43 protein-coding genes and 2 tRNA genes (2 of these 45 cut by a window edge) are annotated in these 57,671 nt (G+C 45.1%); 18 read left to right on the top strand and 27 right to left on the bottom strand.

Annotation, left to right across the window (positions count from 1 at the left end; genetic code table 11):
- The 15 genes from nlpI to rlmE form a co-directional block, all read right to left on the bottom strand.
- Positions 1-811, bottom strand: partial view of a lipoprotein NlpI gene (gene nlpI / locus R8O70_RS11135; protein ID WP_318184184.1) — the 5' portion only. Its footprint begins 110 nt before the window's first position; 811 of the gene's 921 nt are visible here — the first part of the coding sequence; the start codon lies at positions 809-811; the stop codon falls past the left edge of the window.
- 178 nt (positions 812-989) lie between these two features.
- The gene (gene pnp / locus R8O70_RS11130; RefSeq protein ID WP_005380098.1) at positions 990-3,125 is read right to left on the bottom strand and encodes a polyribonucleotide nucleotidyltransferase; all 2,136 of its coding nucleotides are present in this window, start codon (positions 3,123-3,125) and stop codon (positions 990-992) included.
- A gap of 292 nt (positions 3,126-3,417) precedes the next feature.
- Complete coding sequence (gene rpsO / locus R8O70_RS11125; protein WP_005380094.1) at positions 3,418-3,687, bottom strand: 30S ribosomal protein S15; 270 nt, start codon at positions 3,685-3,687, stop codon at positions 3,418-3,420.
- A gap of 141 nt (positions 3,688-3,828) precedes the next feature.
- Positions 3,829-4,782: a tRNA pseudouridine(55) synthase TruB gene (truB, locus tag R8O70_RS11120; protein ID WP_005380088.1), complete on the bottom strand. Its 954-nt coding sequence runs from the start codon at positions 4,780-4,782 to the stop codon at positions 3,829-3,831.
- The gene (rbfA, locus tag R8O70_RS11115; RefSeq protein WP_005380087.1) at positions 4,782-5,177 is read right to left on the bottom strand and encodes a 30S ribosome-binding factor RbfA; all 396 of its coding nucleotides are present in this window, start codon (positions 5,175-5,177) and stop codon (positions 4,782-4,784) included. The genes truB and rbfA overlap by 1 nt, the downstream gene beginning before the upstream one ends.
- A gap of 114 nt (positions 5,178-5,291) precedes the next feature.
- On the bottom strand, positions 5,292-8,003 hold the full coding sequence (infB, locus tag R8O70_RS11110) for a translation initiation factor IF-2 (protein ID WP_005380086.1): 2,712 nt from the start codon (positions 8,001-8,003) through the stop codon (positions 5,292-5,294).
- Positions 8,004-8,025: 22 nt separating this feature from the next.
- Positions 8,026-9,513: a transcription termination factor NusA gene (gene nusA / locus R8O70_RS11105; RefSeq protein WP_005380084.1), complete on the bottom strand. Its 1,488-nt coding sequence runs from the start codon at positions 9,511-9,513 to the stop codon at positions 8,026-8,028.
- A 36-nt stretch (positions 9,514-9,549) separates the two neighbouring features.
- The gene (gene rimP, locus R8O70_RS11100) at positions 9,550-10,005 is read right to left on the bottom strand and encodes a ribosome maturation factor RimP (RefSeq protein WP_005386424.1); all 456 of its coding nucleotides are present in this window, start codon (positions 10,003-10,005) and stop codon (positions 9,550-9,552) included.
- A gap of 225 nt (positions 10,006-10,230) precedes the next feature.
- A tRNA-Met gene (locus tag R8O70_RS11095) sits at positions 10,231-10,307 on the bottom strand.
- Positions 10,308-10,363: 56 nt separating this feature from the next.
- Positions 10,364-10,447 (bottom strand) — tRNA-Leu (locus R8O70_RS11090).
- 16 nt (positions 10,448-10,463) lie between these two features.
- Positions 10,464-10,802, bottom strand: coding sequence for a preprotein translocase subunit SecG (gene secG / locus R8O70_RS11085; protein ID WP_005380080.1), 339 nt, complete (start codon positions 10,800-10,802; stop codon positions 10,464-10,466).
- Positions 10,803-11,022: 220 nt separating this feature from the next.
- The gene (gene glmM / locus R8O70_RS11080) at positions 11,023-12,363 is read right to left on the bottom strand and encodes a phosphoglucosamine mutase (protein WP_005388992.1); all 1,341 of its coding nucleotides are present in this window, start codon (positions 12,361-12,363) and stop codon (positions 11,023-11,025) included.
- 19 nt (positions 12,364-12,382) lie between these two features.
- Positions 12,383-13,213 carry a dihydropteroate synthase gene (folP, locus tag R8O70_RS11075; RefSeq protein ID WP_017820419.1) on the bottom strand — a complete coding sequence of 277 codons (831 nt, stop codon included), beginning with the start codon at positions 13,211-13,213 and terminating at the stop codon, positions 12,383-12,385.
- A 52-nt stretch (positions 13,214-13,265) separates the two neighbouring features.
- Entirely contained in the window at positions 13,266-15,239 is a 1,974-nt protein-coding gene (ftsH, locus tag R8O70_RS11070; protein ID WP_170960389.1) for an ATP-dependent zinc metalloprotease FtsH, read from the bottom strand.
- A 108-nt stretch (positions 15,240-15,347) separates the two neighbouring features.
- Complete coding sequence (rlmE, locus tag R8O70_RS11065; protein ID WP_005388985.1) at positions 15,348-15,977, bottom strand: 23S rRNA (uridine(2552)-2'-O)-methyltransferase RlmE; 630 nt, start codon at positions 15,975-15,977, stop codon at positions 15,348-15,350.
- 138 nt (positions 15,978-16,115) lie between these two features.
- Between rlmE and yhbY the strand changes: the two genes are divergently transcribed.
- Positions 16,116-16,412, top strand: coding sequence for a ribosome assembly RNA-binding protein YhbY (gene yhbY, locus R8O70_RS11060; RefSeq protein ID WP_005380066.1), 297 nt, complete (start codon positions 16,116-16,118; stop codon positions 16,410-16,412).
- 84 nt (positions 16,413-16,496) lie between these two features.
- Here yhbY and greA read toward each other — a convergent pair whose 3' ends face one another.
- Positions 16,497-16,970: a transcription elongation factor GreA gene (gene greA / locus R8O70_RS11055; RefSeq protein ID WP_005380065.1), complete on the bottom strand. Its 474-nt coding sequence runs from the start codon at positions 16,968-16,970 to the stop codon at positions 16,497-16,499.
- A gap of 545 nt (positions 16,971-17,515) precedes the next feature.
- Between greA and R8O70_RS11050 the strand changes: the two genes are divergently transcribed.
- Together R8O70_RS11050 and dacB are read left to right on the top strand one after the other, a co-directional pair.
- Entirely contained in the window at positions 17,516-18,538 is a 1,023-nt protein-coding gene (locus tag R8O70_RS11050) for a porin (protein ID WP_005386521.1), read from the top strand.
- Positions 18,539-18,724: 186 nt separating this feature from the next.
- Positions 18,725-20,146 (top strand): serine-type D-Ala-D-Ala carboxypeptidase, encoded by a 1,422-nt coding sequence (gene dacB / locus R8O70_RS11045; protein WP_017820417.1) that lies wholly within the window; start codon positions 18,725-18,727, stop codon positions 20,144-20,146.
- On the opposite strand, the gene R8O70_RS11040 is transcribed toward dacB, so the two are convergent.
- Together R8O70_RS11040 and tyrS are read right to left on the bottom strand one after the other, a co-directional pair.
- The gene (locus R8O70_RS11040) at positions 20,125-20,970 is read right to left on the bottom strand and encodes a magnesium transporter (protein ID WP_005380062.1); all 846 of its coding nucleotides are present in this window, start codon (positions 20,968-20,970) and stop codon (positions 20,125-20,127) included. The two genes, dacB and R8O70_RS11040, sit on opposite strands and share 22 nt — an antisense overlap.
- A 419-nt stretch (positions 20,971-21,389) precedes the next feature.
- Positions 21,390-22,577 (bottom strand): tyrosine--tRNA ligase, encoded by a 1,188-nt coding sequence (gene tyrS, locus R8O70_RS11035; RefSeq protein WP_017820416.1) that lies wholly within the window; start codon positions 22,575-22,577, stop codon positions 21,390-21,392.
- A 130-nt stretch (positions 22,578-22,707) separates the two neighbouring features.
- Here tyrS and R8O70_RS11030 point away from each other — a divergent pair, with 130 nt between their 5' ends.
- Positions 22,708-24,000, top strand: a complete 1,293-nt coding sequence (locus R8O70_RS11030) for a peptidoglycan DD-metalloendopeptidase family protein (protein WP_033905576.1) — start codon at positions 22,708-22,710, stop codon at positions 23,998-24,000.
- Between the two features lie 65 nt (positions 24,001-24,065).
- Here R8O70_RS11030 and vmeK read toward each other — a convergent pair whose 3' ends face one another.
- The 3 genes from vmeK to erpA form a co-directional block, all read right to left on the bottom strand.
- A complete protein-coding gene (vmeK, locus tag R8O70_RS11025) occupies positions 24,066-27,170 on the bottom strand; it encodes a multidrug efflux RND transporter permease subunit VmeK (RefSeq protein WP_017820415.1) in 3,105 nt (1,034 codons plus the stop codon).
- A 12-nt stretch (positions 27,171-27,182) separates the two neighbouring features.
- On the bottom strand, positions 27,183-28,295 hold the full coding sequence (locus tag R8O70_RS11020; protein WP_258497166.1) for an efflux RND transporter periplasmic adaptor subunit: 1,113 nt from the start codon (positions 28,293-28,295) through the stop codon (positions 27,183-27,185).
- A gap of 105 nt (positions 28,296-28,400) precedes the next feature.
- The gene (erpA, locus tag R8O70_RS11015; protein ID WP_005380031.1) at positions 28,401-28,742 is read right to left on the bottom strand and encodes an iron-sulfur cluster insertion protein ErpA; all 342 of its coding nucleotides are present in this window, start codon (positions 28,740-28,742) and stop codon (positions 28,401-28,403) included.
- Positions 28,743-28,988: 246 nt separating this feature from the next.
- Here erpA and hemL point away from each other — a divergent pair, with 246 nt between their 5' ends.
- From hemL to R8O70_RS10945, 14 genes are all read left to right on the top strand, one after another.
- Positions 28,989-30,284, top strand: a complete 1,296-nt coding sequence (gene hemL / locus R8O70_RS11010; protein ID WP_005380032.1) for a glutamate-1-semialdehyde 2,1-aminomutase — start codon at positions 28,989-28,991, stop codon at positions 30,282-30,284.
- 345 nt (positions 30,285-30,629) lie between these two features.
- On the top strand, positions 30,630-31,715 hold the full coding sequence (locus tag R8O70_RS11005) for an AI-2E family transporter (RefSeq protein WP_258623910.1): 1,086 nt from the start codon (positions 30,630-30,632) through the stop codon (positions 31,713-31,715).
- Between the two features lie 76 nt (positions 31,716-31,791).
- Positions 31,792-32,817, top strand: coding sequence for a 16S rRNA (guanine(1207)-N(2))-methyltransferase RsmC (gene rsmC, locus R8O70_RS11000; RefSeq protein ID WP_213907277.1), 1,026 nt, complete (start codon positions 31,792-31,794; stop codon positions 32,815-32,817).
- Between the two features lie 225 nt (positions 32,818-33,042).
- Entirely contained in the window at positions 33,043-36,429 is a 3,387-nt protein-coding gene (locus R8O70_RS10995) for a response regulator (protein ID WP_005380036.1), read from the top strand.
- Positions 36,430-37,211: 782 nt separating this feature from the next.
- Complete coding sequence (locus R8O70_RS10990; protein WP_005380037.1) at positions 37,212-38,894, top strand: ABC transporter substrate-binding protein; 1,683 nt, start codon at positions 37,212-37,214, stop codon at positions 38,892-38,894.
- A 170-nt stretch (positions 38,895-39,064) separates the two neighbouring features.
- Positions 39,065-40,051 carry an ABC transporter permease gene (locus R8O70_RS10985; RefSeq protein WP_005380038.1) on the top strand — a complete coding sequence of 329 codons (987 nt, stop codon included), beginning with the start codon at positions 39,065-39,067 and terminating at the stop codon, positions 40,049-40,051.
- A 2-nt stretch (positions 40,052-40,053) separates the two neighbouring features.
- Positions 40,054-41,079, top strand: coding sequence for an ABC transporter permease (locus tag R8O70_RS10980; protein ID WP_047102642.1), 1,026 nt, complete (start codon positions 40,054-40,056; stop codon positions 41,077-41,079).
- Between the two features lie 2 nt (positions 41,080-41,081).
- Positions 41,082-42,065, top strand: a complete 984-nt coding sequence (locus R8O70_RS10975; protein ID WP_005380040.1) for an ABC transporter ATP-binding protein — start codon at positions 41,082-41,084, stop codon at positions 42,063-42,065.
- A 47-nt stretch (positions 42,066-42,112) separates the two neighbouring features.
- Positions 42,113-43,108: an ABC transporter ATP-binding protein gene (locus R8O70_RS10970; RefSeq protein ID WP_005380041.1), complete on the top strand. Its 996-nt coding sequence runs from the start codon at positions 42,113-42,115 to the stop codon at positions 43,106-43,108.
- A gap of 63 nt (positions 43,109-43,171) precedes the next feature.
- A complete protein-coding gene (locus R8O70_RS10965) occupies positions 43,172-44,911 on the top strand; it encodes a glycoside hydrolase family 9 protein (protein WP_258623911.1) in 1,740 nt (579 codons plus the stop codon).
- Between the two features lie 2 nt (positions 44,912-44,913).
- Positions 44,914-45,804, top strand: a complete 891-nt coding sequence (locus R8O70_RS10960) for an N-acetylglucosamine kinase (RefSeq protein ID WP_258623912.1) — start codon at positions 44,914-44,916, stop codon at positions 45,802-45,804.
- 8 nt (positions 45,805-45,812) lie between these two features.
- Positions 45,813-47,732, top strand: a complete 1,920-nt coding sequence (locus tag R8O70_RS10955) for a beta-N-acetylhexosaminidase (RefSeq protein ID WP_136976645.1) — start codon at positions 45,813-45,815, stop codon at positions 47,730-47,732.
- An 84-nt stretch (positions 47,733-47,816) separates the two neighbouring features.
- The gene (locus tag R8O70_RS10950; protein WP_047102646.1) at positions 47,817-50,225 is read left to right on the top strand and encodes a GH36-type glycosyl hydrolase domain-containing protein; all 2,409 of its coding nucleotides are present in this window, start codon (positions 47,817-47,819) and stop codon (positions 50,223-50,225) included.
- A gap of 126 nt (positions 50,226-50,351) precedes the next feature.
- Positions 50,352-51,764: a phosphoglucomutase/phosphomannomutase family protein gene (locus R8O70_RS10945; protein ID WP_017635906.1), complete on the top strand. Its 1,413-nt coding sequence runs from the start codon at positions 50,352-50,354 to the stop codon at positions 51,762-51,764.
- Between the two features lie 157 nt (positions 51,765-51,921).
- On the opposite strand, the gene R8O70_RS10940 is transcribed toward R8O70_RS10945, so the two are convergent.
- From R8O70_RS10940 to R8O70_RS10915, 6 genes are all read right to left on the bottom strand, one after another.
- Positions 51,922-52,953, bottom strand: a complete 1,032-nt coding sequence (locus R8O70_RS10940; RefSeq protein ID WP_005380055.1) for an ABC transporter ATP-binding protein — start codon at positions 52,951-52,953, stop codon at positions 51,922-51,924.
- A complete protein-coding gene (locus R8O70_RS10935; protein WP_005386564.1) occupies positions 52,953-54,578 on the bottom strand; it encodes an ABC transporter permease in 1,626 nt (541 codons plus the stop codon). Before R8O70_RS10935 ends, R8O70_RS10940 begins: the two co-directional genes overlap by 1 nt.
- A gap of 99 nt (positions 54,579-54,677) precedes the next feature.
- The gene (locus tag R8O70_RS10930; protein WP_005386566.1) at positions 54,678-55,691 is read right to left on the bottom strand and encodes a Fe(3+) ABC transporter substrate-binding protein; all 1,014 of its coding nucleotides are present in this window, start codon (positions 55,689-55,691) and stop codon (positions 54,678-54,680) included.
- Between the two features lie 152 nt (positions 55,692-55,843).
- Positions 55,844-57,073: an ammonium transporter gene (locus R8O70_RS10925; protein ID WP_005386568.1), complete on the bottom strand. Its 1,230-nt coding sequence runs from the start codon at positions 57,071-57,073 to the stop codon at positions 55,844-55,846.
- Positions 57,074-57,100: 27 nt separating this feature from the next.
- Positions 57,101-57,439 (bottom strand): P-II family nitrogen regulator, encoded by a 339-nt coding sequence (locus tag R8O70_RS10920; RefSeq protein ID WP_005386570.1) that lies wholly within the window; start codon positions 57,437-57,439, stop codon positions 57,101-57,103.
- 188 nt (positions 57,440-57,627) lie between these two features.
- A protein-coding gene (locus R8O70_RS10915) for a YacL family protein (protein WP_182016242.1) crosses the window boundary here: on the bottom strand, positions 57,628-57,671 show its final stretch. Its footprint extends 325 nt past the window's final position; only the last 44 of its 369 coding nucleotides appear in the window; the start codon falls outside the window, past its right edge; the stop codon is at positions 57,628-57,630.

Raw genomic sequence — 57,671 nt, 5'->3', positions numbered from 1 at the left:
CGTAAACGTTGAACGAAATCGCGAGCTTATAAAGTGAGATGGCACTTGCGATATCACCTTCAAGCTGATTACGCTTTCCAAGGTAGAAATACGTTTCCGTCAATCGTTCAGCTAGGCGATAGTTCTCTCTCGTTCCATCCATAATTGCTTTAAGCGCGTCTTCGTCCGAGACGTCTCGCAGCATGATGGCAACAAGAACCCATCCCCACTCTTCACTACGACCTCGTAAATAACGCTGTTGAAGATTGGCTTTTGCTTGCTCTGGATTTTGCTCAGCTTCGATGATGTACAGCCATAATGAACGAAAAGGATCCGTTGGCATTTCTTGATAATGCTTGGTCATATCTTCTAAAGCGAGATCGATTCGGCCACCATAATACAGTGCAATCGCACGGTTGCGCTCAGCATAGGTATTATCAGGAGCCAACTCTATGGTCGAGTCAAACGCTTCATATGCCGCATCAAACTCTCCTACTTGGGTAAAGTATACTCCCAAAAGATTGAAGATGTCCGGCTGAGCAGGATTCAACTGCAAAGACTGGTTAAAGTCCAAACGGGCAAGATCACGCAAACCAACGCTGTCGTAGTAGCTACCGCGCTCATAATGCATTTTAGCGCGCACTTCATCACTAAGGTCGGGACGTTGTAGCAACTGCGAGAGACGCGCGATTTGTACTTCTTGTTGAACACTAGGCTGAAGTGGCACCGCCATCGGTGGATATAACCACTTTTGTGCTGATTGTTGAGAAGTATTTGCACAACCGGTCAGCGCGATAGCAACACATAAAATTGCGGTTTGAAACCATTTCACTAATTGATACTCCTGTTTGGACCGCTCAAGATTTGTTTCTCTTAATGCAATATAGGCGATAACCTCGTTTGAGGTTAATACATCGAAACAAACCAAAAAAGGGGAGCGAAAATGCTCCCCTTTTATAACATGCTTTCAGGCCCTTAATCTAATAAAAGGCTGAAAGTCTCATTTTGTCTTACTCGTCTTTAGCAGCTGGTGCTTCAGCAGCAGCTTCTTCAGCTGGCTTTTCTACCGCTTCTTTCATGCTTAGACGTACACGGCCTTGGCGGTCGATTTCAAGAACTTTAACTTGAACTTCTTGACCTTCAGCTAGGTAGTCAGACACTTTCTCTACGCGTTTTTCTGCGATTTGAGAAATGTGTACAAGACCATCTTTGCCTGGAAGAACCGTTACGAATGCACCGAAGTCTGCTAGACGTGCAACTTTACCTGTGTAGATACGGCCCACTTCAACTTCAGCAGTGATCTCTTCGATACGGCGGATAGCTTCTTTCGCAGCAGTGCCTTCAGTTGCCGCAATCTTGATAGTACCGTCGTCTTCGATTTCGATAGTTGTACCAGTCTCTTCAGTTAGAGCACGGATAACTGCACCGCCTTTACCGATAACGTCTTTGATCTTCTCAGCGCTGATCTTCATCGTGTGAATACGCGGAGCAAATTCAGATATGTCTTCACGAGCACCAGAGATTGCTTCATCCATTACAGATAGGATGTGCTTACGTGCGCCTTGAGCTTGGTTAAGCGCAATTTGCATGATTTCTTTAGTGATACCTTCGATCTTGATGTCCATTTGAAGTGCAGTGATACCAGTGTTAGTACCTGCTACTTTAAAGTCCATGTCACCTAGGTGGTCTTCATCGCCAAGGATGTCAGAAAGTACAACGAAATCGTCACCTTCTTTAACAAGACCCATTGCGATACCAGCAACAGATGCTTTGATTGGTACACCTGCGTCCATAAGCGCAAGAGAAGTACCACATACTGAAGCCATTGAAGATGAACCGTTAGATTCAGTGATTTCCGATACAACACGTACTGTGTATGGGAACTCATCAACAGAAGGCATTACTGCAGCAATACCACGCTTCGCCAGTTTACCGTGGCCGATTTCACGACGCTTAGGAGAACCTACAAAACCAGTTTCACCTACACAGTATGGAGGGAAGTTGTAGTGCAGTAGGAAGTGATCTTTACGCTCACCAGTTAGCTCATCGATGATTTGAGCATCACGCTGAGTACCTAGCGTTGCCGTAACGATCGCCTGAGTTTCACCACGAGTGAATAGCGCGCTACCGTGAGTACGAGGAAGAACACCAGTACGTACATCTAGTGCACGAACCATGTCTTTTTCACGGCCATCGATACGAGGGTTACCTGCAATAATACGGCTACGTACTACTGTCTTCTCTAGATCATGGAAGATAGTGTGGATTTCTTTTGTGTCTGCTTCAGGATCTTCAGCAAGAAGAACTTCATTTACTTCCGCAGCGATCTCGTGGATGCGGTCGTAACGAGCCATTTTCTCAGTAATTTGGTAAGCCTCAACAAGTTTAGCTTCTGCTAGATCAGCAATCTTATTTTTAAGCGCTGTGTTCTCTTCAGGAGCAACCCAATCCCAAGCAGGAGTTGCAACTTCTGCTTTGAATTCGTTGATAGCTTGAATAGCAACTTGTTGTTGGTCATGACCATAAACAACCGCCGCTAGCATTTCTTCTTCAGTTAGGTTGTCCGCTTCTGACTCAACCATCAGTACTGCTGACTCTGTACCTGCAACAACAAGGTCAAGCTTAGAAGTTTCTAGTTCAGTTTGGCTAGGGTTAAGTACAAGCTGACCATCGATATGACCAACACGCGCCGCACCGATAGGGCCGTTGAATGGAATGCCAGAGATAGCAAGAGCAGCAGAAGTACCGATCATTGTAACGATATCTGGCTGAACATCTGGGTTTACAGACATTACTGTCGCGATAACCTGAACTTCGTTTTTAAACGCGTCTGGGAATAGCGGACGGATTGGACGGTCGATTAGACGAGCTGTTAGCGTTTCGCCTTCAGAAGGACGACCTTCACGTTTGAAGAAGCCGCCTGGGATTTTACCCGCAGCGTAAGTACGCTCTTGGTAGTTAACCGTTAGTGGGAAGAAGTCTTGACCTGCAACGGCTTCTTTTTTACCTACAACAGATACGAATACAGACGTATCATCCATTGTGACCATAACTGCTGCTGTAGCTTGACGTGCAATAACGCCAGTTTCTAAAGTAACTGTGTGGTTACCGTACTGGAACGTTTTAACAACTGGTTTTTCGAACATTGTTATTCCTTGTTTCTAATCTTCCTTTAGTGCTTAAAGAAATCTTAGATGTGTTAATTGACACTCAAGGCATTACGAATCGCGACTAGTAAAAAGAAACTCGGAAATTCCTTTTGAATAGTCGCGACCTTTTGGTCGACGTGGTTGACTGTAATGCTATGAGCTTTTGAGAAAACCTCTTACAAGGTTTAGCCGCCAGTATTATAACGGCATAAGTCTAATTTGGCTAAATTTAGGCAACAAAAAAGGGGCATAAAGCCCCTTTTTAGACAAACTGCTATGCAGTCGCTGATTAGCGACGTAGGCCTAGACGTTTGATTAGGTCTTGGTAGCGAGCTAGGTTTTTACCTTTTAGGTAATCTAGAAGCTTACGACGACGAGAAACCATGCGTAGAAGACCACGACGGCTGTGGTGATCGCCTTTGTGCGCTTTGAAGTGACCTTGTAGGTGGTTGATAGAAGCTGTAAGTAGAGCTACTTGAACTTCTGGTGAACCAGTGTCGCCTTCGCCTTGTGCGTATTCTGCAACGATTGCTGCTTTAGTTTCTGCATTCAGAGACATAATTCTCTCCTAATAAGAGTAGGTTTAAAGTTGTAGCAGCCAATCTCTGATTCAGCCGCTACGCGAAGCGCGGATTATAGGGAAATTTCCTATCTCGTGCAATATAAAAATACCGACACTCAGATCGGTATTTTCAATCATTTACTTGGATGCAACGTCATCTCGGAACACGACCAATCGCTTAGGAGCGATTTTGCCATCTTCGTTCATTTCGCCAACGCCAATAAACAAGCGTTCTTCACCCATAGTAAGGCGAAGTGAGCCCTCAGTCGGAGCACCAAATACTTGAACGGGCTGCCCATGTTGGACCATATTCGCCAGTTCAGGCACCAAGTTGACTTCTGGTAAGTCTTCTACCGCGGTATCCATTGGCAAAAGCAGTGGGTCCAGTAGCTCTCGAGGCGCTCGTTCCTCGCGGTGAGCTTGCTCTAGCAACTCATTTAGTTGCTCAAGTGTTACCATATTCTCGTAAGGGTATTTAGCAACACCAGTACGACGAAGCATAGTTACGTGCGCACCACAACCTAACATTTCGCCCAGATCATCAACGATAGTACGAATATAGGTACCTTTAGAGCAGTGCACTTCCATCTCTACTTCATCGCCTTCAAAACGGTGAAGAACAATCTCATATACCGTGATCTTACGAGATTCACGCGGAACTTCGATGCCTTTACGAGCGTATTCATACAAGGGTTTACCTTGATACTTCAACGCAGAGAACATGGAAGGCACTTGATCAGATTCACCACGGAACTGATCGATGCACGCTTCTAGCTTGTCTAACGTAACATCGACTGGACGCGTCTCTACAACTTCACCATCCGAGTCAGACGTATTGGTACGTTCACCCAGCTTTGCGATCACGCGGTAGCGTTTATCAGAATCAAGAAGAAACTGAGAAAATTTTGTCGCTTCACCCAAGCAAATTGGCAGCATGCCTGTCGCTAATGGGTCCAAGGCTCCAGTGTGGCCTGCTTTCTCGGCAAAGTAGATTCGCTTTACTTTTTGCAGTGCATCATTGGAAGAGATACCTGTTGGTTTGTCCAACAGTATAACGCCATTAATTGGACGACCTTTACGACGACGAGCCATTATTCTTCGTCCTCACGACCAGAATCTTTTTGCTTTTGTTTGTCTGAACTAACGACTTCAGACACTAGGTTAGACATACGCATACCTTCAACAAGCGTATTGTCATAGTGGAAGCGGATTTCTGGCGTTAAACGTAGACGAATACGCTTACCTAACATCATGCGAATGTGCACTTCGTGCTCACGTAGCGCTGCTAGACATGATTCTGGTGTTTGCTCACCCACACACAGGAAGGTCACAAATACTTTTGCGTAAGCTAGGTCACGAGAGACTTCTACGTCTGAGATCGTCACCATGCCAAGGCGAGAGTCACGAACTTCACGTTGAAGGATCATCGCTAGTTCTTTTTGCAGCTGCTGTGCAACGCGCTGCGTGCGGCTAAATTCTTTTGACATATCTTTACTCTTATATAGAAAGAATGGGGGGTTGGTCAAAGCCAGCCCCCCATGGTGTATTCAACAACCAATTACTACTTATCTTTCAAAGACAATATTAGTAATTTTAGTCAATTAGTCTAGAGTACGTTTAATTTCAACGATTTCGAAGACTTCGATTTGGTCACCAACGCGAACATCATTGTAGTTCTTAACGCCGATACCACATTCGTAGCCATTCTTAACTTCTTGAACGTCATCTTTGAAACGACGTAGTGACTCTAGTTCACCTTCGTAAATAACAACGTTATCACGTAGTACACGGATTGGGTTGTTACGCTTGATCACACCTTCTGTAACCATACAACCAGCGATAGCGCCCAGTTTCGGTGACTTAAACACGTCACGAACTTCAGCAAGACCAATGATCTCTTGCTTGAATTCTGGAGCAAGCATACCGCCCATTGCTTGTTTCACTTCGTCAATCAATTGGTAAATGATTGAGTAGTAACGTAAGTCAACAGCTGCGGCTTCAACAGCACGGCGAGCAGAAGCATCTGCACGAACGTTAAAGCCAAGGATGATTGCGTTTGAAGCTTCCGCTAGTACTACGTCAGTTTCCGTAATACCACCAACACCAGAACCAACGATGTTCACTTTAACTTCGTCAGTAGATAGCTTAACTAGTGAGTCAGCGATTGCTTCTACAGAACCTTGAACGTCTGCTTTAAGTACAACGTTAAGTTCAGCAACTTCACCAGCAGTCATGTTAGAGAACATGTTCTCTAGTTTAGATTTCTGCTGACGAGCAAGTTTCACTTCACGGAACTTACCAGCACGGTAGTTAGCTACTTCACGCGCTTTACGCTCGTCACGAACTACTGTTGCTTCATCACCTGAAGATGGTACACCTGAAAGACCTAGGATCTCTACAGGGATAGATGGGCCAGCCGAAGTAATTTCTTTACCTAGCTCATCACGCATTGCACGAACACGGCCGTATTCTTGACCACAAAGAACGATGTCGCCTTTGTTTAGTGTACCTGATTGAACAAGTACTGTTGCAACTGGACCACGACCTTTATCTAGGCGAGATTCAACAACAACACCAGATGCCATGCCTTCAGCTACAGCTGTAAGTTCAAGAACTTCAGACTGAAGAAGGATTGCTTCTAGAAGACCATCGATGTTTGTACCCTGTTTAGCAGAGATGTGAACGAACATGTTCTCACCGCCCCACTCTTCAGGAATAACGTCGTATTGAGCAAGCTCGTTCTTAACGTTATCTGGGTTCGCGTCTTCTTTATCGATCTTGTTCACAGCAACAATTAGAGGAACGCCTGCCGCTTTCGCGTGCTGAATCGCTTCTACTGTTTGTGGCATTACGCCATCGTCTGCTGCAACTACAAGAACAACGATATCTGTTGCTTGAGCACCACGAGCACGCATTGCAGTAAACGCTGCGTGTCCAGGAGTATCAAGGAACGTGATCATGCCGTTGTCTGTTTCAACGTGGTACGCACCAATGTGCTGAGTAATACCACCTGCTTCGCCAGAAGCAACGTGTGTGCGACGGATGTAGTCAAGTGTTGACGTTTTACCGTGGTCAACGTGACCCATGATAGTAACAACTGGAGCACGTGGAACTGCTTCCGCGTTAGTGTCACGGTCAGATAGTACCGCTTCTTCCAGTTCGTTCTCTTTACGAAGAACTACTTTATGGCCCATTTCTTCAGCAACAAGTTGTGCTGTTTCTTGGTCGATCACTTGGTTGATAGTCGCCATAGCGCCCATCTTCATCATTACTTTGATAACTTCTGTCGCTTTAACCGACATCTTGTTAGCAAGTTCTGATAGAACGATCGTTTCGCCAATTACAACGTCTTGCTTAGCAACCGTTGCTGACTTATCAAACCCGTGCTGCATTGAAGTCGGCTTAGCAAGTTTGCCCTTACGACCTCTACCGCCACGTTGGTTGTTACGGCCACCGCGAGCTTGGTCGTCTTTACCCGAAGCTGCTTTTTTCTTCTTACGACGACCGCCTTCTACTTTGCGATCTGCTTCATCTTCGGCTTCACGTGCGTATTGTGAAGTCGTTACATGGTAATCTGTATCTTCCATATCACCCTTTTTCTCTTCTGCAGCAGACCAACGCTCTTTATTCTTTTCAGCCAATTCGCGAGCTTCTTCAAGCTTGCGCTGACTTTCCTCTTCAGCCTTACGCTTAGCTTCTTCTTCCTGACGACGTTTAAGCTCGTCGGCCTCTTTTCGCGCTGCTTCTTGCTTAATTTTCTCTTCAGCATCACGCTTTGCTTTTTCTTCAGCATTACGTTGTGCATTCGTATCTACGTCTCGCTTCGCTTTTTCTTCAGCTTCACGTTTCGCTTTTTCTTCCGCTTCACGTTTTGCAGCTTCTTCAGCTTCACGTTTCGCAGCTTCTTCAGCTTCACGTTTTGCAGCTTCTTCTGCTGCACGTTTTGCTGCTTCTTCTGCTTCACGTTGTGCTGCTTCTTCAGCTTCACGTTTCGCTTCATCTTCAATTGTGCTGCGCTTCACGTATGTACGTTTTTTGCGCACCTCAACCTGAACATTCTTACTCTTACCACCACCCGCGTTCACACTAAGTGTACTACGAGTTTTACGCTGAAGCGTAAGGCGAGTCGGCTCTGAATCACCTGATTTATCACCGTGTTCTTTCTTTAAATGAGAGAGAAGCTTCTGCTTCTCTTCATCAGTAACATTGTCAGAGCTCGCCTTTTTAATGCCAGCGTCAGCAAGTTGTTCAATCAAGCGGTCGACTGGCGTACCAATCTCATCACTCAGTGCTTTAACTGTTAATTGTGTCATGCCGCTTCCTCCTTGCCGAAAATTATGCTTCTTCGCCGAACCAACAGATGTTACGTGCGGCCATAATTAGCTCACCTGCACGTTCTTCGGTCAGGCCTTCGATACCTTCTAAATCGTCAATACCTTGGTCAGCAAGATCTTCCAGTGTCGCTACACCTTTCGCTGCCAATTTAAATGCCATCTCACGCTCAAGACCTTCAAGTGCAAGTAGGTCCTCAGCTGGTTCTAGACCTTCAAAAGACTCTTCTTGTGCTAGTGCGATCGTCGTTAGTGCATCTTTTGCACGTCCACGAAGCTCTTCGATTAGTTCTTCATTCAAACCATCGATTTCTAGTAGCTCGTTAACTGGCACGTATGCGATTTCTTCTAGCGTTGAGAAACCTTCTTCAACAAGAAGTTGAGCGAAGTCTTCTTCAATATCTAGGTACTTCATGAAGTTTTCAATAGATGCTTGTGATTCTTCAGCGTGTTTCTTCTGAAGATCAGCAACTGTCATAACATTCAGTTCCCAACCGGTTAGTTGAGATGCTAGACGCACGTTTTGACCGTTACGACCAATAGCTTGCGCTAGGTTGTCAGCTTCAACTGCGATGTCCATTGAGTGTGCATCCTCATCAACGATGATAGAAGCAACATCAGCTGGCGCCATTGCGTTGATAACGAATTGAGCTGGGTTATCATCCCAAAGAACGATATCGATACGCTCCCCACCAAGTTCGCCAGAAACAGCTTGTACACGTGCACCACGCATACCAACACACGCACCTACAGGGTCGATACGTTTGTCATTTGTTTTGACAGCGATCTTAGCGCGAGAACCAGGATCACGTGCTGCGCCTTTAAGCTCGATAATATCTTCTGCGATTTCAGGCACTTCAACACGGAACAGTTCTGCCAACATTTCTGGCTTAGAACGAGTGATGAACAATTGGAAACCACGTGCTTCAGGCGCGACTTTGTAAAGAAGGCCACGTACGCGGTCGCCTGGACGGAAGTTTTCACGAGGAAGTTGGTCATCACGCAGGATTACCGCTTCAGCGTTATTACCAAGATCAAGCACGATTGTGTCACGGTTTACTTTTTTCACGACACCAGTGATTAGATCACCTTCATTGTCGATGAACTGTTCAACAATTTGTGCGCGCTCAGCTTCACGAACTTTTTGTACGATAACTTGCTTAGCAGTTTGAGTCGTAATACGGTCAAACGTTACTGATTCGATTTCGTCTTCTACGTAGTCGCCAAGCTCGATTGAGTCATCTTCGTATTGCGCTGCTTCTAGTGAGATCTCTTTTGTAGGGTTCTCAACGTCATCAACAACTAACCAACGGCGGTAAGTTACAAATTCACCGGTTTTACGGTCAATGGCAACACGTACGTCGATTTCGATTTCGTATTTTTTCTTTGTAGAAGTTGCTAGAGCAATCTCAAGAGCCTCAAAGATACGCTCACGAGGTACCGCTTTTTCGTTCGATACCGCTTCTGCTACCGCTAAAATTTCTTTACTCATTGTATTTAGCCTCTAAGCTTAAACTTTTTTAGGGAACTAAAATTTAGGGATCAGGTTAGCTTTGGAAATGTTACTTAGAGCAAACTCTTCTTGCTGACCGTCTACAGTAATTGTCACTGTTTCGCCATCAACACCGTGGATAATACCTTTCCACTTACGACGGTTTGCTACAGCCATTTTCAATACGATGCTGACCTCGTGACCAATAAATTGCTCGTAATGTGCTGCTTTAAAAAGTGGTCTTTCTAAACCTGGAGAAGACACTTCTAGGCTGTAAGCAACAGAAATTGGATCTTCAACGTCTAAAACTGCACTAACTTGGTGGCTAACTTCTGCACAGTCGTCTACGTTAATACCATTTTCATGGTCAATGTAGATACGTAACGTTGAGTGCGCGCCTGCACGAATGAATTCTAATCCAACTAACTCATAACCTGATGCCGCTACTGGCGCGTCAAGCATTTCAGTAAGTTGTCTTTCTAAACCAGTCATTTAACCACTCCAGAAACAAAAAAAGGGCTCAGAGCCCAATCAAAAAACCAAGCAGTATCTGAGCTATTTCAAAAAGCTCAGATAACAAAAAACCCCGATAGTCGGGGTTTTATGCTGCTGGACCCTGATACGTTAAGAATAGCCAACAATTGCTTTTCTTAACTCGTAGTGTGGTTAGCACTACGCAAACTTGCCAATCTACGATTTCCTTTTAAAGAAAGAGATTGGTTGCGGGGGCCGGATTTGAACCGACGACCTTCGGGTTATGAGCCCGACGAGCTACCAAGCTGCTCCACCCCGCGTCCGACTTGCTGAGCATTATACTCGCAAACAAGTGATTTACAAGTTTGTAAATACATGGTGCCGAGAGAGGGACTCGAACCCTCACACCTAAGGCACTAGCACCTCATGCTAGCGTGTCTACCAATTTCACCATCTCGGCATCAAAACCTTACAGCTTATTGAGGAATTTCATCACCCGCAGGGGCAGGAACTTCACTCGCTGCATCCTTAACTTGTTCAACAACTGGTTGACCTAACGTTGGGTCTACCCATTGTGATTCAGTCTGGTGCGTAGACATACGACCAAGTAACAAGCTAACGATAAAGAATACGGTTGCTAAAATAGCAGTTGTTCGGGTTAAGAAATTACCTGAGCCGCCAGCACCAAACACTGTGTTTGAAGCACCAGCACCGAACGAGGCTCCCATATCTGCGCCTTTACCTTGTTGAATCAACACAAGGCCAATCACACCAAGCGCTGCCAACAGGTAAATCACAAGTAGAACTGAAAACATTTTTTCCACCTATGTTCCAAATTGTTGAGCCAGCGCCGTTCAAAAGAACAAATCATAATGAACAAGGCTAGCGACCTCCTAACGGGAGGCGGAGCAATACTAGCGAAAGCCAGTAACGCTGACAAGGGAAAATTAGTAAAAAATCAATGCCAATGCGTTAAGCGCTCAAAAAAAGGGCAAAAGATGCCCTTTTCATTCAAGACATGCTTTAACGCAATGATTAACAACTTGCTTTAACAGCCTCAGCGATTTTCAATGCTGAGTGTTGAACTAGTTCACCATCTTCGCCTTCCACCATAACGCGGATCAAAGGCTCAGTGCCAGACTTACGCAGCAGTACACGCCCTTTATCACCAAGTGTCGCCTCTACTTCAGCGACAGCGTTTAATACAGCTGTAGCTTCAAGAGGGTTACTTTCTCCTGAGAAACGGACATTTTCTAAAACCTGAGGATATAATGTCATTCCTTGCGATAGTTCATATAAAGACATATCGCTGCCAATTACAGAAGCAAGTACTTGAAGTGCAGCAACAATCGCATCGCCGGTTGTGACTTTATCTAATAAGATCACATGGCCTGAGTTTTCAGCACCAATTTTCCAACCTTTTTCTAGCAGTTGCTCCATGACATAACGGTCACCAACAGCAGCACGTACAAACGGAATGCCTAGCTGCTTTAAACCATTTTCCATACCCAAGTTAGTCATTAGTGTACCAACAACACCACCCTTTAGCTCACCACGACGAAGTGCATCACGAGCGATGATATAAGCAATTTGGTCACCATCAACTTTGTTACCTAGGTGGTCGACCATAATGATGCGGTCACCATCACCATCAAATGCGAGACCAAGATGCGCTTGCTCTTCAACAACACGCTGTTGAAGAGCTCGTACGTCTGTTGCGCCCACTTTTTCATTAATGTTGATGCCGTTAGGCTCTACGCCCATAGCGATAACTTCTGCCCCAAGTTCTTTGAAAACATTTGGAGCGATGTGGTACGTTGCACCGTGCGCACAGTCTACTACGATCTTAAAGTTCGCAAGGCTCAACTCAGATGGGAAAGTACTCTTACAGAATTCGATGTAACGACCAGCTGCATCATTTAGGCGGGTTGCTTTACCAAGCTCAGCAGACTCCACACATTCAATTTCTTTATCTAACTCTGCTTCAATCGCCAATTCAATATCGTCAGGTAGCTTAGTACCCTCAGAAGAAAAGAATTTAATGCCGTTGTCGTAATATGGGTTATGTGATGCAGAAATCACAATACCAGCCTCGGCACGGAAAGTCTGAGTTAAATATGCCACAGCTGGAGTTGGCATGGGACCAGTAAATGTTGCTTTAAGTCCCGCAGCTGCAAGGCCTGCCTCTAGTGCAGATTCAAGCATATAACCTGAAATGCGTGTATCTTTACCTATGATAACTTTCTTTGTGCCTTGTTTCGCTAGTACACGACCAGCAGCCCAGCCAAGCTTAAGTACGAAGTCTGGAGTGATTGGGTATTGTCCTACTTTACCGCGCACACCGTCAGTACCAAAGTAACGTCTTTCATTCGACATAAACTTTCCTTTATTATTTTTAAATATTGTTTTTCGTCATCTCAACAACTTTCATCGCTTCGATTGTCTCTTCAAAGTCATGCACGCGAATGATCTGCGCGCCTTTCATCGCGGCAATCGTAGCACAAACGACACTTGCGTTCGTACACTCTGCCGCTGGCTTGTCTAACAGTTTGAAGATCATGGATTTACGAGACATGCCAGCCAAAATAGGCAGGCCGAATTCATGAAACTTTTCAAGATGAGCAAGCATATGATAATTGTGTTCGATTGTTTTGCCAAAGCCAAACCCAGGATCGAGAATCAGTTGAGATTTATCAATCCCTGCTGCTTCACACGCCGCGATACGTTCTTCTAGAAAAGCCGACACGTCCCCCATTAAATCATCATAATGAGGGTCAACTTGCATGGTCCTAGGTTGACCTTTCATATGCATCAGACAAATTGGAAGGTTTGCTTCTGCTGCGACTTCCAGAGCACCTGGCTCTTGCAGCGAACGGATGTCATTGATCAAATCAGCCCCAGCATCAATTGCTTGACGCATCACTTCCGCTTTACTGGTGTCAACGGAAATCCACACATCATACTTTTCACGAATGGCTTTGATTACTGGGACAACACGCCTAAGCTCTTCTTCCAAAGACACATCCGGTGCACCAGGTCTTGTCGATTCACCACCAACATCAACAATACTTACACCAGCCTTTATCATTTTATCAACTTGAGCAAGAGCAAGTTCAATTGAGTTGTATTTACCGCCATCCGAAAAGGAATCCGGTGTCACATTTAGAATGGCCATGACATGTGGACGCGAAAGGTCCAAAGATTTGTTATTTGCTGTAATCATCATCATAAACACAAAAACCCCGAGATAACTCGGGGTTTAATATTATCGATACTCTTTATTCAGAGTCTTTCTTTTCAGGCGCTTCGTTAGAAGTTGTATCAGAAGAGCTAGGCTGTTCTGCATCTTTCGCAGTCTCCGTTGCTTCTTCTTTAACTTCTTGCTTTGCTTGAGGCTTGTCGCTGTCTTCTGGTTTGCTTGCTGAGTTATCACTCCAGCCCGCAGGCTCACGAATTTCAGCTTTGCGCTCCATTAAGTCATCAATCTGGCGAGCATCAATGGTTTCATACTTCATCAGCGCATCTTTCATCGCATGCATGATATCCATGTTCTCTTGAAGAATCTTCTTCGCACGATCGTAGTTGCGGTCAATGATCTGACGAACTTCGTCATCAATCAACTTCGCTGTATCGTCAGACACATGTTTAGTCTGAGTTACACTACGCCCTAAGAACACTTCGCCTTCATCTTCTGCATACAGCAGAGGGCCAAGCTTTTCAGAGAAACCCCATTGAGTAACCATCTTACGAGCAATATCTGTTGCGCGCTCGATATCATTAGAAGCACCGGTTGATACTTTGTCAGCACCGTAGATAAGTTCTTCTGCTAAACGACCACCGTACAAGCTAGAAATCATTGATTCTAAGTGTTGGCGAGACATACTCACGCGGTCCTGCTCTGGAAGGTACATTGTTACACCCAACGCACGACCACGTGGAATGATAGACACTTTGTACACTGGATCGTGTTCAGGAACCAAGCGACCAACAATCGCGTGACCCGCTTCGTGGTATGCTGTTGACTCTTTCACTTCCTCAGACATCACCATTGAACGGCGCTCAGCACCCATCATGATTTTGTCTTTCGCCAGTTCAAACTCAACCATAGAAACGTTGCGCTTGTTACCGCGCGCAGCAAACAGGGCTGCTTCGTTAACTAAGTTTGCTAGGTCAGCACCAGAGAAGCCTGGAGTACCACGTGCGATGAGAGAAGGCTCTACATCACCCGCTAGAGGGACCTTACGCATGTGAACTTTTAGGATCTGTTCACGGCCACGTACATCTGGAAGACCAACTACCACTTGACGGTCAAAACGACCAGGACGCAGTAGCGCAGGGTCTAGCACGTCCGGACGGTTAGTCGCAGCGATAACGATAATACCTTCGTTACCTTCGAAACCATCCATCTCAACGAGCATTTGGTTTAGTGTTTGTTCACGTTCATCATGACCACCACCAACACCTGCGCCACGTTGACGGCCTACCGCATCGATCTCATCGATAAAGATGATACAAGGTGCAGCTTTCTTTGCTTGTTCAAACATGTCACGCACACGAGATGCACCAACACCAACGAACATTTCTACGAAATCAGAACCAGAGATAGTAAAGAATGGTACTTTCGCCTCACCGGCAATGGCTTTCGCTAGAAGCGTTTTACCCGTACCAGGAGGACCAACCATTAGAACACCCGTTGGAATCTTACCGCCCAGTTTTTGGAAGCGGCTTGGATCGCGTAGGTAGTCCACCAGTTCTTTCACGTCTTCTTTTGCTTCGTCACAACCAGCAACGTCAGCAAAAGTTGTCTTGATTTGTTCTTCGCTCATCATTCGAGCTTTGCTCTTACCAAAAGACATGGCGCCTTTACCACCGCCGCCTTGCATTTGACGCATGAAGAAAATCCATACACCAATTAGTAAGATCATTGGGAACCAAGAGATGAAGATAGTACCAAGCAAGCTTTGCTCTTCTGGAGGCGTGCCTTGTACTTTCACGTTTTGGTTAATTAGGTCATCTAGAAGCTTTTGGTCATACACTGGCATGTAAGTGACCATTTTGGCACCGCCGCCACGACGAACAAAGCTAATTTCACCGTCTTTAAAAGTTGCTTCTTGAATCTGGCCTTGGCCAACTTCCTGTACAAACGTGGTGTAATCCACGGTTCTGCCATTGCTTTCTCCAGGGCCAAAGCTCTGGAATACCGACATCAATACGACGGCGATAACAAGCCACAGAATTAAATTTTTTGCCATGTCACTCAAGGTGTAAGCCTCTCGATAACTAATTGTAATTAAAGGTAGGGTACTACAGTTCATTAACTGTAGCTATAGTGTTAACACGCTCTCAAGAGAGCAAAATGGTTAACCTTTGTAACCAGTGGCTACGACGAAGACCTCTCGAGAGCGAGCTCGCGATGAGTCTGGTTTTCTAATTTTTACGGCTTTAAACATGTCTCGGACTTCTTTCACATACTGATCGAAGCCTTCCCCTTGGAAAACCTTTACGACAAAGCTACCATTAGGCGCTAGAACTTGTCGACACATATCTAAAGCTAATTCAACTAAATACATAGCGCGAGGTTGATCAACAGAATTGTTTCCCGCGATGTTAGGCGCCATATCAGACATTACTACGTCTACCATGGAAGGTTGGATCCTTTCTAGCAAAGCTTCCAATACCGCATCATCACGAAAGTCGCCTTGTAAAAAGCTAACGCCAGCAATCGGGTCCATAGGAAGCAAGTCACACGCAATGATCTGACCACTGTCCCCTACTATCTTAGCAGCATATTGAGACCATCCGCCCGGCGCGGCCCCCAAGTCGACGACTGTCATTCCAGGCTTTAACAATTTATCTTTCGTTTGAATCTCATCGATCTTGAAATAAGCACGTGAGCGGTAGCCTTTTTTTCGGGCTTCATTCGCGTATTTATCATCAAAGTGTTCTTTCAACCAACGACCAGAACTAGCCGAATGTTTTTGTTTACTCATTTTAATCCCAACAAGGCACAAATTGGAGCTATTGTTTTAATAGGCGCTACCTATTACTCAATAAATTATAGTCTTCAGCAATAGATGGCGTTAAAATAGCTTTTTTCAACCCTTATTTTAAAGAAAATTGGCCGCGTAATGAACCTAAGCACCAAACAAAAGCAGCACCTTAAAGGCCTAGCTCACAGTTTAAAACCTGTTGTGCTAATGGGCGCAAATGGACTTACAGAAGCCGTGCTAGCAGAAATTGAAATCGCTCTTAACCATCACGAACTTATCAAAGTAAAAGTTGCTTCGGAAGATCGTGAAACAAAACAGCTAATCATCGACGCTATCGTACGTGAGACGGGCGCTGAAAAAGTTCAGACTATTGGTAAAGTGCTTGTGCTATACCGCCAGTCTGAAGAGCGTAAAATCGAAATCCCTCGTAAGTAACTCTACTTACGTTGCTGAAGAAAAAAGGTCGCCTGAGGCGACCTTTTTGCGTTTTATCAGAGTAGTAATGCTACTCCAAACGACTTAGATATATTCTACTCGGTCAATTTCGAAGTCTTTCGCGCCACCCGGAGTTTGAATAGCAACTTCATCGCCTTCCATCTTACCAATCAGGCCACGAGCAATAGGTGAGCTCACTGAAATGCGACCTGCTTTGATATCGGCTTCGTCATCACCAACGATTTGGTACGTTTTTTCTTCTTCGGTGTCGATATCAATCAAGGTTACGGTTGAACCAAAAATAACTTTACCCGTGTTCTCCATCTTCGTTACATCAATAACTTGAGCAACTGACAGTTTGTATTCAATGTCACGGATTTGTGCTTCACAAATGCCCTGCTCTTCACGAGCGGCGTGATATTCAGCATTCTCTTTTAAATCACCTAGCTCACGAGCTTCAGCAATTGCCTCTGAGATCTGAGGACGTAGTTTAAGTAGACGATCGAGTTCTGCACGTAGCTTTTGCTCGCCACGTAGTGTCATTGGAACTTTTTCCATTTTATAACCTCAAGCCCAAATGGGTCTTTGGACAAAAAAAGCCCACCCTGTCATAGGACTGGGTAGTGCGCTTAAAGATGTATTTCGTTTAGTGTAAACAAACTCCCGGACGAAATCATCTTAATTCGAAAGGCAGCAAGACTATGCCTTTTCGGCATAATGATATAACTCACTTTTAGAGCGGTTCTAGGGCGAATCACCTTCTCAATTTATTGAAAAACAACACTGTTCATTACACCAAAAACCTCAAAAAAGATAAAAACTAATCAATGTCAGGTCAATGTCATTGCCAATAATTTCAATAAAAAACAGTAATTTAAATAAAAACAACGCACAATTGAACAGTGTTCATCAGTGAGATTTATATCATTTTACTAACTCATACGGAAACTTTAGCAGTAAAACATGTCCAGCGAGTTGTTAGATCAATGGCTTACAAGTGCGAACTATATCGCTCAATTAGCCAATTTTGGACCAACAACTTGTGAGAGATCACCTCTCCCCCATACAACAATGATTATGGACAGCTAACTAGGACAAATAAGATGAAAAAGACTCTAATTGCTCTTTCTGTATCTGCAGCAGCTATGGCAACTGGCGTAAACGCAGCTGAACTTTACAACCAAGACGGTACTTCTCTAGAAATGGGCGGCCGTGCTGAAGCACGTCTATCTATGAAAGATGGCGACGCTCAAGACAAATCTCGCATCCGTCTAAACTTCCTTGGTAAACAAGAAATCAATGACAACCTATACGGTGTTGGTTTCTGGGAAGGTGAATTTGAGACTGCTCAAAACGGTACTGTAGACGGCGACGACAAGAGCGATCTAGAAACTCGTCTTGCTTACGCTGGTCTTGGCGGTGCTTACGGTGAGTTCGCATACGGTAAAACTGAAGGTGCACTAGGCGTTATCACTGACTTCACAGATATCATGGCTTACCACGGTAACTCTGCAGCAGACAAACTAGCTGTATCAGACCGTACAGACAACATGATGGCTTACAAAGGCCAGTTTGAAAACCTAAGCGTAAAAGCAAGCTACCGCTTCGCTGATCGTATGGAAAACGAAAACACTGGTGAGTACTACGACAACAAACAAGACGGTTACTCTCTATCTGCAATCTACGCTCTAGCTGACACTGGTCTTGAGCTAGGTGCTGGTTACGCAGATCAAGACAAAGCTAACGAGTACATGCTAGCTGCATCTTACACAATGTCTGATCTTTACTTCGCTGGTGTATTCACTGACGGCGAGAAAATGGAAGATTCAAACAACAGTAACACAGTTGATTACACTGGTTACGAGCTAGCGGGTGCTTACACTCTAGGCCAAACAGTATTTACAACATCATACAACAATGCAGAAACTAACAACGAAACTTCTGCAAACAACTTTGCTGTTGATGCTTCTTACTACTTCAAGCCTAACTTCCGTGGTTACATTTCTTACAACTTCAACCTGATTGATGCAGGTGACAAGTTTGGTTCAACTGACACTAGCAAAACAGTTGCAACTAAGATCGATGCTGAAGACGAGCTAGCTCTAGGTCTACGTTACGACTTCTAATTCCGGTCTTTGACTAGAATATCGAATGCCCGCTTTAAGCGGGCATTTTTTATACTTCATTTTAAGCAGCGCGCCTTTCTCTCGTGTCTCATTCATGAAGACATTTGAAGCATTTCTTTAGTTACCTAGCATATTGAAAGGACTTGCGTATACTCAATCACATAACTCACCTTAGAAAGTATCATTATGCGTTTACGTTGGCCCTTGCTCATATTCTCTTCATTACTTTCTGCTTTTTCACAAGCGTACCCTCATCAAGAGGTGTTGCCTGAAGGCGCCCGCATCAGTTTAGTTGCGGAAAAACTCAGTGAAAATGCTGAGCTTGACGGTGTTCATCCTACCGAACAACTGTTCCCACCAGCGAGTACATTAAAAATCGTCACCGCATTAGCCGCGAAGTTAGAACTGGGTGATAACTTCCGGTTTCGAACCAAGCTGGAAACATCGAACTCAGATGCAGTGATTTACTTTGTCGGCGACCCAACACTCCAAACCAACGACTTAAAATCACTTCTCACTCTAGCTAAGAAAAATGGCTTAAAACGGATTAACGGTGACCTATGGCTCGATAACAGCGCATTCACTGGTTATAACCGTGCGGTGGGCTGGCCGTGGGATATCTTGGGAGTTTGCTACAGCGCTCCGGCATCGACCATCACACTCAATAACAACTGTGTACAAGCCTCTATCTATACACAAAAAGATGGTGGAACGCGGGTCTACGTACCAGAGCATCAACCTATTCGTGTCACAAGTACCGTAGAAACAGTTTCTAAAACCATTAAGAAAAGTCGTCATTGTGACTTAGGTTTAGTTGCAAATCCCGATAACAACTACAAGCTAACAGGGTGCTTGGTTGAAAGAGACAAACCATTGCCACTGAAATTTGCGGTTCAAGACCCTGAGCGTTACACCAGTCAAAGGTTGGCGACTTTGCTCAAGGAGCTCAACATTGGGGTATCAGGAAAGATTAGGGTCGGTACGGCGCCAGAAAAGCAGCGAAAGCTCATCGCAATGCATCAATCAAAGGCCTTACCAGACATTCTTGAAGATATGCTCAAAAACTCTGACAACTTGATTGCCGACACATTAACCAAAACACTTGGTGCTAAATTTTTCGTTCAGCCAGGCAGTTTTACTAACGGTACAGAAGCGATCAAGCAGATCATTTTCGCCAACACTGGTATTGATATTCGTAATGCGCGCCTAGAAGACGGCTCAGGACTTTCGCGAAATAACCGGATCTCCGCGACCAAGATGGCTGAAATGCTGCGCTATATTTGGAAGCATGAAAACGAACTCAAATTGATTGCCATCATGCCGAAATCAGGTGAATCCGGCACATTAAAGTACCGACAAAGTATGCGAAAACTTCCAATTAAAGGACAGCTGATCGCGAAAAGTGGCTCTATCTACGGGACTTACAATATGGCTGGATATGGCTTGGATAAAAATGGTCAACCTAACACCATTTTTGTTCAGTTTGTTTCAGACTACTTCCCAGAAAAACGGGACGACAACACACCTGTCATCGCCCCGATTACACATTTTGAGCAGCTTTTTTACAATGACATTGTGAACTTTAGTCAGGCAATACCTAAGAAATAGTTCACCACGTTAAAGTAAATCCACATTCCTGAAATATCGACGATAGACGCAAGAACTGGACTCACCAATACGGCTGGGTCCAACTTGCAAGCTCGTGCAATAATTGGCAACAGCCCGCCCAATGTTGTAGAAATGGTGACTTGAATGAACAGCGCAACTGCTATTGCCAGTGCGATATCGGTCAGTTCAAAGCCTCCTGTTGATTGTCCTGCACTAAATAACATAATGCGTCCAATCATCACGATAGCGATCGCTAGCGCAATAAATAGAGCGACTCGGCTCTCTTTCCACAAAACTTCTAACCATTGGCGTTTTTTTAACTCTCCAGTAGCAAGAGCACGAATCACCAAAGTTGCTGCTTGTGTTCCTGTGTTACCACCAGCAGCTGCAATCACTGGCATGTACACTGCAAGTAAAACAAGCTGACTAAGGGTGTCCTCATACTGAGCGATGATCAAGCCTGACACTATCCCTAAAAGAGCCAGCGCAATGATCCATCCAATACGCTGTTTTACATGCCCTAAAACACTAGTTGATAAATAACCATCGGGTGTATCAACTTCAGACATATGCAGACCCAGTTGGTGAGCATAATGACGTGCGCGTTTGTCATGACCTGCTTGCTCAAGTTGAGCAATAAGACTATTCACATAGCCGACAGAGCAATGCTGTAAAATACCTACAGCCTCATCAATCGGCATAACCGTAAGCAAATGGACTTGTTGCTCTTGCTCGTACTGCAAGAATGCATTGCGAGCTGCACCAATTTCTACTTCAGAAAAGTTTGGTGTTGTTTCAATAAAAGTGTTGTTCATTACCGTCATGGCGAATCTCCCGATTGGCATTGGTAACGACCATCGACAAAGCATGAAAAAGCCACTCTCGCACGCTAAAAGTCAGACAACAATTAAGATGCACAGAGAAAACCAATGCGAATGCACTGTCTATTCAGAATGTATGAAGGAAATAACGAGAAGAAAGTTAGAAAAGATGCCTCACCACTTAGGTAAGGCGGAGATCGCCAATACCGAAGCGGGTTATTTCGCTCCCTTAATCTTACTCACCCAACGACTGGGAGGATGGTCGGTATTGTTCATGTAAATCTCCGATAGCGCTGCCATTATTGGCAGCGCAAGTATAGTAGCAAAGTTCATCAGGTATGGAAGTTTTACTTTGCCGTTTTTGCTAAATTTTCATACAAAAAAAGCGCCCTTCAGACGCTTTCATTTGCAGTCATTATGAATTACTGAATAGTAATACGAGCAAATTTACGTTTGCCGACTTGGAACACGTAAGTACCCGCTTCTGGAGCAAATTTGCTGTCCGCAATTTTTTCACCATCAATCTTCACAGCGCCCTGCTTAACCATGCGCATCGCATCTGACGATGATGGACATAAGCCTGCTTCTTTCAACAGATTACTCACTGGGCGACCTGCGTCAAAGTCAAACTCTGGCATTTCATCAGGAATTTGGTTCTTCGCAAAACGGTTTACGAATTCTTGCTCTGCTGCATCGGCATCGGCTTCACTGTGGAAACGAGCAATAATTTCTTTTGCTAGCAATACTTTGATGTCACGAGGGTTTTTGCCCGCTTCTACATCAGCTTTGAATTGAGCAATCTCTTCCAGAGGACGGAAAGAGAGCAGCTCGTAGTAGCTCCACATTAGGTCATCAGAAATAGACATGATTTTACCAAACATTTCGCTTGGCGCTTCGCTGATACCGATGTAGTTGTTTGCTGACTTAGACATCTTCTTCTCGCCATCAAGGCCCACTAGAAGCGGCATCATCAGTACAACCTGAGGTTTTTGACCGTGAGACTTTTGCAGTTCACGACCCATTAGAAGGTTGAACTTCTGGTCTGTACCACCTAATTCAACATCCGTTTCCATTGCTACTGAGTCCCAGCCTTGTAGAAGTGGGTACATGAACTCATGAATAGCAATTGGCTGACCACCCGCGTAACGCTTTTTAAAGTCGTCACGCTCTAGCATACGAGCAACGGTTTGGTTTGCCGCAAGGCGAATCATACCTTCTGCGCCCAGTTCAGACAGCCACTCAGAGTTAAACTGAATTTTAGTCTTTGCAGGATCGAGAATTTTGAACACTTGCTCTTTGTACGTTTCAGCGTTACGCAATACGTCTTCACGACTTAGCGGTGGACGAGTTGTGTTTTTACCTGTTGGGTCACCAACCATTGCAGTGAAGTCACCGATTAGGAACGTCACTTCATGACCTAGTTCTTGGAACAAGCGAAGCTTATTGAAAATAACCGTATGGCCTAGGTGAATGTCAGGTGCTGTTGGATCAGCGCCCAATTTAATACGTAGAGGACGGTCTTCTTTTAGTTTTGCGATTAGCTCTTCTTCTGGAATCAGCTCTTCAACACCGCGCTTAATCTCGGCTAGTGCAGCTTCAATGCTCGCCATTCTTGTTCACTCCCACAGATTTGGCAAAAATATAATAGCTGAACATATTACTTGAATAGCGATGCATTTTGAAACACGTTAGACTAGGTAGTTGTCACTTTTTCCGTTTAATTTAGCAATCAAGTACCTCATGCATTCGATTTTTGTCCGACTTCCACTCTTGCACAAAGTATTGATCGGTTTTTTTAGTGCGCTGATTATCTTCGCGCTCTTCTTTTTACCTGATCCGCAAGACCTAGACCCGCAGCAGAGCCGATTAAAAGTTGGTCAACATTATCCTGTGCCAGTTTCCCTCGAACTCAGTGCACTAAATAGTTCATCGCCTGCGGTTCCCGCCGTGCTGCGCTGGGAGACATACAAGGTAAAAAATGGCGAGAGTGCTGCCATCTTATTTAGTCGCGTAGGGCTTTCTGCTCGTCTATTACATGAACTGGTGTCATCAGACAAAGAAGTGGAAAAACAGTTAACTCGGCTTCGACCTGGTGACCGATTGCAATTTGGTTTTGACGAAAATAACGACTTGGTGCAGCTAAGAAGAACACTAAGCGCGTTCGAGACTTTTCGTATCACATTAAAAGACGGCAAGTACGTTTCTGAAGTTGATAAGAAAGAAGTCGACTTCCAGTACAACTACGCAGAAGCCACCATCAAATCAAACTTTTGGAATGCAGGAATATCTTCTGGATTAAATGGTAACCAAATCATGGAACTGGCTGGCATATTTGGTTGGGACATCGACTTTGCTTTAGATATTCGTAAAAACGATAGCTTCCGAGTGCTTTACCAAGAGGAAGTGGTAGAAGGTGAAGTAATCGGCCGTGGAAAAATCATTGCTGCGATCTTTAAAAACCAAGGAGATACCTTTACCGCAATATTGGATCAGAAAAGTGGCAAGTATTACGACGAAAATGGGCGTGCAATGAAAAAAGCATTCTTACGCGCGCCGTTGGATTTCCGTCGAGTTTCGTCTAATTTCAACCCACGCCGCTTACATCCAGTGACGGGACGCGTTCGTCCTCATAGAGGCACGGACTATGCAGCACCAGTGGGCACCCCGATTTGGGCGGCTGGTGATGGTGTCGTTCAAAAATCGTCTTACAACAAATTTAATGGTAACTACGTTTTCATTAAACATAGTAATACTTACATTACCAAGTACCTGCACTTAACCAAACGTACTGTACGAGCTGGTCAACGCGTTAAGCAAGGCCAAACCATCGGTACGCTTGGCGGAACTGGCCGTGTAACTGGCCCTCACCTGCACTATGAGTTCCTTGTGAATGGTGTCCATAAAAACCCGCGCACGGTGAATTTGCCACAATCTAAATCCCTGACAGGCAAAGCGAGACAAACTTTCATGGCAAACGCGAAAGTTAGCATGGACAAGCTTGAACGCTACAGCAAACTGTTAGCAATGAAGTAAGGCAAGGTATTGAAAAGGGCAGCTTCGCTGCCCTTTTTGTTTTGTCGATATCATCACGATAAAGCTTACTGTTCGGAGTGATGCTCTCTCCCGAGCATAAGCAAACACGGTGTCAGAACTAACGTTAGCAAAGTCGCAAACGCCAAACCACCCGCGACAGCGGTCGCAAGCTGAGACCACCATTGAGTGCTTGGTGCGCCAAACTCCACTTTCTGATTAACTAAGTCGATGTTCATTTCTAACACCATTGGCAATAAGCCTAATATGGTGGTCACCGTCGTAAGTAAAACGGGTCTTAAACGCTGCACACCCGTACGCAAAATAGCCTCAGATTTTTCTAAGCCACGTTTACGCATCTGATTATAAGTATCGATTAAAACAATATTGTTGTTTACCACGATACCAGCCAACGCAATCACTCCAATTCCCGACATAATGATGCCAAATGGCTTTTGGAAAATAAGTAACCCAGCGAAGACACCAACGGTAGAAAACAGCACTGCACTAAGGATTAAGAAAGCTTGATAAAAGCTATTAAACTGCGTAATTAAAATCAAAGCCATCACACCAAGCGCGACAATAAAAGCATTTTGCAAGAATGCTGATGAGTTTTCCTGCTCTTCATTTTGACCCCGAATCTTATATTCAATGCCTTCTGGTAAGTCGAGCTGTTCCATTCCAGCGGCAATCTTAGGTAACTCAAGCGCCAAATTGTAACCTTCCACCATATCCGCTTTAATATTGATAACTCGATGACCGTCGACCCGACGAATAGTGTCTTGCTTATGATCTGGTTTGATTTGAGCAAAATTCGTAATCGGTACTAGACCAGCTGCCGTTTTCACTCTCAGCTGATCAAATCGACCTATGTCGCGCTTATCTTGCGGATAGCGCACCAAAATATCGACTTCTTCATCCGCATCATCGGGCAAATAATCGCCTATTTTCAAGCCGTTCGTAACAAACTGGACGGTATTCCCGACTAAAGTAGCATCCGCTGCAAAGCGAGAGGCGTCATCTCGCTGGATATCAATTTGCCAATCAATCCCTTCCTTATTAGTGGTATCACTCAAGTTGGTCAGTGCAGGATTACCATCAGCCCAATGTCGTACTTTTTTGGCTGCTTCATCTAACGCACTAACACTCAAATTTCGTGATGACACTTCAATCACGAGATCATGCTCGACAGGCGGCCCTGCGTCCGGGAATTTATACTCAAGTTCAACACCATAAAAGCGGTCTGTCGTCTCTTTTAGTTCCTCAATAATGGTTTTCACTTTGCGTCGATACTGCCAATCCACAGGCGTTATTTGAATCTGGCCAATCTCGTCCCCATTATCGCTCGATCCTGTGCGCGTGTAGACACTTTCAAACTCGTCATGACCGAGCATCACCTTCTCGATTTCGCGCATAACAACATCTTTTTCGTGAATAGACAGGTCACCATAAGAACGAACTTTAACGGTAAAAAAGGCAGGGTCCACCTCAGGGAAAAACTCTGCACCCAAGCCAGCTTTGTTGTAAGTGAAGCCGACACCTGCCGCTAGCAGTATCGCGCTGAGTAAGACTTTCCATGGATGACGAATCGCTACCGACAGAGTCTGGTAATAAAGCTTGGTAATGCCAGTCGCTTTTTCAAAGTTGCCGTTATGCAGCTCCACCATTTCTCGCTGAGCTTTCTGATTGACTACTTGAGGCTTGCCAATGATCCCACCGATGACAGGAACGAACAATAAAGCCATCATCAGCGAAGCGGCCAAGGTAGCAATTAAAGTAAGTGGTAAGTACTTCATGAACTCACCAGTGATGTCTGGCCAGAAAAGTAACGGAGCAAACGCAGCCAATGTGGTTGCTGTGGATGCGGTAATAGGCCAGGCCATTCGCTTTGCTGCATCTCGATAGGCTTCTTTACGTGGCGTTCCTTCTTGCATGCGCCGATCTGCAAATTCTGTCACCACAATGGCACCATCCACCAACATGCCTACCGCCATAATTAAAGCAAACAGTACGACGATATTGACCGTCAGCCCAAATACCGATAACACCAACAACCCAGTCAAGAACGATCCTGGAATAGAAATCCCCACGAGAAGCGCGGTCCTAACCCCCAATATGGCAATAATGACGATAACTACGAGGATAATTGCGGATAAGATATTGTTTTGTAGATCACTGAGCATCAATTTGACATCGTCGGATTGATCCCAAGTATATTTAACTTGCAAATTGTCGGGCCACTCGGCGCGCTTCTGTCCCAGAGCCAGTACTTCTTTTACCAGCTCAACCGTTTCAATGATGTTTTCCCCTGCCCGTTTTTTTACGTCCAAAACGATGGCAGATTCGCCATCTAAACGAGCAAAACTTTCAGGATCGCGAAATGCACGTCGTACTGTCGCCACATCGCCAAAAGTGATCACCTCTTTGCCATTCACCTTGATCGGTAGTTCAAGCACATCTTTCAGTGAATCAAAAACCGATGGGACTTTTACCGAAAAGCGTCCATACCCAGTATCGACAAACCCCGCAGCCACAACTCGGTTATTCAAGGCAATTAAATTATAGATGTCCGCTTGATCGAGACCGTAGCTTTCCATCAATAGCGGATCGACAACTATCTCCACGATGTCTTCGCGATCTCCTGCGATTTCAACCTCAAGAACCTGACGGAAACTTTCCAAACGATCACGTAACGTTCTGGCAATCTGAACAATGGTTCGCTCTGGTACGGTGCCATAGAGCACAACGGTCAAAACAGGCTCTTCAGATGCAAACGTGACTTCGTTTACCGTCGGCTCATCACTGTCCTCTGGTAACTTTGGCTTCGCAAGATCAACCGCATCACGCACATCTGCCATCGCTTTATCAAGATCCACTCCGACACTAAATTCCAGCGTCACCGAAGCATGACCTTCTGATGCCACAGAGGTCATCTCTTTTACGCCTTCAATTGAACGCAGCTCTTGCTCTATTGGACGAACCAATAAACGCTCGGCATCGACAGGAGAAATGCCTTGATGCCCAACAGAAACGTAGATAATAGGAATGGTAATATCAGGGCTCGATTCCTTGGGGATTGTGACGTAAGTAATGACACCTGCAATTAATATCATCACCAACAATGTCAGCATAGTGCGAGCGCGAGATAACGCAGCATCAATCAGAGTGTACATAGGTGCTCCTTACTACTCATTAGCCGCTTCAATAACTACGTCATCAACTTTATTGGCCAGTACTTGATCACCATCTCGCACAAAACCTTGTCCCAGCACGATAATGTCTGCACGCTCTCCTAACCCAGAGAGCCACACACCATCATCCTCGGCCTTAACGAGTTGAATTGGAACAAACTCAACATACTCATTACGCAGTGTCTTGACACCTAAGTTACCTTCTTCATCTAGTGCTAACATGGCAGCCGTAATCTTTACTGCCAACACTTCACTCAAAGGCAGCTGTACTTCTGCGCTCATACCGGCAGGAATTCTTGCGTCTTGATTATCAATTTCGATTTCAATTGGAAATGTATTAGTAGAAGCAGAAGAAACACGTCCAATGTAGCGCACACGACCTTGATGATGCTGTTGGTTAATGGTTCTTACGTCGGCTTCTAGGCCTTCCTTAAGGTATTGTATATGCCGTTCACTGACATCGGCTTCAATCACTAAAGTATCCAAATCAATGACCGTCGCAATAGGATCGCCAATCCCGACAAAATCACCTAACTCAACAAAGTGGTGATCTACGATGCCATCAAATGGCGCTTTAACCTCAGTATTTCTTAAAGCCGTTTGCACGTTACTCAAATTCGCACGTGCATCTACCAACGCTGCTTGCGCTGTCGCAAATGCAACCTCACCTTGCAGTCCACGACTTTTTAGCGATTTAGCTGCATTAAACTCTTTCTCTTTAACCAACAGCATCGCCTGGGCCCGTTTAAGTTGAATGCCAAGGTCGCGCTTATCGATGTTTGCGATCACTTGTCCCTGTTTGACCGCTTGGCCTTTCTTTATGTTAAGACTGACTATTTTACCGGCAACTTCGGCGCCAAGACGCGCTTGACGATTGGGCGCTGTTCGTCCATACAATTCAATGGTTTTACTGGTAGGTTCGGCAAGAAAAGTATCAAACATCACCTTTGCAAGTGGTGTCGTGTTCGTGGATGTTGAAGAGTTAGGATGATCATCTTGTGCTTTGAGTTGGCCGATGGTTAGCCACGCAACAAGAAGTAAGACGAGGATAAGAGATACTAGCCAAGGGCGCTCGACAATTCGGCGTCCAAAAGAAAGTCCAGACATATAAAGTCCTTTTTATTATTTCTCTGCATATCTGCAAGCGTGTGCTTTACGTGACATCCTTCTACATAAAGCACAGGCAGCTATTAGCTGCCTGTTAGGTGTTAATTACACACTGAACGATGCACCACAACCACATGTTGTCGTTGCATTTGGATTATTTACGAAGAAGCGCGCTCCTTCCAACCCTTCTGTGTAGTCAACAATACCGCCAACGAGATATTGCAGACTCATAGGGTCTACAACCAGTGTTACACCACTGTTTACGATTGTCGTATCGCCTTCGTTTACATTTTCATCAAAAGTAAAGCCGTATTGGAAGCCGCTGCAGCCGCCGCCAGTAATGTATACGCGCAGTTTCAATGCTGGGTTTTCTTCTTCAGCAATCAATGCTTTAACGCGAGATGCTGCTGCGTCAGAAAAAGATAATGGTACGTTTACTTCGCTCACGAAGACCTCTCTCACTCGTGTAATGCGTCAAGCCTGAAGCAAGACGTCAAATTTGTGCTAATTGAGACGATTATCCAATACCTGACAAACTCGTTCAAGTATTCGCCGCCGATTCTTTATAACAGATGCGGATATATAAGATTACACTGCGAAACAACACATAAATTAAGCAAAACGTTTCTAACTTGATTATAGCTAGGTACAATGCGCTCCACTTGGTCCGAGCAATCAAAAGAGGATAACCCCATGACCAAATCATCAGAGCTGTATCAAAAAGCTCAGCAAACCATCCCTGGCGGTGTCAATTCACCAGTTCGTGCATTCAACGGCGTTGGCGGCTCTCCGCTATTTATCGAACGAGCAGACGGTCCACTGATTTTTGATGCCGATGGTAAAGCGTATATTGATTACGTTGGCTCTTGGGGTCCAATGATTCTTGGCCACAACCACGCGGTTATCCGCGAAGCAGTAATTGATGCAGCGCAACGCGGTCTTAGCTTCGGTGCGCCAACAGAACTTGAAATCGCGATGGCAGAATTAGTTTCTGAGCTTGTTCCATCAATGGAGCAAATCCGCATGGTAAGTTCTGGTACTGAAGCTACGATGAGCGCGATTCGCCTTGCACGTGGCTTCACCGGTCGCGACAAGATCATGAAATTTGAAGGTTGTTACCACGGCCACGCTGACAGCTTGCTAGTAAAAGCAGGTTCTGGAGCACTAACTCTAGGCCAACCAAGCTCTCCTGGCGTTCCTGCAGATTTTGCTAAGCACACGCTAACAGCAACATTCAACGACCTAGATTCTGTACGCGAGCTATTTGCTGCTAACAAAGGCGAAATTGCTTGTATCATCGTTGAGCCAGTAGCAGGCAACATGAACTGTATTCCACCAGTGGAAGGCTTCCACGAAGGGCTACGTGAAATCTGTGATCAAGAAGGCGCGCTACTAATTTTTGATGAAGTAATGACAGGCTTCCGTGTTGCTCTAGGCGGCGCGCAAGCACACTACAACATCAAACCCGACCTAACGACACTGGGTAAAGTGATTGGTGGCGGTATGCCAGTAGGTGCTTTCGGTGGCCGTAAAGAAGTGATGCAATACGTTGCACCTACAGGCCCAGTTTACCAAGCTGGTACCCTTTCCGGTAACCCTGTCGCAATGGCAGCAGGCTACGCATGTTTGAACCTTCTAAAAGAAGAAGGCAACGAAAAGCGCCTAGCTTCTAAAACGAAACAACTTGCTGAAGGCTTTAAGTCTCTAGCAGAAAAACACGGTATTCCGCTAGTTGTTAACCAAGTGGGCGGTATGTTCGGCTTCTTCTTCACTGACCAGGAAAAAGTAACTTGCTACGAAGACGTAACGAAGTGCGATGTAGAACGCTTCAAGCGTTTCTTCCACTTAATGCTAAAACACGGTGTCTACCTTGCGCCATCTGCGTTTGAAGCGAGCTTTACTTCACTCGCTCATGGTTCAAAAGAGATTGATGCCACACTAGAAGCAGCTGACCGCTGTTTTGCTGTTCTTGCAGAAGAAGCGAAATAATCGCTAAAAACGGCGATAACGCATTTAGAAAAGGACCGTAACGGTCCTTTTTTATTGCCAATTCAAAATAACCAATATCGCTAATACCCCAACGACAATGCCAAACCACGGTATTCGCTTAGCTTTTTTCTCAGTTTGACACTTTTTATCACCGTTGCAACAACCCATAGCTCATCTCTTGATTGATAACCGACTGATTTGTAGTCATTATAGCAAGGTACATCGCCCTGCTCTAATTCGGCATTGTCATAAGCTTGAAAGAGTTAAGAGTGCAAAGTAATAAAGGTTACACGCCATCATTGAAGGCATAAACCGTAAACGTCACCTGTAAGTTGGACTAATACCATGCCAAATAATGTAAAAATAACGTCGAGTCACCGAGTACTAATGGTTGCTTTACTCGCCGCTGCTTTTGCTTGCTACTTATTGGTTGAGCCATATATCAATTCCATTGTGATGGCTTTTATCATTTCTTTGCTCATGTTTCCGATACACGAATGGTTTGAGCAGAAAATTCCCAAGCACCCTAATATGGCGGCACTGCTGTCATGTGTCGTCTTGACGTTTATTATTGTTATCCCGCTTTTATTTGTGTTTGCCGCCATTGTTCAGCAAGGCTCTGTTTTCTCACAAAATACATATAATTGGGTTACCAATGGTGGCATCCAAGATATATTCCAACATCCTTTCGTTATCAAAGGCTTATCGATTGTTAATGAGTACTTACCTTTTGATAAAATCGAGCCCAAAGCCATTGCTGAGAAAATTGGTCAATTTGCCACATCGTTTGGCTCCAACTTAGTCGCTATCAGCGCAAAGATTTTAGGAGACGCAACCAACTTCCTAATGAACTTCTTCCTAATGCTGTTTGTGCTGTTTTTTCTGCTTCGTGACCACGACAAAATCATCTCTGCGATTCGTCATATCCTGCCACTCTCACGTAGCCAAGAAGACCGCATATTGACAGAGATAGAGCAAGTTTCTAAATCAGCCGTGATGGGCTCATTCATGACAGCGATTGCTCAAGGTTTGGCTGGCGGCATCGGTATGTGGCTAGCTGGCTTCCCTGGGTTGTTTTGGGGAACAATGATGGGCTTTGCATCATTCATTCCAGTGGTAGGAACCGCGCTAATCTGGATTCCTGCAGCATCGTACTTGTTCTTAACAGGCGATATGACTTGGGCTATCTTTTTGACGGTGTGGAGTGTAGTTGTCGTTGGCTCTATAGATAACCTATTGCGCCCGTTGCTAATGCAAGGCAGCGCCGGCATGAATACCCTTATGATTTTCTTCTCATTACTGGGTGGTCTGCATCTGTTTGGTTTGATTGGTCTTATCTACGGCCCACTTATTTTTGCCGTGACCATGGTACTGTTTAATATCTACGAGGAAGAATTCAAAGACTTCCTTAACCAACAAGACAACAGCTAGTCACCGCTTAATCACTTCAAGCTTGGGGCAGATTGTGCGAAAATCTGCCCCAAATTATTTCTGATGAACCAAATTTATGTCTGCTTATATCGCTCCTAGCCAAATAGCTCAGCGCCAACTTGAATACTTCAACGGAAAACACGTTTTAGTCGCTGGTGAAGTTGAAGACCTATTTCCTCTTGAGTTAGTAGCTCATTGTGAGTCTGTTGAAGTGTTTACTTCCAACTATAGCTACTACCGCCAAATTCAAACCTCTGACAAAGTGAAAAGTCATTTTGGCTCTGTGTTTGATGTTGAAACAAAAGCAGACATGGTCCTTTTATACTGGCCAAAAGCAAAAGCCGAAGCAGAATACTTGCTGGCGATGTTGATGGCGAAACTGGGCATTAACACCGAAATCGTCATCGTTGGTGAAAACCGCTCCGGCATCAAGAGCATCGAGAAGATGTTCCAAGAATACGGCCCTGTGAACAAGTACGACTCTGCTCGTCGCTGCTCATTTTACTGGGGTAATTGCCTCAATGAACCAAAACCTTTCAACCAAGCAGATTGGTTTAAGTCTTACACTGTTACACTCGGTGAGCAGTCGCTAGCGGTTAAGAGCCTACCTGGCGTATTCAGCCATGGCGAGTTCGACTTAGGTAGCCGATTGCTGCTTGAAACCTTACCTAAGCTGTCGGGCAAAGTGCTCGACTTTGGTTGTGGTGCAGGTGTGCTCGGTGCGTTTATGGCGAAAGCGAATCCAGAGATCGCGATTGAGATGTGTGACATTAATGCTTATGCGATCACTTCTAGCCAAGCCACATTAGAAGCGAATGGTTTATCCGGACGCGTATTTGCATCAGATATATACTCGGATACCACAAAAGACTACCGCTTTATCGTCAGCAACCCGCCATTCCACAGTGGTTTAGACACAAATTACAACGCAGCGGAAACCTTGTTGGGCCAGGCACCACAATATCTAACCAAAGACGGTGAAATGGTGATTGTCGCGAATAGCTTCTTAAAATACCCACCAATTATCGAGCGGGCGTTTAATAATTGCGAGACGCTAAATAAGACCAATAAATTTTCTATCTACTACGCGAAAAAATCATAACTTCCCCCGCGCAGGCACAAACCTGCGCGATTTTTTCTCATAAATTCAACACTCATAAGAAAAACTGCGTCACCCTGCACGCTTTACAACTAACTTTCTTGTCAAAGAAAAAAAACTCGTTAATTTTGTTAATTCTATCTAGTTGAACATCTTATCCGTTTTTAACGAGAACCTCGGCAGCGAAGTATGTTTTAGAACTGCCCATTATGAGTTGTAATCTTATCCATGTTTAAATTCTACAAAAAACAGAAATTTAAGCGCCTTCAGAGTACACTGATGACCGCATTTCTGGTGCTCAGTATCACACCTCTTACCATTACTGCGATCTTTTTCTTGCAGTCCCACAGTAAAGATCTGCAAGAACAAAGCACCTCGCACTTACTGTCTGTTCGAGATACAAAACAGCAGCAAATCATCGACTACTTTGAGGCACGAGAAACCGAAGTCATGGGCTTTGTGCGCTCAGAGTTGGCTTACGCCAGTGGTGGCCGATTCTACGGTCTCGTCAATGCTTTTAGTCGTTTAGGCAATGATATTGAAGAGTCTCGTAAAAACGCCCAACAGCGCTACATCGAGGGCAGCGGAGACCAAATCAAAACCTCAACGTTACCCGAGTCATCCAACTATGTAGGAAGTGAACGTTACCGGCTTTTGCATAAACGCTATCATTGGGCCTACTTGGAGCTCCTCAAGCGCTCTGATTTTAATGACATTTTGCTGGTCGACATCAATGGTAACGTCACCTACTCGATCAACAAAGACGATAACTACGGAACGAACTTGTTATCAGGCCCCTACAAAGACTCGGCACTTGGCAAAACTTTCAAGCGTCTCGCCGATGATGTGACTGAACGTCGAAAAGTAAACGAAGACTACACTCCTGTGATTGTGTCTGACTTCGAGCTGGAAGGGGGTAAATCAGTAGCTTGGCTAGGTGCACCAATTGTTCAGCAAGGTTATCTACACAGCTATGCCATGTTCCGCTTGCCAAATAATGGCATCACTAAGTTAGCCGCAGACGCTAATCGAGAGTCATCCATTAACACCCTGCTGGTTGGAAATGATCACCAACCTCGCACAATTAACACGAAACAAGACGACATTAAGAACAGTTTAGAAGTGATCGATAAAGCACTCTCTGGTGCATTTGGTGTCGGCACTTACACAAACGGTTTAGGTGAAGAGATCATCGCGGCTTATGCACCGATTGAAACTCGTGGTGTGATTTGGGCGCTCGTCGTACAGTTACCAGAAAACGAAGCTTTCGCTCGTATCCATCAACTCGAAAAACTATTCGTTATCGCTATGTTGATCGCCATTATCCTTGTGGTGATCGCTTCTCACTATTTATCAAACTTTATCACTTCTCCGTTGCTGAAATTGACTTGGGTTGCCGAAAAGGTCTCTGCAGGGGATCTTGATGACACGTCTTTTAATACGGTTCGTAAAGATGAAATTGGTCGGCTTGCGTTAAGCTTTGAACGAATGCAACGCTCTATTCGAGAGAAGATTCAAACCATTAAGAAGCAAAATGAAGAACTAGAAAGCAACATACAGATCATTCAAAAACAGAATGAAGAACTGCAATTGGCCGATAAATTAAAAGATGAATTCTTAGCCACGACTTCTCATGAACTTCGTACACCGTTACACGGCATGGTCGGGATTGCTGAAACCTTAGCGTCCGGCGCCAATGGTGCGATCCCCGCTAGCCAGAAATATCAGCTTGATATCATCATTAAAAGTGGTCAGCGTCTCGCTAATCTAGTCGATGACTTGTTGGATTATCATAAAATGCGTTATGGAAGCATGGATATCCAGAAATCAGCAGTGAGTTTGGGCAGTGCAACACGATTGGTTTTAGAGCTTTCTAGCCATTTACTCGGAAGTAAAACCATCCGCATCATCAACCAAGTCCCAGCGGATTTAAAAGCAGTATCAGCTGACCCGCAACGCCTTGAACAAGTGCTATATAACCTGATTGGCAATGCGATTAAATACACCTCAGAAGGTAAAATTGTTATCTCCGCTAATGTGGTAGATGATCATGTACGCGTACAAGTCGTGGATACTGGACAAGGAATTCCCGCAGAACAACTTGAGCATATTTTTGAACCACTTATCCAAGCAGGGCAAGACGCGAGCCGTTATCGTCAAGGTGCAGGGCTTGGGCTCTCCATTAGCCGGCAATTGATCGAATTAATGGGAGGCTCGTTATACGTCAGTAGCCAACCAATGGTCGGAACTACCTTCAGTTTCACTTTACCGCTCGCCAGTGAAGAAGAAATCCAAGCAACCCAGACTCTAGCTGCGCACGGGCACTTCCAAATTCCTGAAGTTAATGTAGAGAACAGCGAAGACTTATCACTTCCAGAGAACCCAGACGGCCCGTTACTGTATGTTGCTGACGATGAACCAGTAAACTTACGCGTGCTTGAAAGCTTTTTACGTTTAGAGGGCTATCGTGTGCGTACCGTCTCCGATGGGCCAGAAACGTTAGCGCTCGTCGAGCAAGAGAAGCCGGAACTTCTGTTATTGGATATCATGATGCCAGGCATGAGCGGCTACCAAGTTTGTAGTGAACTACGTGAAACCTATGATCATGCCGAGTTGCCAATCATTATGCTCACCGCACTCAGTCAAACAGAAGATCGTGTAAGAGGTTTTGAAGCAGGAGCCAACGACTATTTATCGAAACCATTTAATAAACAAGAGTTGGCGGCACGTATCCAAGCGCATTTAACGGCAAGTAAAGCAGAAATGCGCCATATGGAAAACAAAGTGCTAGAGTCTGAACTTAGACAGCGAGCAGTCGTTGAAGCAAGCTTACTTGAGACTCAAGGTCGTTTGTTGGAACAGCTAGAATCGGCTCCTGAAGCTATCATCTGTCTACGTGAAGACAAGCGTATTCGCTTTGCTAACGAAGCTGCTTGTAAGCTATTCAAGCGCAGCTTAGAACAGCTAAAGCGCTCATCTGCTGATGAGCTGATTGCCCCTAAATATCTAACCGTCAAACAACCTCATTACTGTGGCAAGATTGATATCTATATTGAAGATATTCGTCAGAACATCGAAGCAGACATTCTTAAGCTCCCTGAAGGTTCAGGGTTAGATATCATGTACATCTTTAATGTCGGCGGTGGAGCCAGTGCCGCTCGCATACATAATCTAGAAACCGCCGTAGAAGTGCTTTCAAGTTATGCATTTGATGGTGACAAAGACCAATTGCAAAAGCTAAAAGAGCTTGGCGGAGAATTTACGCGCCTTGCAGACAAAGCACTCGGTAATAAAAAGGACAAGCAAGAACTTATGCGGGAAGTTCTAGTCGACGCAATGACACATGCTTTAGAGTATTGGGAATCTGTAACGGGTGAAAGTAAATTCGCATTTGCAGAGCAAAGTGGCTTGTGGCGCGTTTATCTAGACCGAAGTACTTTACAAACACGCACCTTAGATAAATACATGCGTATAGAAACATTACCCAAAACACCACGTTGGAGAACGGTGCTAAGCTCGATAGAGTTCATTCTCGAACACTGCAAAGAACAGAGCCCCGAGAGAGCATACATAGAAGCACAACGAGATAAACTACAGCGACTATTGACCAGCTAATATTTATCAAAAAAACTAGCCCAGCGTGCATGCTGGGCTTTTTTGTTATTCGAGTATTCCCTTCCTTGAGATAAAAGAGACCGCCTCTTCCTACCCCATTAACATATTTCCAATAACGAACATTCGGTTAGACAACGCTATCTATTGTTGGTCTTCAAAACGTACGACCTTATCCATTTAACTTGTCTTAACTAGGTAAGTTCGAGCAACCGAAAAAACTTCATTCATACAATAAAAAAAGGACAACAAACGGAAGAAAACTGTCGATAAAAAAGGCCATTTTTCAGATAACAAGCGGATTTTGACGAACTATTGATAGAGATTGCGAACTTAATCACAACAGAACGGCAGATTAATTTTTAGCTGATTAATTAACACTATTTCTGCATGTGAGCGAGATCTCCGAACCTAGAAACCAAGCAAGAAACGTATATTTTAAATGGATCACCAGGTTAGTAATCACCAACACTCATTATTAACAAGGATATAAACTGCGACGCGTATCAACGTTTATTTTTTGTCCCTCTACTGGTTAAAATTAGCCAAAATAACGTTTATAACGGAGAGCTCAGAGATTTTAACGTTTTTAACGGGAATCAAGTTTGATTATTTTATGGATAAGGTGTTTTCTTACTCCTGCCTAAGGCCTACAGGCCACTCTTGGCGAAACTCAATGTTGTAATGAGTAAGGCATGTACAAGAGGTAGGTCTTAGAGAGTGTTTATCAATTGATGACATTCAATTCCATTTAGTGAAATGAAAGCAAATAGTAAGGAACAGCTATGCTTGCCAATATTAAAAAAACAGCACTAGCAACAGCAATTATTGCAACGGCTACTACAGGTTTTGCATCGGTAGCTACTGCGGCTGAACGCAGTGAACTGACTATCCACCCTAAAGAGTTTACAACTTTCGTTCGTAACTTTAACCCTTTCTTGGGTGCAACTAACCTGCACACAACAACCGACTTTATTTACGAGCCGCTCGTTGTTTTTAACGAAATGCACGGTAACACGCCTGTATTTCGTCTAGCAGAAAACTTTACCATGGCTGATGACCTGATGAGCGTAACCTTCGATATCCGTAAGGGCGTAAAATGGTCTGATGGCAAAGCGTTTACCGCTGATGATGTTGTTTACTCTTTCAACCTAGTTAAAGAGAAGCCAGAGCTAGACCAATCTGGTATCAACTCTTGGGTGACTGGCGTAGAAAAAGTTAACGACTACCAAGTTAAATTCCGTCTAAGCGAAGCAAACTCAAACGTTCCTTACGAAATTGCGAAAGTACCCGTCGTACCTAAGCACGTATGGAGCAAAGTAAAAGATCCAGCAACATTCACAAACGAAAATCCAGTAGGCAGTGGTCCATTTACCGAAATCGACACTTTCACACCGCAGCTATATATCCAGTGTGAGAATCCGAATTATTGGGATGCAGACAACCTAGATGTAGACTGTCTGCGTGTGCCGCAAATCGCGAACAACGACCAATTCTTGGGCAAAATCGTTAACGGCGAAATGGACTGGACGTCTTCATTCGTACCAGACATCGACCGTACGTACGCTGCAGCAAGTCCGAATCACCACTACTGGTACCCACCAGCGGGTACTCAAGCATTTGTAGTGAACTTCAAAAACCCAGACGCTGCGAAAAACGAAGCGCTAACTAACGTTGACTTCCGTCGTGCGTTCTCTATGGCGCTAGACCGTCAAACTATTATTGATATCGCTTTCTACGGCGGCGGTACAGTGAACGACTTCGCATCTGGCCTTGGCTACGCATTCGAAGCTTGGTCTGATGAAGAGACGCACAACAAGTACAAAGGCTACAACACATACAACGCGGAAGGTGCGAAAAAGCTTCTAGCTAAAGCTGGCTTCAAAGATGTAAACAAAGATGGCTTTGTGGATACACCATCTGGCAAGTCTTTCGAGCTTCTAATTCAATCACCAAACGGTTGGACTGACTTCAACAACACAGTACAACTAGCCGTTGAGCAACTAGCAGAAGTGGGCATTAAAGCTCGTGCTCGTACACCGGACTTCTCGGTATACAACCAAGCAATGCTAGAAGGTACTTACGACGTTGCTTACACCAACTACTTCCACGGTGCAGATCCACACTTGTACTGGGATAGTGGCTACAACTCGAAGCTACAAGCTGGTGACGGCATGCCTCGCTTTGCAATGCACTTCTACAAGAACGATAAGCTAGACGGTCTTCTTAACAGCTTCTACAAGACAGCAGATAAGCAAGAACAGCTAGAGATCGCTCATGGCATTCAGAAGATCATTGCTCAGGACCAAGTAACTATTCCTGTGCTATCTGGCGCGTACATGTACCAATACAACACAACTCGCTTCACTGGTTGGTGGAACGAAGAAAACCCTAAGGGCCGTCCAAACATTTGGGCAGGTATCCCAGAGCGTCTACTTCACGTACTGGACCTAAAACCAGTTAAATAAGTAGAAGTTCATTTCAAGCGGCATGCATCCCGTGTGCCGCCTATAAAAATCCCTTGTTAACGAAACCAATATGTGGCGCTAGTCGTCAGGGGATTTTTCGCTCTAAATTTCGCTAGGAGCGACCTGAAACCAGAAACAGGGAAAAAATCTGGGTGAGTAAGGTGTGAGTTATGGGTTATTTTTTAAGACGTTTGTCGTTCTATCTTGTCGCGCTCTTAGTTGCAGCGACGTTAAACTTTATTATTCCGCGAGCAATGCCTGGTGACCCAGTTACCATGATGTTTGCTAATGCTTCAGTACAGGTGACTCCAGAACGAATCGCAGCAATGAAAGAACTGCTCGGTTTCGTTGATGGGCCAATTTACATTCAGTACTTCTCGTACATTAAAAACATTCTAAGTTGGGAATTAGGCACCTCAATCCAGTTCTACCCACTTTCAGTTAATTCTTTACTAGGTAGTGCATTTGGCTGGTCACTATTTCTAGCTGGTACTGCGGTTGTACTTTCTTTCTCCATCGCTTCTGTCCTTGGTATTTTTGCCGCCTGGAAGCGCGGTAGTAAGTACGATGCATTCGTAACGCCTGGTACATTGATCATTCAAGCTATTCCACAAATGGTTATCGCAATGTTAGCGCTGTTTACCTTTGCGATTGGCCTGAAATGGTTCCCATCTGGCTATGCTTACACGCCAGGTACTATTCCTGATTGGACAAGCTGGGAGTTCATCAAGAACGTGGGTTACCACGCTGTATTACCTCTATTCTGTGCAACCATCGTTCAAATTGGTGGCTTCCTAGTTAACATGCGTAACAACATGATCAACCTTCTCGCCGAAGACTATATCACGATGGCTAAAGGTAAAGGGCTGAGTGAAAACCGCGTCGTCTTTAATTACGCCGCACGTAACGCACTACTTCCAAGTGTTACCGCACTGTCTATGTCTTTAGGTATGGCCATTGGAGGTCAATTAATCATCGAGATGATTTTCAACTACCCAGGCCTAGGTACTGTTCTATTGAACGCAATTCACGCTCGTGACTACCAAGTACTTCAAGGTCAGTTAATTATCATGACGATGTTCATGCTGTGCTTCAACTTAATGGCTGACATGCTGTACATGATTCTAGACCCTCGCCTACGTACGGGAGGCAAATAATCATGAAAGAACTATTTAAACTTATTTTAGGTAACGCATTTGCTCGCATTGGTCTTGGCATTGTTACGCTGTTCGTGTTCGTTGCGATTGCCGCTCCTTTACTTACAAAGCATGCGCCAGACAAGCGAACCGGTAACCCACACGAATACCCAAGCTTTGTTGTAAAACAGGCACAAAACAACCCTGATGGTTGGGTCGCTAAAAACCTAGCAGACGATCGTCGTACACTGCTTATGTCTAAAAAGGCCGACCACGTATTAGGTACTAGCCGAATGGGTCGCGATATCTGGTCGCAGGTGGCTTACGGTGCACGAGTATCACTGGGTGTAGGCTTTGGTGCTGGCATCATCGTGTGTTTCTTAGCAACAGTCATTGGTATATCGGCAGGTTACTTCGGCGGTAAAGTGGATGACGTATTGAGTGCCGCGATGAACATCATGTTAGTAATCCCGCAGTATCCATTGCTATTCGTGTTGGCGGCCTTTATCGGTGAAGCAGGCCCACTCACCATTGCCTTGATTATCGCTGGTACTTCTTGGGCATGGGGTGCACGTGTTGTCCGCTCTCAAACTATGGCACTACGCGAGAAAGAGTTCGTTAAAGCTGCCGAAGTATTGGGAGAGTCTTCATTCCGCATCATCTTCGTTGAGATTTTACCAAACCTTATCCCAATTGTCGGTGCGAGCTTCATTGGCTCAGTAATGTTGGCGATCAACACTGAAGCGGTCATTTCGTTCCTAGGTTTGGGTGATGCCAACACGATCAGTTGGGGCATCATGCTTTACAACGTGCAAACCTCATCAGCCATGCTGATTGGCGCATGGTGGGAAGTACTAGCACCTTGTATTGCCCTAACACTACTGGTTACTGGTCTTGCTCTGTTGAACTTTGCCGTTGACGAAATTGCGAACCCTCAACTTCGTTCTCACAAAGGCATGAAACGCTGGAAAAAACTAGCAGCAAAAGACAAGAAAGAGCGTGAGCCTGAACTGGCACCACAAAATGCACTATGGAGCGGAGATAAATAATCATGACTGCACCACTAATTTCCATCCGTAACCTATGTGTAGACTACATCACAGACGCGGGCGATGTCCGCGCCTGTAACAACGTGAGCTTCGACATTGCACCAGGTGAAGTATTCGGTCTGGCTGGTGAATCTGGCTGTGGCAAATCCACTGTTGCCTTCTCACTAATGCGCCTTCATAAGCCACCAGCGTTTATCACAGGTGGTGAGGTTATCTTCAACGGTGAAGATATCCTTCAGTACAGCGATGATCGCATGCAAGCGTTCCGCTGGAGTGAAATGTCGATGGTATTCCAGAGTGCGATGAACGCTTTGAACCCTGTTCTAACCATGGAAGAGCAGTTCTGTGACGTCATCATGCGTCATACCAATATGACTCGCGCTCAAGCAAAAACACGCGCTGAAGGTCTGCTGGAAATCGTTGATATCCACCCTAGCCGATTGAGTGATTACCCGCACCAGTTCTCTGGTGGTATGCGTCAACGTCTAGTAATCGCAATCGCTTTGGCTCTGAACCCAAAAATGATCATCATGGACGAACCGACTACCGCATTGGATGTAGTGGTTCAACGTGAAATTCTACAAAAAATTTACGCGCTTAAAGAAGAGTTTGGTTTCTCAATTCTGTTCATCACACATGACTTGTCATTGATGGTCGAGTTCTCGGATCGTATCGGCATCATGTACTCAGGTGAGTTGATTGAAGTCGCGCCTTCTAAGCAAATTCTGGAAAGTCCTTACCACCCTTACACCAAAGGTTTGGGTAGCTCTTTCCCTCCACTAACTGGACCAAAGACCAAATTGACTGGTATTCCAGGTAACCCGTTGAACTTGCTAGAAGTACCACGGGGCTGCCGCTTCCAAGCTCGTTGCGATCGCGTACATGAAGCATGTACACGTGTACCAACCCAATTACGTCAAATTGAACCAGGTCGCCTCTCAAATTGCCATTTGTACGGCGACACCATTGCTCAAGCTAAGGTTTAACAACAAAAAAACGCTAGCTAAGAACAAAAATTACACTGGAGAGAATTATGAGCAAACAATTCGGCGAACTGCTGATTGAGGGTAAAAATGTCGTTAAGGACTTCCCTTTAAACAGTAACTCAATCAAACAATCTAAGATGCGCGCAATCAACGACGTCTCTTTCAAAATGTACAAGAGCCGCGGCTTGTCAGTGGTAGGTGAATCTGGTTCAGGTAAGTCTACTACTGCAAAAATGATTGCAAAAATGTACGCACCAACCGATGGCATCATTGAATACAAAGGTCGTGATATCCAAGACATCACCTCTCGTCACGATTTAATGACCTACCGTGAAGGTGTACAAATGGTGTGGCAAGACCCGTTTGGCTCGCTAAACCCAACGCACAATATCTTCCACCATATTGCGCGCCCGCTGCTGATTCATAAGAAAGTAGCACCGGGCAACAAGAAAGAACTGGAAGAGCGTGTGTACGACCTACTTGAACAAGTTGGTCTTATTCCACCAAAAGAAACGGCGCAAAAGTTCCCGCACCAGCTATCTGGCGGTCAGCGTCAACGTGTAAACCTAGCTCGTAACATCGCAGTTGGTGCTGAAGTGGTATTGGCGGATGAGCCAACATCGATGCTCGATGTATCAATCCGTGCCGGTGTTCTGAACTTGATGGAAGAGATGAAGTTCGAGAAACAAATGTCTCTGCTTTACATCACTCACGACATCGCAACAGCGCGTTACATTGCTGAAGATCTCGCGGTCATGTACGTAGGTCACATGGTTGAATGGGGCGATACTGAAGAAATCATTCACGATCCTCAACACCCATATACGCAACTGTTGGTATCTGCGGTTCCAGATCCATCGAAGTCTATTCACGAGAAACTGAAAGGCAACAAAGGGGAAATCCCACTTTGGACACCAGAATCTGTCGGCTGTCCATTTGCTGGACGTTGTGTACACGCTACCGACAAATGTCGCGAACGACTACCGGGCGTCACTCAACTGTCCGACAACCACTTTGTCCGCTGTTACTTATTTGAAGATTAATCATAACGAGGGTCAGGTTCAGCCTGACCCATTCCTGTTTTTATCGTTTCCCGGAGACATTGAATGCTGCTACTGACTAACCACATTGGTTATGAACGTCTGGGCCCAAAGAAAGCCATTATCCAGACCGAACAACCACACTTGTCTTCTTACACTGCTCAATTGATTTGTGCCACTAGCGAGCAAACCGTGGCAACTTTTGCGGTTGAAGAACAAGGTAAAGTGGCGAACTGGCATCAGGGCTATTTCTACCTCATCGACTTTTCCTCTTTCACAACGTCAGGTGACTATTTCTTGCAAGTAGAAGATACGCGCTCTTCCTCTTTCATCGTTGGCGAACACATTCTGTTGGATCAAACTTTGTCAGATGTGATCCACTACTTCAAATCGCAACGTTGCGGCGGGATCTTCGATAAACAAGATCGACAACTTCCAGTACTAAACTCCAATAAAAAGGTTGATGTACACGGCGGCTGGTACGACGCATCAGGAGACGTTAGCAAGTATTTAAGTCACCTTTCATACGCGAATTATTTGAATCCTCAACAAACCCCAATGGTGGTTTGGAACATCCTAAAAGGGGTTTCGTTGCTTGAAGGAAGCGAAGACATTACAGCTTTCACACGTACACGTCTGATTGAAGAAGCCCTGTTCGGTGCAGACTTTCTTGTGCGTATGCAAAACGAAAAAGGCTTTTTCTACATGACGGTCTTTGACAAGTGGAGCAAAGATACTGCGCAACGCGAGATTTGCGCGTACGAAACTCAACTTGGTCACAAATTTGACGACTATCAAGCAGGCTTTCGACAAGGTGGCGGTGTCGCCATTGCAGCGCTAGCGGCAGCGTCGCGTTTAAGTGTTCACGGTGAATACGATCAACAAAAATACCGCAACGCTGCCGAAAATGGTTACTGGCACTTAAAAGAGCACAATACGCAGTACCTCAATGATGGGGAAGAAAACATTATCGACGAATACTGTGCGCTACTGGCTTGTGTAGAACTGTTTAAAGCAACCAAAGAAACTCGCTACTTGGAAGAGAGCCGTTTGTGGGCGCAACGTTTAGTTGCACGCCAAATGAGCGACGAGCAGATTCAACACTTTTGGTCAGCAAACCAAGACGGCAGCCGTCCATATTTTCACGCAGCCGAAGCTGGTCTACCAGTTATTGCCCTATGCGAATATCTATTAATTGAAGACGACTCAGCACGAGCGGAATCGGTAAAACGTATCGTCAACCTAGCGTGTGAGTTTGAGATCACAATATCGAATAAAGTGATCAACCCATTCGGTTACCCTCGCCAATATGTTAAAGGCGTAAATGAGTCAAAACGCGAGGCATTTTTTGTCGCACACAACAATGAATCCGGCTATTGGTGGCAAGGCGAGAATGCTCGACTGGGCTCACTCGCGACCATGGCGTACCTTGCTCAACCGCATATAGCGTCGCAAGACGTACAGCAACAACTTTCTGTGTTTGCTCAAGATGCATTGAACTGGATTGTAGGCTTAAACCCATACGACATGTGCATGCTAGATGGCCATGGTCGTAACAACCCTGATTACCTCCCTCAATATGGTTTCTTCAACGCAAAAGGTGGCGTGTGTAACGGAATCACTGGCGGCTTTGAAGACGAGGAAGACATTGCATTTAACCCACCAGCACAAAAAGAAGACGTGTTACAAAACTGGCGCTGGGGCGAACAATGGATCCCGCATGGCGCTTGGTACTTACTCGCGATAATGAGTCAAGCTCAGCATGTTTCTCAGTTGGCGACCTCTAAAAATATGAAGGAAGAATAATCATGGGAATGTATTTTGTCGGTATCGATGGTGGCGGCACGTCATGTCGAGCCAGGATTAAAGATTCACAAGGTAATTTTCTTGGCGAGGCCAAAAGCGGCAGTGCCAACATCATGCTAGGTGCTGAAATAGCAATGGCTTCGATTCTTGAATCCATCACTTCGGCTACCGAGCAAGGCGGTCTAATACAACAAGATTTCGCGTCGATGCACGTCGGCTTAGCCCTTGCTGGCGCAGAGCACAAAGCATCTTGGCAAGCCTTCATGTCTCTTCCTCATCCATTTGCCAGTATAACTCTGAATACCGATGCTTACGGTGCGTGCGTTGGTGCGCACAATGGCGAAGATGGCGCAATCATGATTGCGGGAACCGGTTCTTGTGGCATCTACCTTAACGGATTGGAGCAACACGTTGTCGGTGGTCGTGAGTTCCCTATTTCGGATCAAGGTGGCGGCGCAGTGATGGGGCTACGCCTAGTTCAGCAAGTTTTGTTAGCTGAAGATGGCATCAGAGAAAAAACGCCCCTAGCACAACACGTTATGACGCATTTCGAAAATGAGGTCGACAACGTGGTGGCGTGGTCAAAACAGGCGCTTCCTCGTGATTATGGGCAGTTTTCTCCGGCTATTTTCCAACATGCGGAACAAGGCGATGCACTGGCCATTGAAATGCTGAAGCAAACCGCAGCGGATATAGAAATGTTTCTCGTGGCATTAAACAAACGCGGCGCAACACGTATTTGTTTAATGGGCAGCATAGCTGAACGCATTGTACGTTGGCTTTCACCACCAGTTCAGCAATGGATTGTTGAGCCACAGTTTGACGCGATTGAAGGCGCAATTATGTTTGCTGGCAAACCAGAACATAACCTTTACTCGCTCAGTGCGGCGTAGGAGTAGATATGGAATATCGTGTTGATCTCGTAGTCCTTTCTGAGCAGAAACAAAACTGCCGCTTTGGCCTCACCTTTCATAACTTGAGCGACCAAGACCTAAACAGCTGGAGCTTAACTTTCGCTTTCGATCGTTACATTCTTCCAGACAGCGTTTCAAATGGTCAACTGACTCAAATTGGTAGTTTTTGCACACTTAAACCAGAAGGGGTGGTACTGGCTGCCAACCATCACTATTACTGTGAATTCAGTATTGGTTCGAACCCATTCCGTTATTACTCGGATGGCTTTAACGAAGCGATGATCAACTTTGTCGTTGATGGAAACCCACAGCGCGCACAAGTGGATGTCACGCCTATCGTATTAGCTTCACCATACCGTGAACGCAGTGAGATTCCGGCAAGTTTAACCCATGCACAGCCCTTGCTGCCAAAACCAAACCATATTGAGGTCAGCGATCACTATTTTAGCTTTGATCATCATGCTGGCGTCGCGGTTTATTCAAGCCTGGCCAATTCAGCTAAAGAATGGCTACTTGAAGAGCTTAAGCGCATTCACCAATTTGAGTTCGCATCAGACAATGGCAGTCAGATCATCTTCAAAGGCAACCCAACCTTGGATGAAGGCGCTTACAAACTGAAAGTAGCCGAAGAGTCAATCAAAATTGAAGCAGGATCTTCGTCTGGTTTTACCCATGCTTGTGCAACGTTATTACAACTAGTCAAAGTTGGCGATCAACCTAACTCAATGGAAGTAGTTTGCTGTTCAATCAAGGACAGACCACGCTTTCGTTACCGCGGTATGATGCTGGATTGTGCTCGTCATTTTCACTCCGTTGAGCAAGTCAAACGCTTGATCAACCAACTGGCTCATTACAAGTTCAATACGTTCCATTGGCATCTTACCGACGATGAGGGTTGGCGAATTGAAATCAAATCACTGCCTCAACTGACCGATATTGGTGCTTGGCGCGGATTGGATGAGATCAATGAACCACAGTACACGCACTTTGATGAACGTTACGGCGGCTTCTACACACAAGAAGACATCAAAGACGTTATCGAATTTGCATCGCAACGCGGCATCACCATCATTCCTGAAATTGATGTACCTGGTCATTGCCGAGCCGCCATCAAGTCGTTACCACACCTATTGGTAGAAGCAGAAGATACCACCGAATACCGCAGTATTCAGCATTACAACGACAACGTCATTAACCCTGCTCTGCCGGGGAGTTATGAATTTATCGACAAAGTGCTAGAAGAGGTCTCTGCGCTTTTTCCTGCGCCTTACGTTCATATTGGTGCCGACGAAGTACCTAACGGCGTATGGTCAAAAAGCCCAGCATGCCAAGCACTAATGGAACAACTGGGTTACAGCGACTACAAAGATTTGCAAGGACACTTCTTGCGTTATGCCGAAGACAAACTTCGTAAATTGGGCAAACGCATGCTGGGCTGGGAAGAAGCTCAACACGGCGACAAAGTCAGTAAAGATACGGTGATCTACTCATGGCTAAGCGAAGAAGCGGCATTGAACTGTGCTCGCCAAGGCTTTGATGTGGTGCTGCAACCAGCACAAACCACTTACCTAGATATGACCCAAGACTACGCACCTGAAGAACCGGGCGTGGACTGGGCAAACCCACTGCCACTAGAAAAAGCTTACAACTACGAGCCGCTCGCTGAAGTGCCTGCTGACGATCCAATACGTAAGCGCATTTGGGGTATTCAAACAGCATTATGGTGCGAAATTATCAATAACCAACTTCGCATGGACTACATGATCTTCCCTCGTTTAACTGCAATGGCAGAAGCATGTTGGACAGACAAACAACACCGAGATTGGACCGACTATTTATCACGCTTGAAAGGCCATCTACCTCTGCTTGATTTGCAGGGAGTGAATTACCGTAAACCGTGGAAGTAATACAAAACTGATGTCGAAACATCACGCTTGAAGAGTTTTTAAATTTTGGCTGCTGATGCAGCTTCGTAAAAAGGAAAGACACAAATGAAATACGGCTATTTCGATAACGAGAATCGCGAATACGTCATCACTCGCCCTGACGTACCAGCACCATGGACCAACTACCTAGGTACTGAGAAGTTCTGTACGGTTATCTCGCACAACGCGGGTGGCTACTCGTTCTACAACTCTCCAGAATACAACCGTGTTACTAAATTCCGTCCAAATGCGACATTCGATCGCCCAGGACACTACGTTTACTTGCGTGATGATGAGACAGGTGATTACTGGTCAATCTCTTGGCAACCAGTTGCGAAGAGCCTAGACGAAGCAAACTACGAAGTTCGTCACGGCTTGTCTTACTCTAAGTTCAAATGTGAATACAGCGGTATTACCGCAACAAAAACTCTGTTCGTGCCAAAAGGCGAAGACGCTGAAATCTGGGATGTAGTGATTAAAAACACCTCTGACAAACCACGTACGATCAGTGCATTCTCATTTGTTGAGTTCTCATTCAGCCACATTCAATCTGATAATCAAAACCATCAGATGTCTCTGTACTCGGCAGGTACGGCTTACAACGAAGGCGTGATCGAGTACGACCTGTACTACAACACCAACGATTTCGAAGGCTTCTACTACCTAGCTTCAACATTTGACCCAGATTCATACGACGGTCAACGTGACAGCTTCCTTGGCCTATACCGTGACGAAGCAAACCCGCTAGCGGTAGAACAAGGCAAGTGTTTCAACACAGCACAAACGTGTTACAACCACTGTGGCTCTCTGCACAAGCAATTCACTATCCAGCCGGGTGAAGAAGTTCGCTTTGCTTACATTCTCGGTATCGGTAAAGGCAATGGTGACCGTCTACGTGCTAAGTACCAAGACCTTGCAGAAGTCGACAATGCATTTGCGGGTATCAAAGCACACTGGGATGAACGCTGTGGCAAGTTCCAAGTGAAATCACCAAACGAAGGTCTAGATACCATGATCAACGCTTGGACACTGTACCAAGCAGAAACTTGTGTGGTGTGGTCTCGCTTTGCTTCATTCATCGAAGTGGGTGGTCGTACTGGTCTTGGTTACCGCGATACAGCGCAAGATGCGATCTCAGTCCCTCACGCTAACCCTGCAATGACGCGCAAACGTATCGTTGACCTACTGCGCGGCCAAGTAAAAGCGGGCTACGGTCTACACCTATTTGATCCAGATTGGTTCGATCCAGAAAAAGCTGACGTTAAACCATCGAAATCCCCAACCGTAGTTCCAACACCTTCTGATGAAGACAAAATTCACGGCATCGAAGACACTTGTTCCGATGACCATCTATGGCTAGTTCCAACCATCTGTAAGTACGTGATGGAAACCGGTGAGCACAGCTTCTTTGACGAAGTGATCCCTTACGCCGACGGTGGCGATGCAACGGTTTATGACCACATGAAAGCCGCGCTAGACTTCTCGGCTGAATACGTAGGTCAAACCGGTATCTGTAAAGGTCTGCGTGCAGACTGGAACGACTGTCTGAACCTAGGTGGTGGCGAATCTTCAATGGTGTCGTTCCTACATTTCTGGGCACTGCAGGAGTTCATCGACCTAGCGAAATACCTAGGTAAGGAAGCCGACGTTGAAAAATACACGGTGATGGCAGCAAACGTTCGTGAAGCGTGTGAAACCCACCTTTGGGATGACGAAGGCGGTTGGTATATCCGTGGTCTGACGAAGAATGGCGACAAGATCGGTACTGCGCAACAAGCGGAAGGCCGAGTACACCTAGAGTCAAACACACTTGCGGTACTTTCTGGTGCGGTATCTCAAGAGCGTGGCGAAAAAGCGATGGACGCTGTCGATGAGAACCTGTTTTCTGAATACGGCCTTCACCTAAACTCACCATCTTTTGCAACACCGAATGATGATATCGGCTTCGTAACTCGTGTTTACCAAGGCGTAAAAGAGAACGGTGCGATATTCTCGCATCCAAACCCATGGGCTTGGGTAGCTGAAGCGAAACTGGGTCGTGGTGATCGTGCAATGAAGTTCTACGATGCGCTAAACCCATACAACCAGAACGACATCATCGAAAAACGTATTGCAGAACCATACTCATACGTTCAGTTCATCATGGGTCGTGACCACCAAGACCACGGTCGTGCAAACCACCCATGGTTAACAGGTACGTCAGGCTGGGCTTACTTCGCTGTTACCAACTTTATCCTTGGTGTGCGTACAGGCTTCGATGGCCTAACTATCGATCCATGTATCCCAACGAACTGGCCTGGTTTCGAAGTGACTCGTCAATGGCTAGGTGCAACGTACAACATCAAAGTAGTTAACCCAGACTCAGTAAGCAAAGGTGTTAAATCGATTACGGTTAATGGTGAAGCAGTAAATGGGGCGTCTGTGCCAGTTCAAGCGGAAGGTTCAGTAAACGAAGTTATCGTTACTCTAGGTTAATCATCTTTTAGGGGGAGTCCTTCTCCCCTTTTGATTTATCCGGTGCATTTATGTTTTACAAGTGCATCGGTTCGCTAGCAAAGATTTAAGAGGCGGTGGGATGCCGCTCTTATCGAGGATCGAATCATGATCAAATTTGGTACAGGCGGTTGGCGTGCATTTATCGGTGAGGAGTTCACCAAAGATAATGTACGTTTGGTCGCTCAAGCAGTTGCAAACATCACGAATAACGAATCGGTTGCTGATCGCGGCTTTGTGATTGGCTATGACCGTCGTTTTCTTTCCGATAAAGCAGGTCGTTGGTTCGCTGAAGTTCTAGCAGCAAACGGCATTGTGGTTAGCTTTATCGACAAATTTGTCCCAACACCTATCGTAATGTTTAAAGCGAAAGAAATGGGCTGCGCATACTCGGCATGTATTACCGCATCACACAACCCTGCCGATTACAACGGCATTAAAGTCTTCATTGAAGGCGGTCGTGACGCAGATGAAATCATCACCCAAAAAATCGAATCACAAATAGACGCGCTCACTGCGCAAGATGTAAAAAGCGTCGACTTTGAACAAGCGGTTGAAGATAAGCTGATTGAAATCATTAATCCGATGAACGAATTCGTTGACTCAATCATCGACTTTATCGACATCGAAGCGATCAAGAAGGCGAATTTACGTGTTTTGATCGACCCAATGTTTGGTGTCGCGAAAAACGCACTGCAAACCGTATTAATCAACGGCCGCTGTGACGTTGATGTGATTAACGATGGCAAAAACCCAGATTTCGGTGGGTTAATGCCTTCGCCAAGCGCTGCAACACTCTACCGTTTGATGCACCTAGTGAAAGAGCAAGGTTACGATATTGGCATCGGTACTGATGGCGATGCGGACCGTCTTGGTATTATCGACGAAAAAGGTAACTTCATTCATCCAAATGAAGTGCTACTGCTGCTTTACTACTACCTACTTGAATACAAAGGCTGGAAAGGCTCCGTGGTACGTAACATCGCAACCACACACCTTCTCGATAAAGTCGCCGAAGATCATGGCGAGAAATGCTTTGAGGTTCCTGTAGGCTTTAAGCACATCAGCTCCAAAATGGAAGCGGATGACTCACTGATTGGCGGGGAAAGCTCTGGCGGCCTAACCATTCGCGGCCACATCAAAGGTAAAGACGGCGTATTCGCATCAAGTCTATTGGTAGAAATGATTTCAGTAACCGGCAAGAAGCTGTCTGAGTTGCTGGATGAAATCTACGGCAAGTACGGCTATGCCTACATGGCAGAAGGCGATTGCAAGTTCAAACCAGCGCAAAAAGACGTACTGTTCAACAAGATTTATGTTGAAAAGCAGTTGCCTGAGTTTGAGTTTGAAATCGAAAAAGTCAGCTATGAAGATGGTGCGAAAGTCTACTTCAAAAACGGCGGTTGGATCATCGCTCGCTTCTCTGGCACTGAGCCACTGCTACGAATTTTTGCAGAGATGCAAGATAAGGACACTGCGGAACGTGTTCTTCAACAGTTTAAAGACTTCTTGTCTTTATAACTGAACCTTGTGCCCGCTTCGAGCACTATGATGAGAGTCAACGCTGTCTGAAAAGGCGCTCATCAACAGGAGAAGAGCACTTGCCCGGCTCCACAGCCGGGCTTTTTTATTGTATGTTGGAAAGTCGTAAACGAGATAGCAAAGATACTCAGGAGCGTTAAGCAAATGCCAGGACGCCTTGCGTTTCAATTTTCACCGCGACGGACTCACCTATATTTAATGCTTGCGAAGCTGTAGCTAACAAACGGTCACCATTCGCGTTAATCACATAACGGCAGTGATCACCCATAAAATGCTGTTCCAATACGGTTACCGAACTATCTTCATCGGATTGAATTTGTACATGCTGCGGTCTTAGCAGTAAAGAGCACTCCGCCTGTACTGGAATATCTTGTTGAGCCGTGGCTTCAACCACGCCCAAGTGGGTTTCATATTCTGAATTCGAAACTCGTTTAGCAGCAAGGTAACTGCCACCACCTAAGAAATCAGCGACAAATTTACTTGAAGGTTGGTAGTAAAGCTCAGATGCTGTGCCATATTGCTCGATGACTCCATTGTTCATCACTGCCATTTTATCGGCGAAAGCAAAAGCCTCTTCACGGCTATGCGTAACAAAAATGGCAGTCACACCTTGGGCCTTAAAAATCTTACGGATCTCACTTATCAACTCATGGCGAACTTGCGTATCAATATTAGAAAACGGTTCATCCAGTAACAGTAAGTCTGGGCTGTAAGCTAATGAGCGAGCAATCGCAACACGCTGCTGCTGTCCACCAGACAATTGATGAGGATAACGATCGCCATAACCTTGAAGATGCACGAGTTCTAACATCTCTTGAACTTTGGCATTTTTCTCTTTTGTCGAGCACTGCTTTAAGCCAAAGGCAATGTTTTGCTCCACCGTCAAGTGAGGAAAAAGTGCGTAATCTTGGAAAATCATCCCTATATTACGCTGTTCTGGCGGCAACCAGTTTTCCCCATCATCAATTGTGACGCAATTTAGACTCATTTCGCCTGACGTTAACGGCAATAATCCCGCAACGGCCTTTAATAGTGTTGTTTTCCCACAGCCACTAGCTCCTAGCAAACAGACAATCTGCCCTTGTTCTACCTCAAGAGACAATGATTCGAGTACGGTTTGATCGTCATATTGGCACGTTAGGTTTTTAATTGATAATGCACAGCTCATCAGTGATTTTGCTCCAGTGAACGGTTAACAACAACAAGCGGGATCAACCCAACAAGAACCAACAGAACCGCTGGCAAAGCGGCCAATTCTAAATGCTCATCCGAGGCGAAGTTATAAACGTATGTGGCTAGTGTTTCAAAGTTAAACGGACGAAGTAACAAAGCCGCATTGAGCTCTTTCATTGACTCGATAAACACTAATAAAGCCGCAATCAGTGCACCGCGCTTAACCAGCGGAAAGTGCACGCGCCACAGCATTGCATTGGGCTTACAACCCATAGTGCGCGATGCCATATCTAACGACGGAGAAATTTTATTTAAATTACTTTCGATACTACCAATCGCTACCGCGGAAAAGCGCACAACCATGGCAAATACTAGTGCGAACATGGAACCAGAAAAGATAAGTCCCGGCCTTCCCCACTCCATGGCTTTAGCAACGTCGTTGACACGATGATCCATAAACAGCACAGCGACCATCACACCGATGGCTAGTACCGTTCCTGGTACTGCATAGCCCATAGAAGAAAGACGCATAAATGCCAAGCTTTCTCGTTTACCATTGACTCGATGGGTAAAGTTAACGATCAGTGCGACAGCAACACCAATAATCGCAGCAATAACAGACACAACTAAGCTATTCCATGCGTATTCACGAAACTCTGAGGTCCAACTCTGTGCAAAATAAGTGATCGCATAATCAATCAGCTGTAGTAGCGGCAAAATAAACGCGACCGAAACCAAGCCCCAGCACCAAACTAGTGCGGTCCACTTTTTCCAGCCCGTCAACTCGTAACGAAAATCTTCGTGACTGTTAAATTGGCTTTGAAAAAGCTTTTGTTTACGGCGGCTGTATCGTTCTGCACTAAGAAGCAGTACTACAATGACGAGCATCATGGCAGAAATCTTGGCTGCCGCATTAAGATTAGAGTACCCCAACCAAGTATCGTAGACCGCTGTGGTTAACGTATTCACCGCGAAGTAACTTACCGTACCAAAGTCGCCAATGGTCTCCATTGCGACCAATGATAAACCCACTGCGATAGAGGGTCTTACTAACGGCATCGAGATGCGCCAAAAGCTTTCCCATGGAGAGCACTTGAGCAAACGCGCGCTTTGCAATAAAGAGACATTTTGCTCCATAAACGCAGCCCGGCACAATAAATACACGTAAGGATACAACACCAAAGCCAACACAAAGGTCGCACCAGGCAACGTACGAATGTCAGGGAACCAATACTCGCCAGGTCCCCATCCGGTTACATCACGCAAAAAGATCTGAATCGGGCCTGCAAAATCAAACCAATCAGTAAAAATATAACCAATGATATAACCTGGCATTGCAAGAGGTAGTACCAATGCCCACTGCAACCATTTTTCGGTCGGCAGTTTACACATGGCCATTATCCAAGCGCTTGGAATACCAAGAATTAAGGACAGCACCATTACGCCAACAGTTAGCGCAACCGTGTTAAAAATATAAGTCGGCATGACCGTTGCCATTAAATGAGCAAACAAATCATCCGTTTCACCAATCGCGGTGTAGAAGATCGCTAAGATCGGCAAAACCAGTAGCAGAGTTATTACCCCACTACTGGTTTTCCATAAAGAGTGTTTATCTTTCATCGCCTAATTACTGCAAGGCTGTATGAAATACAAATGCTGTTGCAAATACATCTCATATCCTTTAATCAAATGGGGGTACTGTTATACCCCCACAAGGAATTAAAGGTCAAATTTCACTTCGTCTAATAGCTTAATTGCCGCTTCGTGGTTGGCTGCAATATCGTCTAGAGAAAGCTTGTCTGCTTTAAAGTCACCCCAAGATTCCACAAGCTCAGAACGCTTCACGCCTTCTTTAACTGGGTACTCATAGTTAACTTCTGCGTACATTTGCTGCGCTTTGTCACCCGTTAGGAATTCCATTAGCTTCACAGCATTGTCTTTGTTTGGAGAGTACTTCGCCATCGCCATACCAGAGATATTCACGTGAGTGCCTGTAGTCTCTTGGTTAGGGAAGTTGATGTAAACTGCATCAGCCCAAGCCTTTTGCTCTTTGTCGTTAACCATTTTACCTAGGTAGTAGCTGTTACCCAGAGAAACATCACATAGGCCTTCTTTGATCGCTTTAACTTGTGCACGGTCGTTGCCTTGTGGTTTGCGAGCAAGGTTTGCTTTCACGCCTTCCAACCACTCTTTGGTTTCTGCTTCGCCATTGTGAGCAATCATTGCTGAAACTAGAGAAACGTTGTACGGGTGCTTACCGCTACGAGTACAAATTTTACCTTTGAACTCTGGCTTAGCTAAGTCTGCGTAGTTGAAATCTGCGCCTAGTTTACCTACGCGATCACGTGATGAATAAACGCTACGAGAACGTAGAGTTAGAGCAAACCACTCATTCTCTTTATCTTGGTATTGAGCAGGTACGTTTTCTTCAATGATTTTGCTATCGACTTTCTGAACTAAACCTTTGTTTGTCAGTTCAGCTAGACGGCTGATGTCTGTCGTAAGAATAACGTCAGCAGGGCTGTACTCACCTTCTTGAGCTAGCTTTTCTGCTAAGCCTTTTTTAGCAAATTTTACGTTTACTTTGATGCCAGTTTCTTTAGTGAACTCATTGAACATAGGTTCAACTAGGAAAGGTTGACGGTAAGAGTAGACGTTCACTTCTTCAGCAGCCATTGCTGTTGGAGCTAGAGTAGCGCAAGTTAGTGCTGAAAGAGTTAGCAGTTTTTTCATTGTTTAATCCTTTACCATGCTAATGATAACGTTTATCAGTTGCGTTATTATATGTATGTTCAATAAGAAGACAATGACGAATATTAAAAAACCTGCTCATCGGAGCAGGTTTTATTGTGTTAAGTGTGTAACCATTTATTACAAGCTAATGATTATTTCACCGTAACAAACTCTGGGTAAGCACCAACACCACAATCATGCATGTCCATACCTTCCATTTCTTCATCTTCTGTAACGCGAATCCCAACGGTTGCTTTCAAGATTGCCCACACAACTAGGCTGGCACCAAATACCCAAGCAAAGATAACTACGGCACCTAAAAGCTGTGCACCAAACGTTGCATCACCGTTGCTCAGTGGCACTACCATTAGGCCGAAGAAACCACACACACCGTGAACTGAGATAGCACCTACTGGATCGTCAATTTTAAGTTTATCTAGAGCAATGATACTGAATACTACTAGTGCACCCGACACCGCACCAATCGCAACCGCGTACAGTGGTGATGGCGATAGAGGGTCTGCAGTGATGGCAACCAAGCCAGCTAGCGCGCCATTGAGAATCATCGTTAAATCGGCTTTACCCCAAGTAGTTTTACAAACGAATAGCGCCGCAATTGCACCGGCAGCCGCTGCTGCGTTAGTGTTTAGAAAGATCTGACCTACCGCTGTAGCATTCTCAAAATCTGAAACCATCAACTGAGAGCCACCGTTAAATCCAAACCAGCCAAACCAAAGGATAAAAGTACCCAACGTTGCCAAAGGCATGTTAGAACCTGGAATCGGATAGATTTCACCATTTTTACCGTACTTACCCTTACGCGCGCCAAGCAGTAACACACCAGCAAGAGCAGCAGAAGCACCTGCCATATGTACGATACCAGAACCCGCAAAGTCACTAAATCCAGCTTCTGCTAGGAAGCCTCCACCCCATGTCCAGTAACCTTCCATTGGATAGATAAACGCAGTTAAAATCGCAGAGAAAATCAAGAAAGACCAAAGCTTCATGCGCTCAGCTACCGCACCAGAAACGACGGACATGGCAGTTGCAACGAAGACAACTTGGAAGAAGAAGTCAGACTCTAAAGAGTGGTCGGCCCCTTCACCTTGAGTACCAATTAGCGTACCAAATGAAGGTAACCAGCCTCCTTCTCCATTATCGACATACATGATGTTATAACCGACAATCAGAAACATCGTACATGCGATGGCGTACAAACAGATGTTCTTCGTAAGAATTTCTGTTGTGTTTTTAGAGCGCACAAGGCCAGCCTCTAGCATCGCAAAACCTGCTGCCATCCACATTACCAACGCACCGGAAATGAGGAAGAAAAAGGTGTCAAGTGCGTAACGTAACTCGGTTACTGTTGTTGTTAATTCCATAATAAGTATCTCCAATCCTTTGAATTCTTAAAGTGCTTCTGCGTCCATTTCGCCAGTTCGGATACGCACCGCTTGGTTCAGATCGTAAACAAAAATTTTACCGTCGCCGATTTTTCCGGTTTGCGCAGCTTTTGTAATTGCTTCAACAACGCGATCTACATTGTCTGCGTGAGTCGCGATTTCAATTTTCACCTTTGGTAGAAAATCGACTTGATACTCTGCACCGCGATACAATTCCGTGTGACCTTTTTGACGACCGAACCCTTTAACTTCTGATACTGTCATCCCTTCGATACCGACATCAGCCAATGCTTCTCGTACATCGTCTAATTTAAACGGCTTAATAATGGCATTGATTATTTTCATTGAGTTATCTCCGAAGCTTTCATCCTGAAACACTTCTTATAATCCAATCTACGTGCCAAGTTTTTAAGTCATTGAATAATAAAAGCTAACCTCAATTTACATATCTATAAACAAAAAGAGCGCACCATATCGGTGCGCCCTTTTCACAAATTTAAAGCAACGGCAGAGAAGTTACCCAAAACTGTGCATTAAATGTTCAAAAAGTCTTTCCATTGTTCGATAAGTGTCATGA

The sequence above is a fragment of the Vibrio sp. 779(2023) genome (genome assembly GCF_033344285.1).
Classification (GTDB): Bacteria; Pseudomonadota; Gammaproteobacteria; order Enterobacterales; family Vibrionaceae; genus Vibrio; species Vibrio alginolyticus.
This window is presented reverse-complemented; position numbering and strand designations above follow the sequence as displayed.

Excerpts from the sequence above, each read along its gene's own strand:
- pnp (WP_005380098.1), bottom strand. The coding sequence starts at position 3,125 with ATGTTCGAAAAACCAGTTGTTAAAACGTTCCAGTACGGTAACCACACA.
- rpsO (WP_005380094.1), bottom strand. The coding sequence starts at position 3,687 with ATGTCTCTGAATGCAGAAACTAAAGCAGCAATCGTTGCAGAATACGCA.
- truB (WP_005380088.1), bottom strand. The coding sequence starts at position 4,782 with ATGGCTCGTCGTCGTAAAGGTCGTCCAATTAATGGCGTTATACTGTTG.
- rbfA (WP_005380087.1), bottom strand. The coding sequence starts at position 5,177 with ATGTCAAAAGAATTTAGCCGCACGCAGCGCGTTGCACAGCAGCTGCAA.
- infB (WP_005380086.1), bottom strand. The coding sequence starts at position 8,003 with ATGACACAATTAACAGTTAAAGCACTGAGTGATGAGATTGGTACGCCA.
- nusA (WP_005380084.1), bottom strand. The coding sequence starts at position 9,513 with ATGAGTAAAGAAATTTTAGCGGTAGCAGAAGCGGTATCGAACGAAAAA.
- rimP (WP_005386424.1), bottom strand. The coding sequence starts at position 10,005 with ATGACTGGTTTAGAAAGACAACTTACTGAAATGCTTGACGCGCCAGTA.
- secG (WP_005380080.1), bottom strand. The coding sequence starts at position 10,802 with ATGTTTTCAGTTCTACTTGTGATTTACCTGTTGGCAGCGCTTGGTGTG.
- glmM (WP_005388992.1), bottom strand. The coding sequence starts at position 12,363 with ATGTCGAATGAAAGACGTTACTTTGGTACTGACGGTGTGCGCGGTAAA.
- folP (WP_017820419.1), bottom strand. The coding sequence starts at position 13,213 with ATGATGATTACAGCAAATAACAAATCTTTGGACCTTTCGCGTCCACAT.
- ftsH (WP_170960389.1), bottom strand. The coding sequence starts at position 15,239 with ATGGCAAAAAATTTAATTCTGTGGCTTGTTATCGCCGTCGTATTGATG.
- rlmE (WP_005388985.1), bottom strand. The coding sequence starts at position 15,977 with ATGAGTAAACAAAAACATTCGGCTAGTTCTGGTCGTTGGTTGAAAGAA.
- yhbY (WP_005380066.1), top strand. The coding sequence starts at position 16,116 with ATGAACCTAAGCACCAAACAAAAGCAGCACCTTAAAGGCCTAGCTCAC.
- greA (WP_005380065.1), bottom strand. The coding sequence starts at position 16,970 with ATGGAAAAAGTTCCAATGACACTACGTGGCGAGCAAAAGCTACGTGCA.
- R8O70_RS11050 (WP_005386521.1), top strand. The coding sequence starts at position 17,516 with ATGAAAAAGACTCTAATTGCTCTTTCTGTATCTGCAGCAGCTATGGCA.
- dacB (WP_017820417.1), top strand. The coding sequence starts at position 18,725 with ATGCGTTTACGTTGGCCCTTGCTCATATTCTCTTCATTACTTTCTGCT.
- R8O70_RS11040 (WP_005380062.1), bottom strand. The coding sequence starts at position 20,970 with ATGACGGTAATGAACAACACTTTTATTGAAACAACACCAAACTTTTCT.
- tyrS (WP_017820416.1), bottom strand. The coding sequence starts at position 22,577 with ATGGCGAGCATTGAAGCTGCACTAGCCGAGATTAAGCGCGGTGTTGAA.
- R8O70_RS11030 (WP_033905576.1), top strand. The coding sequence starts at position 22,708 with ATGCATTCGATTTTTGTCCGACTTCCACTCTTGCACAAAGTATTGATC.
- vmeK (WP_017820415.1), bottom strand. The coding sequence starts at position 27,170 with ATGTACACTCTGATTGATGCTGCGTTATCTCGCGCTCGCACTATGCTG.
- R8O70_RS11020 (WP_258497166.1), bottom strand. The coding sequence starts at position 28,295 with ATGTCTGGACTTTCTTTTGGACGCCGAATTGTCGAGCGCCCTTGGCTA.
- hemL (WP_005380032.1), top strand. The coding sequence starts at position 28,989 with ATGACCAAATCATCAGAGCTGTATCAAAAAGCTCAGCAAACCATCCCT.
- R8O70_RS11005 (WP_258623910.1), top strand. The coding sequence starts at position 30,630 with ATGCCAAATAATGTAAAAATAACGTCGAGTCACCGAGTACTAATGGTT.
- rsmC (WP_213907277.1), top strand. The coding sequence starts at position 31,792 with ATGTCTGCTTATATCGCTCCTAGCCAAATAGCTCAGCGCCAACTTGAA.
- R8O70_RS10995 (WP_005380036.1), top strand. The coding sequence starts at position 33,043 with ATGTTTAAATTCTACAAAAAACAGAAATTTAAGCGCCTTCAGAGTACA.
- R8O70_RS10990 (WP_005380037.1), top strand. The coding sequence starts at position 37,212 with ATGCTTGCCAATATTAAAAAAACAGCACTAGCAACAGCAATTATTGCA.
- R8O70_RS10985 (WP_005380038.1), top strand. The coding sequence starts at position 39,065 with ATGGGTTATTTTTTAAGACGTTTGTCGTTCTATCTTGTCGCGCTCTTA.
- R8O70_RS10980 (WP_047102642.1), top strand. The coding sequence starts at position 40,054 with ATGAAAGAACTATTTAAACTTATTTTAGGTAACGCATTTGCTCGCATT.
- R8O70_RS10975 (WP_005380040.1), top strand. The coding sequence starts at position 41,082 with ATGACTGCACCACTAATTTCCATCCGTAACCTATGTGTAGACTACATC.
- R8O70_RS10970 (WP_005380041.1), top strand. The coding sequence starts at position 42,113 with ATGAGCAAACAATTCGGCGAACTGCTGATTGAGGGTAAAAATGTCGTT.
- R8O70_RS10965 (WP_258623911.1), top strand. The coding sequence starts at position 43,172 with ATGCTGCTACTGACTAACCACATTGGTTATGAACGTCTGGGCCCAAAG.
- R8O70_RS10960 (WP_258623912.1), top strand. The coding sequence starts at position 44,914 with ATGGGAATGTATTTTGTCGGTATCGATGGTGGCGGCACGTCATGTCGA.
- R8O70_RS10955 (WP_136976645.1), top strand. The coding sequence starts at position 45,813 with ATGGAATATCGTGTTGATCTCGTAGTCCTTTCTGAGCAGAAACAAAAC.
- R8O70_RS10950 (WP_047102646.1), top strand. The coding sequence starts at position 47,817 with ATGAAATACGGCTATTTCGATAACGAGAATCGCGAATACGTCATCACT.
- R8O70_RS10945 (WP_017635906.1), top strand. The coding sequence starts at position 50,352 with ATGATCAAATTTGGTACAGGCGGTTGGCGTGCATTTATCGGTGAGGAG.
- R8O70_RS10940 (WP_005380055.1), bottom strand. The coding sequence starts at position 52,953 with ATGAGCTGTGCATTATCAATTAAAAACCTAACGTGCCAATATGACGAT.
- R8O70_RS10935 (WP_005386564.1), bottom strand. The coding sequence starts at position 54,578 with ATGAAAGATAAACACTCTTTATGGAAAACCAGTAGTGGGGTAATAACT.
- R8O70_RS10930 (WP_005386566.1), bottom strand. The coding sequence starts at position 55,691 with ATGAAAAAACTGCTAACTCTTTCAGCACTAACTTGCGCTACTCTAGCT.
- R8O70_RS10925 (WP_005386568.1), bottom strand. The coding sequence starts at position 57,073 with ATGGAATTAACAACAACAGTAACCGAGTTACGTTACGCACTTGACACC.
- R8O70_RS10920 (WP_005386570.1), bottom strand. The coding sequence starts at position 57,439 with ATGAAAATAATCAATGCCATTATTAAGCCGTTTAAATTAGACGATGTA.